This is a genomic window from Enterococcus massiliensis, assembly GCF_001050095.1.
Lineage (GTDB): Bacteria > Bacillota > Bacilli > Lactobacillales > Enterococcaceae > Enterococcus_C > Enterococcus_C songbeiensis.
This window is the reverse complement of record NZ_CVRN01000007.1, coordinates 1-56,063: the sequence shown is the minus strand read 5'-3', so window position 1 is coordinate 56,063 and position 56,063 is coordinate 1. Positions and strand designations below refer to the sequence as shown.

The window sequence follows — 56,063 nt, the reverse complement described above, 5'->3', positions numbered from 1 at the left end:
GAAATTGCAGCCGAAGTAGTAAAAACAAAACCAAAAACATTAAATGAAAAATCAATTTTGATTACTTCCTCTTTATCTGGAACAACAGCCGAAACAATTGAAGTCGTAGAATATGCAAACAGTGTGGGCGCAGTGACAATTGGCTTGGTAGGAGATGAATCTTCCCCTCTCGGACGGATTGTAGACTATCCAATAGAAAATGATGCAGACAACGATACTTTGGTGGAAGAATTACAAGTTCAACTTTTTGCATTAGGTGCAGCATTGATGAAAAATCGTTCAGAATTCCCTGAATATGATTCTTTTATTCAAGCACTTAAAAAAATGCCCGATGTCTTATTGCAGGTAAGAAAAGAGAATGATGAAGAAGCTCGTTTATTCGCAGAAAAACACAAAGAGACAAAATTTCATATGTTTATTGGTGCGGGAAATACTTATGGTGCCGCTTATGAATATGCAATGTGTGTATTGGAGGAGATGCAGTGGATTGCTACAAAATCAATTCATGCAGCTGAGTTTTTCCACGGCACAATTGAAATGACAGAAAAAGAGATGAGCTTTGTATTGCTTAAAGGAGAAGATGAAGCGCGACCACTTGTCGATCGTGTGGAACGATTCGTGACGAAATATAGTGATGTAGTAGAAATTTTTGATACCGCAGATTTTGCTTTGGAAGGAATTCCACAGGCATTGCGAAAATATATGTCTCCTATGGTAATGGCAACGATGCTGGAACGTGTGAGTGCTCATCTTGAAATGGTTCGAAACCATTCGTTAGATACCAGAAGATATTATCGTGTTGTCGAATACTAATAGAAAGGGATAGATGTAATGAGAAAAATTCTGATTGCGACTCATTCCTATTTAGCTGATGGATTAAAGAAAACTGTAGAATTTATCATTGGAGAACGCCCGGATATTTCTATACTGACAGCTTACGTAGAGGAGAACTTTGACATCATCAAAGAGATTGAGTCTGTTTTTTCACATTTATCTGAGAAAGATGATTTGATAGTTCTGGTGGATATTCTTGGTGGAAGTGTGTCAAATGCTTTTGCCCACTACCATGAAAGAGAAAATTTCTATCTAATTAGTGGCGTTAATTTATCACTCATATTAGAAGTAGCGGCTAGCTTAGAGCAGGATACCGGAAAAGTGATTGAAAAAGGGATTGCCTCTGGTAAGCAGGGAATTCTTTTTGTGAATGAGTTGTTTGGAGAGGAGGAAAACTTTTGATTAAGCTATTACGAGTAGATGAGCGATTTATCCATGGTCAAGTGGCCTTTGCTTGGAGTAATTCTTTAGGAATCAACTGTATTTTGATAGCAAATGATGAAGTAGCAGGAAATAAGTTTCAACAAAAAATGTTAAAAATGGCCGCACCAACAGGAGTTAAATTTGCTGCCAAAACAATCGAAGAGGCGATTGAGTTATTGCATGGCGAAAAAATAAAGAAATATGATGTGTTCGTTATCGTCAATACTGTCTATGATGCAATGAAACTCGGACTTGAAGTAGAGGAAGTAAAACAAATCAATTTAGGAAATATCAAGAAAAAAGAAGGACGTGAACCAATTACTAGTTCAGTATTTCTTGATGCAGAGGAAAAACAATGTGTACAAAAACTAGCGGAGGCAGGAATTTGGGTGGAGTGTCGAGCTGTTCCAACAGATAAACCGGTCAATCCGCTAAAGAGTAGTGAGGGGAAGGACAATGATTGAATCAATTTTGTTGGGAGTTGTTGCTTTTTTAGCATCAATTGATGAATACACTTTTGGTGCTTCCATGATGGGGCGACCACTTTTTACGGGACCTCTCGTTGGACTGATTCTTGGTGATGTACAAGCAGGAGTGATAATCGGAGCGACTTTGGAAGCAATGTTTATGGGCTCAATCATGGTTGGTAGTGCGACACCTCCTGAAGTATATGCTTCAAGTGTCTTGGGAACCGCTATTGCAATTCAGAGTGGGCAAGGTGTCGGAACGGCTGTAGCTCTAGCCTTACCGCTTTCAATCTTTTTGCAAATGTGGCGGAATTTTGCTTACGCCATGCCAATTACGTTTTTTAACAATAAAATCGAAGCAGCCCTGCATCAGCAAAATTTTCGAAAGGCGCAACGCTATCATTATTCTGCGCTACCGATTATCGTTGGGATTCCTTCTGGGATTTTAGTTTTTGCCGCAACCTATTTTGGGACAGAAACAATCAATCGATTAATTGAAAGCGTTCCACAAGTTGTTTTGGATAGTTTTGATGTTGCCGCAGGCGTTCTATCTTGCGTAGGACTGGCATTATTAATCAGGATGATGGCAAATAAATCAATGCTGCCCTATTTGTTCCTTGGCTTTATTGCGGTGATGTATCTAAAAATGGATGTAATTGGTGTAGCCGTCGTAGGGTTGTGTGTCGCTTTTCTTGCTGTACAGAAACTGTCCTTTGAAGAAGAGGTGTTCTAATGAATAAGTCGAAAAATTCCCTCATCGGTGGAAAAGAACTGCGAAGCATTTTCTGGCGGTCGTTTACCATCCAGTCCTCATGGTCTTTTGATAAAATGATGTCCTACGGTCAAATGAATGGTATCGAAAAATCCTTGAGAAAAATTTATCCTGATGATGAGAAATATTATGAAGCATTGCATCGTCATACGGAAACCTTCAATATCACGCCACATATTTCCCCTTTTGTCATGAGTCTTTCAGTCGCAATGGAAGAAGAAGCGGCTAGAAATCCTGCGTTTGATGTAGGTGCAATCAATAAAATTAAAGTAGGATTGATGGGTCCTTTATCGGGAATTGGGGATTCCTTTTTCTGGGGTACCTTTCGAGTAATTGCTGCTGGTATTGGAATCTCTTTTGCAAAAAGTGGTAATATTTTGGGTCCACTCATTTATTTTATTCTCTATACAGCAGTGCATTTTATTTTCAAAGGTCTTTCAACTAGGTATGGATATGTGTTGGGGACGAAGTTTATTGATGAGTCAGAAGATAATCATTTGATTGATAAGCTATCCTATGGTGCTTCAATTCTAGGGTTGTCTGTTATTGGGGCAATGATTGCGACAATGGTGACGTTAAGTACCTCGCTAACTTTCGAAATTGGTGGAACGGAGACAACCTTGCAAAGTATCGTTGATCAGATTTTTCCAGGACTATTACCTTTAGGCATTACCTTCTTATGCGTAGGTCTATACACGAAAGGATATAAGACGATTTCAATTATTTTGAGTATCTTTCTCCTTTGTTTCTTGGGTGTAGTTGCTGGGGTGTTTTAGGAAAAATCTGTGGCGTTTATTTTCTGATAATCTAAACTTGGCTAGAAAGCACATTGAACACACAAATAAATAGAGCAAACACCAGCGCTTGGCAGTTGTTGTCGAGCGTTGTGTGTTTAAATTCTTTTTATTAAAAAAAAGATTACATATTTTATGCGTAAATAGTAATAGAAAGGCAGATATAAGGAAAATAGTATAGGAAGAAGTGAGAAAAAATGGAGATGAATCAAGAAGCAAATAAACAAATGAAAGCAATTATTTTTGAGCTTAATTGTAACGCAGAGAATGTGCGAAAGAAATTTGATGCAGAAATAGAACAGTTTTCTATGATTTTCCCAAATCGTGCGTACTTACTCTTGGATTAGTGAAAATAGAAAATCTGGAGGAAGAAAATGCCGTTACAAGAAGAAAAAATGTACGCAACTTTAATTATCAGCCATGCAGAAATGGCGATGGATTATTTTTCACAAGGGTCAGATAAATTTAAACGAGCAGAGTTCGGTAATGCGTTGCGCTTACTTAAAAAAGGGCAAGTATGCTTGAATGTCGCTTGCAACTTAGAAATGAGTTTATTCTATCTAGAAAAAGAAAAGGTAACTCCTATTGCTATGGTCATTGAGGCAAAGGAGTATCTCACCACGGTCATTCACTGGGGGAGGTTCTTTGCGGCGATGCAAAAAACATTAGAAAGAGAAATTTAACAGAGTGTGCTCTATTTTACATATCTCTTTTGCACCACAAAAAAGGATGAATTGAGGAAAAGGATGTCGACAGAAAAAATCAAAGCATTAGCGTTTCAAATTAGTTATGTTTCCGATGATGCCAGTGAGGAATTTCGCAAAGGAATCGAAAGCTTACGGCAAAAGAATTTGGAGAAAATGATTCAGCACATTAAACAAGGACAGGAACACTTGGCTCTGGCGCGAACTTTACAGACAAAGCTCCTGCAAGAAGATATCGATCGTTTGCCGTATGCTATTAATGAACTTCATGTTGTGGATAATTTTTGTGAAGCAAGTGTACTGGGGCGATGCGGACAGTACTTGCTGGAAGTGATGGAAAAACAGCGGATGAGGGAAGTTCGGAGGATGAAACGAAGACAACGATTAGAATACAGAGTATGATTTTATTTAAATCAAATGGCAATGGGATGAAAAAACTATCAGTGAAGGTCATTTTTTCAATTAAATTCATTTACTTTTGCCGATTTTACTGATTAACTTGAAAAAAATTTCTATCCTATTGAAAAAAGCTATCATTTGTTTTGAGCTATTAATCAAAATGAACGATAGTTTTTTTATTTAGTGACGAAAAATAATGGGAAACAGGAGAAAGTCAAAAATTATCCTTAACACGTCAAAAGTTGCCGTTTTACTTACATAAAAAGAAGGTATAATTCAATTATAGAAGGAAACAATGTGAATAGGTCTAGTTTTACTACCTAATTAATTGAATTAGTGAGTTATTGAACAATCGAAATGCACCAGAGAAAAAAGAGGTGATCAACTTTTGTGGTAAGAAAAAAGATAGAAAAAACGCAGAAGGGACGACGAAAGGTCTATATGATCTTTGGGAGTGTCATCTTTCTTGGCGTTCTTTTACTTATAGTACCTATTTTTTATGATCTGGTCACTCAGAATCACTGTAAAAGCGTAGTTACGACTTATGAAGAGAAAATACCTGAAGAAAAGAATACTACACTCGAGTTAATCAAAAAATACAACGAGATGATCTATCACCAGCAAAAAGGAAAAGCCTCGGAAGAAGTCAACATTACTGACATTCAAAAAGATTTAAAAAAGCCCATCGGTTATATCAATATTCCCAGTATCAACCTAACCAACATGCTGATTTATTTTGGTGATTCTGAATGGACGTTAAACCAAGGGATTGGAACCTTACCTTGGACGACATTGCCCATTGGAGGAAAAAATACACTTAGCGGCATTACCGGACACTCGGGATTAGCCAATCAGATTTTATTTGATAATATTCGCTACTTGAAAAAAGGTGATGTCTTTTATTTGAATACGTTTGGTCAAAATTTAGCGTATGAAGTGTACGATCAAAAAACTGTGGATCCTAATGATAAAGCCGCGATAGAAGCCTTTTACATTCAGGAGAATAAAGATATCGTAGCACTGATGACTTGTACACCATTATTTATCAATAGTCATCGTTTGATTGTTTATGGCAAACGCGTTCCTATAAAAGCTGCAAAAGAGGTCCAAACCGCTCATCGAACAGTTTGGACGCTAGACACGATCCGAATCGCAGTATTGCTGCTATTCCTAGTACTCCTTCTTTTCTGGCTAATTTATCATCACTTTAGGAATAAGCAGGAACGCCAATAGAAAAATTAGAACATGGAAACGAGGAAGAGGATGAATAAACGAATCATCTGACAAGGCTATTTCACAACATCTGATTGAAAACGTAATCACTGAGAAAAATAAATTACTAAATGCTGTGACAAGAAAGGAAGGATTTTGCATGAAGTACATACGATTGTTTAGTATGCTGATTATCAGCATTGTTGGGCTTATGCTAGGACAAATGGCCTATGCTGCGAATGGGGTGAACAGTCCGTCAGTTACCATAGTGAAGCGTGAGACTGCAAGTTCTTCCACCGTGTCGCAAGCAACAAAACCTGTAGCAAATGTACATTATCGACTGACCCGTATTTTACCTATCAACGATGAAAAAATTGTGCCGACCGATTCTGCGACTTATACAATTGCTTCTAAGGAACAAGCTTTTTCCATCGAATTGATTACTGATACGAATGGACAAGCGATGTATGCTGATACAGCAACCTTGGTGGAAGGTTATTACCTACTGGAGGAATTAGCCGGCAGTGGTAACAACAAACCTGCTGCTCCGATTGTTTTTCAATTGCCTTATACCGATGCAACAGGAAAGGTCACCGATGATTTTACTTATGAACCTAAGTCTGGACTGATAGACAATAATGTTTCAGGATCAAATCACGAAACTATTGGTCAAAAGAATACCACAACAATTATGCAAACAAGTGGTGATGTTTGGAAGATTTCTTTAACAAAGGCGTTACTTGGCACAAGTATTTTTCTAAGCACGGTTATCGGCGGAACTGTTTTAATTCGTAAACGTTGGGAGGAGAAAATATGAATAAATCATTTTTGACTCATTGCTTCTCCAAGATTTTATTGCAAATAAAGAAGGGTCTTTCTAAAAAAGGAAGTCATCGCTTGCTGAAATTGGTTGTCATCGGTGTGCTAAGTATCCAATTGTTTGTTCCAATTTACCCCGTTATTGCTGGAACTACGCAGTCCACTATGGCGACGACAGAGAAGACCCAAGCAGAGTCATCCACTGAAACCTCACAGACAACAGCAAGCAGTGAACCAGAAGAAACTTCAGAATCTGCAACTGACAGTAGTATAGTGACCAGTACCACTGATTCGATTCAAGCAACAACTGCTAGTGAAGTTGAGTCTTCAGGAACCTCAGAATCTAACGAAGACGCGATTAATCTTGCGCAACTTCAAACAGATTTGCTTAATCGTATTGCGGCATTTGGTGATGTTACAGGAACCACAGTAACGGTAGATAACCAAACAATTACGATTGATTTATCGACCACACTAAGTGAACAGGCTGATGAAATTAAAAAGGCGATTACGCCGCTGATTCCTGAAGGGTATTCAGCAAAAATTATGGCGAAATCTGCGGCTACTACGGTAGGTTTTTGGACAAAGGGAGCCGATGTGGATAGTGCGCATAATACTGGGACTTATGGGGACGCAGGTTTAGAGAAGTATGTATATACAGCAGAACCGTTTCAAGATACCGTTACTAATACGACAGTCGACACAGTGGCGAAAACGGAGGTTTTAAAAAAAGGGATTTTTGGGACAGTGAAATGGTACATCAGCACGGATGGTGTTTTGCATCTAGGATCGGGTACAACTGGTGTGGTCAATTGGAGTGCCTTTCCTAATAATACCACTAGTTCACCAACGGATAGTCTTTCACCTTGGTATCAGTATAAAAATGAATTTACATTTACTTCTATTAGTGTTGACGGTGCAATTACATTGAACGCTGCTTCAATCTACTTATTTGCTCAACTAGACAACATTACAAAAATTTCTGGTGCAGATAAATTGAACTTTGCTGCTGTTACCGATGTTACCGGTATGTTCCAAAATACTTCTAGTTTAACAGAAATGTCTGATACCGGCGGATGGAAGCTAACTGCGGCAAAATCGGCCTCGTCAATGTTTGCGAATTCTGGAATCAAAATATTAGATGCAACGAACTGGGGATTAGGATTGGTAACTTCATTTGCTTCTATGTTCAATGGAGCTAAAAACTTAACTACAATCGTTGGAACCAATAATTGGAATACAGAAAGTGTTGGCAACATGATTTATATGTTTATCGGTGCAACAAGTCTTCAATCACTAGAAGTTTCAGATTGGAACACGAGTAAAGTTTCGAAGATGCAAGAGATGTTCAGTGGTGCGACAAGTCTAAAAACATTAGATGTTTCTAAATGGGATACAAGCAAAGTTATCACATTGCAGAGCATGTTTAATAATGCTACGAATCTCCAAATGCTAGATGTTTCAAATTGGGACACAAGTAGCCTAGTAAACATGCAAGAGATGGTCCGCGGTGCATCTGCACTAACAGAATTTGATGTAAGCAAGTGGAAGACACCGGTTCTTACTAGTATGAATGCTTCTTTTAGGGGAGCAGCATCCATTACCAAATTAGATTTTAGTAACATGGACACTAGTAAGGTTACTACTATGGCAAATGCTTTGACTGATATGAAAGCATTGCGACAAATTACTTTTGGCTCGAAGTTTACTACATCCAGTTTAACCGCACCTGTAGATAAAAATCTAGTTTTGCCTAATGCTACTGCAACGAGTGAACTGAAATGGCAAAACGTCGGGACTGGTTCAATTAGTGCACCTGCAGGTTCTGAGAGAATTTATAGATATTCTACCAGTGGAGTACCTGACACTTATGTTTTGACTGCTACTGACTATATCATTGATGTAGAGCTCAAAGACCAAACGGGAACCGAATTGAAGGTACCTCATGTTAAGGTTGCGCTTTATAAAGCAGGTGATAGCACAGCACTAGCTACCGCTGAAACAGATTCTAACGGTACTGCCAAATTTGCTCCACAACCGGCTGGTGCGTATATTGTTAAGCAGATTACAGAGTTAGCCAGTTATACCAAATCAGATGACAAATCGTTTACACTGTCAAGTGACACTACTACGATCACCTTAATTAATAGTTTTAAACCAACTTTACCTCTAACCGGTTCGACAGATCGTTTATGGCTAGGGATGCTCGCTAGTTTAATGATCATTATTGGCGGAAGTGCCATAGTGATTTATGAGAAATGGTAAGTATTCCTCTATTCTATCAACCGAAAAAATAAGATTTAGCGGATACAAATGGCAAAATTTTAAGCGAGGCAAAACAAAAAGCACAGTGTAAGAGATGGAGGTAAAACTCCCCTTCTCACAGACATTGTGCTTTTTTGACTAGACATGGAAATTAAGAACTCGTAATTAATAAAACAAGTAAAAATTACTTTCTCCTCGGCAGCATAAATTGCATCATCTCGATTTGATCATCGATGCGTTTTTCAGTAATCGTTCCGGTAATTGCCAGGACACCCAATCCTTCGATAAGAAGCATGAAGGTTTCAGCCAATTCCTCTAATTTTTGATTTTCCAGAATTCCTTGCTCAACACCCAGTTTTAGAATTTCATAGATTGTTTGTTGGCTGGAGTTGATTTGTGCTTGTTGGAAAGCATGATCTTTTTCAGAGCTGTGGGTATAATAATATTCATAGGTTGCCCGCAGCAAACTGTTTCCGACATGATTTAACAAGCGATCCTTGTGTTCGGCAAAATAATCATCCAGCAATTTTTCAAAAGGTTGATTTTCTTTGATTGCTGATCGGATGCCGTCAAATTTTCGAGTGTTACGTTCCTTGAGCACCGAGGTGAAAATCGTATCGACCGAATCAAAGTACAGATAAATGCCGCCGCGACTGATTCCACATTCGTCAATGATGTCCTTCATGGTCACATCAATCAGCCCTTTTCTGCTGAAAACGGCACGAGCACCTTCTAAAATTGCTTCGCGCTTCATTTTTTTCCGCGTTTCATTGGAAATGCTAGCCAAATTGCTCACCTCTTTCAAAAAAATAATGACACCCGTGTCACTTTAGTATATAATCACTTTAATGACGTTGGTGTCATTAATAGTGAAAGAAGGATAACTGCCATTATCGAGTCCGATTTTTTAAGCAATTATAATGAATCATCTATTCTATTATACATGAATCGGAGAATTTAGCTAAGCGCAGATAATTTGTTGCTCGACTAGCGACTTGGGAAGATGAATAAGCAGGCAGTTGTCAAAAATGGGAGAGAAAAATCGTGAAAAATAATCTTCGAACGAAAAAATTAGTGTATACCTCAATTCTACTTGCTATTCAGTTTTTATTGTATGCCACACCATTAGGCTTTTTGCAGATCGGTCCGTTTGCGATTACTACCATGCATATTCCGGTCATTGTTGGTTCCATTCTTTTAGGATACAAAAGAGGGGCTTTTCTTGGATTGGTTTTCGGCTTACTAAGCCTTTATCGGGCAACGATTGTTATTAGTCCGACAAGTTTTGTTTTCTCGCCTTTTGTGCCGGCTCCGGGAAGTGAGCAGGGAAATTTATTAGCGATCGTTGTGGCGATCTTGCCACGTATTTTGGTAGGTGTCACACCCGCTTTGGTCCTTGCACTATTTAGCAGGAAAAATATCTCCCATAACATCAGCTATGGGATCGCTGGCTTGATTGGTTCATTGACCAACACAGTTCTGGTTCTTGGACTCATGGGCTTGATTTTTGGTCACGACTTAGGCTATCAATCACTAACCGCTGTTTTAGCCATGATTGGTGCGGTTATTACGTCAAATGGATTAGTTGAAATGATTGTTGCAGCCTTAGTGACAGTTTCCTTGGCAAATGTATTTGATATAGTTGGAAAGCGCCTGTTTCATTCGACAAGATAAAAACAATCAGCCACGTCGCATCGTTGCAGCGTGGCTGATTATTTTTCTTGTGTGCGTACGACGTAGAATCCGATACCGAGGTGAAGAAGACAGGCAACGAAAAAGAGAACACCAAACCAACGGGACAAACCGTCTGAGATCAATTCTAAGTAGGAAAGAGGCAAAAGGCCGATACCAAGAAGAAAGTTATAGTTTTTCAGCAGATTTTTGATCATTGTCTTTTTCTCCTTTTAAAAAAAGTGCAAGGTTTTTCGCTCACAGCGAATAAAACCTTACACTTAGTATACTGGAAGTGCCATTGAAAAAGGAAACCATTTTTAGGAGAGTAAATTATTCTTTTTCCCAGAAATCAGTGATGGCACCTTTAGATGAACTGGAAACAATATGAGCATATTTTCCAAGAACACCGCGGGAATGTAGCGGTGGAATCACGAGAGCTGCTTGGCGTTTGGCAAGTTCAGCTTCGGAAACCTTCATCGTGATCTCTTTGGTGTCTTGATCGACAACTACTAAGTCGCCGGTTTGCAGCAACGCAATCGGTCCGCCATCTTGGGCTTCTGGAGCAATATGTCCTACCACCAGTCCATAGGTTCCTCCTGAGAAACGTCCATCTGTCAATAGCGCAACCGTTTCACCTTGCCCTTTCCCAACAATCATGCTAGATAGAGAGAGCATTTCCGGCATGCCGGGACCACCTTTAGGACCTACGAAACGAACGACCACCACGTCACCATCGACAATTTCATCCGTCAATACCGCATTAATGGCTTCGTCTTCTGTATTAAAGACTTTTGCTGGACCTTCATGACGGCGAACCTTCACACCGGAAACCTTGGCAACTGCGCCTTCTGGAGCTAAATTTCCGTGTAAAATAATCAATGGACCATCTTTTCGTTTTGGATTTTCTAGCGGCATGATGACTTTTTGTCCTTCTTTCAATGAAGGAACATCGGCTAAGTTTTCAGCCAAAGTTTTACCGGTTACGGTCAAGCAATCTCCGTGGAGGTAGCCATTCTCATAAAGGTATTTCATAACGGCAGGAACGCCGCCGACTTCGTACAAATCTTGGAAAACGTATTGTCCGCTTGGTTTCAAATCTGCCAAATGTGGTACTTTTTCTTGGAAATCGTTGAAATCATCCAAGGTCAATTCAACATTGGCCGCATGTGCCATCGCCATCAAATGGAGGATCGCATTGGTAGAACCTCCTAGAGCCATAACTACGGTGATTGCATTTTCAAAGGCTTTACGGGTCATGATGTCTTTTGGATAGATGCCTTTTTTCAACAGCTCCATCACGGCTTCTCCAGCTTCTTCAACATCCCGCAGTTTTGCTTCGGTAGTAGCTGGGTGCGAAGATGACCCGGGTAAGCTCATGCCCATTGCTTCAATGGCGGATGCCATCGTGTTGGCAGTGTACATCCCGCCGCAGCCTCCAGGACCAGGACAGGCATTGCATTCAATTTTCCGCACTTCTTCTTCGGTCATATCGTTATGGTTCCATTTCCCGATTGCTTCGAAAACAGAAACCAAATCAATGTCTTTTCCATCTAATTTCCCCGGTGCAATAGTTCCACCGTAAACAAAAATCGAAGGAATATCAGTATTAGCGATAGCAATCATACAGCCGGGCATATTTTTGTCACAGCCGCCAATTGCAACAAAGGCATCACAATTGTGTCCGCTGATGGCAGCTTCGACTGAATCAGCAATGATATCCCGTGAAGGTAAAGAAAAGCGCATGCCGGGGGTTCCCATGGCGATACCGTCTGAAACGGTGATAGTGCCAAATTGAACGGGCCAACCGCCTGCTGTCTTAATGCCTTTTTTAGCGATTTTTCCTAAGTCTTCCAAGTGAATATTACAAGGAGTATTTTCGGCCCAAGTGCTGATCACGCCAATAATCGGCTGCTTGAATTCTGCATCCCCCATACCTGTTGCCCGTAACAATGCACGGTTAGGAGATTTAACCATACTATCATAAATTTTGCTTCTAATTCTAATATCTTTCTTTGGCTGATTGTCAGTCATTTTGGAACACTCCTTTCAAACCAGTTGTTGTCTCTTGAATAATAAATCTATTTATTCTAATTGTATTTTAACACAACGCTTGAAATTTTCTAGATTTAAATGAAAAAAAGTTCATAATTCCCCTTGAAAAAAGCCACGCTTTATGAAAAAATACACATAAACTATTTTTGGTAGTTGGAAAAGAGGCAAAAGTATGAGAGATGACATCCAAGTGAATGATCTGGCAGCCACGGTGAGTGAGCAGCTAATCGAGAAACTTCAAACCATATATGATCCGGAAATCGGGTTGGACATTTATAATTTAGGGTTGGTTTATGAAATCAATTTGGAGGAAAATGGGCATTGTCATGTAGTTCTTACCTACACTTCGATGGGCTGTGGCTGTATGGCGACCGTTCCGAGTGAAATTGGGGCAGCATTAACTGAAATTGATGGAATCGAAAAAGTCACTGTTGAAACTGTGTGGTCACCAGCGTGGAAAGTGACTCGTATCAGTCGATTTGGAAGAATTTCACTCGGAATTAGTCCGAGATAAAACAACGAACCGTCTGCTAATTTGACGGTTCGTTGTTTTTTGATTGGAGAGCAACTAAATTTTTTCGAGTACAAAGAATGAGTCAAGTGATTAAAACGATAAGCATCCGCAAACTTAAATTATTTTGTCTTTGTTCCCGCAATGGTATAATGAAGAAAAGGAGGCGTTTCCAATGAATGGATACAATGAAATTCTAGTAGCGATTGACGGATCAAAAAATGCCGATGCCGCATTTGATGAAGCAATCAGAATTGCCAGTTACAACCAAGCAAGACTCTTTATCGCAGCAATTATCAATGAAGAAGAATTGTCCACCAGTTCTTACGCCTATACGAAAATTTTGAAAGAAGAACAAGAAAAAGTGGAAATGGATATGCTGAAACGAATCCATGATGCAAAAGAAGCCGGGATCGAGCAAGTGGAGCCTATCGTGGAAGTCGGTAATCCAAAAGTCTACATCACCCGAACGATTCCGGAAGCTCATTCTTTGGATTTGATTATTGTGGGGGCAACAGGCATGGGCTCCATCACTCGAGAAAAAGCCGGATCAACCACCCAATATATCGTGAATAACGCACCATGCAGTGTGTTGATGGTGAAGTAACAGAAAAACTATCAGCTACAATTTAAACCAACAGCCCCAACCACGTTTACTTAACGTGGTTGGGGCTGTTTTTATAAACGATTTTTCTCCAAAAGTCGTTCTTCTTTTTCAGTTAATGCACGAATAACTTCGATTTTATTTTCGTCAAAATAGGAGCGAAACCAATCGCCACGCTTGCCGGGAATGTCAGCAACGCGGTGATTCTGAATTACATGATTGATCTCACGAGTTCCGGGAAGATGCAGGTATTCTTGCAGCGGCAGATTACTTTGCAGGGATTCGTACTGCCATTCCCGTTTAATGATTCCTTGGCAAAGAAATCCCAGTAACATACTGTTATGAATACTTTGACGGGACATTTTACAAGCGATTCGAAACCCATTTCGTAAAATCAATTCTGTGCAGTTGAGTTCTTCACTGATCGCAGCAATTTGTGCCGGATTGACCCATATCGTATCTTTTTCTGTTACTCCCCCAAGAGGAATGAGGCAATAGTTTGGCAAACTACAAGGCAATCTGTATTTACACTGATCAAAGACTGCAGCAAGTGCAAAGCGATACAGTTGTGGTTGAATATGTAAATGATCATGGAGCAAAGACTCTGTGATTTTTTTATGTGTAGCCGCCACTTGCCGGAAATCCTCAGCAGTCAGCACCAAGGAGTGGGAACACTCTTTCCGGGCAATCGGCAAAAGGGCGTGAATAACTTTATAGGGATGAATTGTTGCAATCGGCTCGATTTTCTCACAGAGACAGGCAACATTTTCCGGTTGAAAAATTCGGGTCTGGCAATATTCTGTGATCGAAGAAAGAGGAATCTCTGTGATAAATTCCGGTGAAATGTTGATTGGTTCACCTGTTTTGAGACAAGAAAAATTTTCCATACATAAACACATCCTTGATTAATTAGTTGTAAAAAAAGTAATCCTTAAATAATTACGAAAGGTTTTTCAGTTTTTTTTATTTTATTTCGATTTTTTTCGTTGGATTTCCGAAAGTACGTAGATAGATGAATTTGTTACAGTTTAGGTACCGGCCGGAATGAAAATAAAGGATGTATAAAATGGAGAGAGGACAATTGAATGAGTGGTTGCTGCTTCATCAGGATTTTTTTGAGAAGATTTTGCGTCGAGCTGGAATTTCAGAAGGACAAGCAGATTTTGATGATTACTTGCAGGAACTGCGGTTGATTTGCTGTAAGCTTAGTGAGCCTTTTGCCACGCAACAAGCTTTTGAAGAGGTCTGGCCTAAAGGGCTATTGTTTCAAAAGCTTGTTTGGCAAGCGACAGATATCCGCAGAAAACAGCGTAAACAGGCAGAAAGAGAAAAGTTAGGAGATACGGTGATTGCGTATTTGCCGGAAACTTTTTCGATAATTGATGCCCGAACGTTGGCCATTGATTTTTGGCAAGCGTTAGACAGCAGGGAACAAAAATTAGTTGCACGATTATTGGAGGATGAAACAATGACTCGGCAAATGCGGTACCATTGCCGCAGAAAATTACGGGCTTCTCAAAGAAGACTGTTAAATCAAGATTTCTTCCGAAATTAAAAAAATTTTTCAAAAAAAATAAAAAAATCGCTTTACATTTGCCTCGAAAATTTCGTTATAGAGGTGTAAGGGGCGCAACTTACAAATCAACGAATTGGAGGAAGCAAAATGAAAACACACGTAAGTACGGAATTGGGGATTATGTATCAAGAAGATGGCAAGGAAAAATTGACCAAACAGCGTTTTGCAAATGTGGTTGCTGTACCGTCAGAAACAGAGATTCTGGCATTAGGTGATGCTATGGATCAGCTGGCACCAAATTCAGCTGTCGTTGTGAGTGTTATTGAAACAGTAGCAACACAGCACACAAAATAGGAGGAAAAAATAGATGAAAAAATTATATTTGACGTTTGCAAATGCAGAAGGTAAAAAACATAACCTAATTCCCAAATTGGCGGATGAAAATTTGACAGGAGAACAGGTCCGACAAGCGATGGAGGATATTACGGAATTGTCGCTTTTTGAAAAAGGCGGGGTGTCATTGTTTGCTGCAGTAGAAAGTGCAAAATATGTCGAAGTAACCGAGACCCCATTATTTTAAGAGAAGAAGTGGGCGGCTGCCCACTTCTTTTTTACTTGGGAGGAGGAAAAGTATGCGACCAAAACCACTGATTATTGATATTAGCGAATGGCAGCGCCCAGCTGTCATCAATTATGATCTTTTGGCAAAGCAAGTTGGTGGTGTGATTATTCGGATTCAATATGGCAGTGCCTATGTAGACAAGCACTATCAAACCCATATTAAGGAGTTCAAAAAACGTGGAATCCCCTTTGCAGTTTATGCTTGGGTACGGGGAATTAATTTTAACGATATGGCACGAGAGGCGGAGTTTTTTTGGTTGCGGGGAAAAGAATTTCAGCCAAGTTTTTGGTGGTTGGACGTGGAGGAACTTTCCATGAAAGAGATGCGCAGCGGGTGTGAAATATACCGCCGTACGTTGAAAAAATTAGGAGCGAAAAAAGTTGGCGTGTATATTGCCAATCACCTATACAAACAGTTGAATTTGGACGTCACCGCTTTTGATGGTATCTGGCTGCCCACTTATGGTGCTAACTCCGGAGTTTATACCGGCAGCAATCCAACGGCAACGACTGATTATGACCTGCATCAGTACACTTCAGCAGGACGACTGTCGGGATATGAAGGACCGCTGGATCTGAATCGGTTGCATCGAAAAACGCTTTCGTACTTTTTTGGAACGTCAACGGAAGGAGAGGGGGATTTTCCCATGAAAACTTTCAACTTAACAACGGCTGTTTATCTGCGACAAAAGCCTGACCGCAAAAGTCCGACGATTGCGTTGTTATCTGTTGGGCAGAAGATAAAAATCAACGATATTTGCATCGCCGATGGTTTTTTATGGGGCGTTCAACCACGAGAAGATGGAACAAAGGGCTTTTTCGCATTGGGAAAATTTTCTGGTTATGGTCAGTTCAATTAGGTAAAACAGATTGCTTGTCAGAAAAAAAGTCTCATGGTATCTTACACTTACAATAAGTAAGCAAAAAGGTGGGGTGAAAAAATGAAGTATTATTTCGATGCGGGAGAAGCCGGCGGAAAAAATTTGTTGTTGCTGCATGGTACTGGCGGTGATGAATATTCTTTGGTAGATATTGCTCGTTTTTTAGATGGTTCCTGTAAGATATTATCCTTTCGAGGAGAAGTACAAGAAGAAGGAATGAATCGCTTTTTCAAACGAAATGGTTTAAATCAGTTTGATTTTGACAGTCTGGAGGAAGAAGCAGACCGCTTGTACGAAGAAATTAAAGAATTAAGCAAAGAAAAAAATATTCCTATCGAGGATTGGGTATTAGTGGGGTATTCAAATGGTGCCAACATCGCTGCCCATCTCCTTTTGGAACGAGAGACCAACTTGACGAGAGGTATTTTCTTCCATCCGATGTCTTTGGAACGCCACACAAAGACATTTTCTTTGGCAGATAAAAAAGTTTGGCTTTCTTTTGGAGACGGTGATCCGATCGTCAGCGATGCCTCCTTTAATGAATTGGATCAAGCCTTGAAACACGGAATGCAGAAGTAACGATTGCCCGTACAAAAACTGGTCATCAAATCAATATGGATGAGCTACAAGCAGCGCGAGAATGGTTAAATAATCTATAATGAAAAACCAAGAATAGTGGAAGTCTCTTCCAAACTATTCTTGGTTCTTTTTTTATAGCTTGCGTTCAAAGGGATCGCTGGAAATACCTTGATCCAACACTTGAATCGCATATTCTTTGGCGCTGAAAAGAGAATGATCCCGATAATTTCCGCATTCTTTTGGGGAGACCGCCGGAACTTCATCGGTTTCGATGACATGTTTTTGCAACACAGTGGCTAACGCATCTCGAATTTCTTCGGTAGTATGTTCACCCCAAAGAATCAAATAAAAACCTGTTCGACAACCCATTGGTGATAAATCGATTACGCCTGTCAAATAATCCCGCAAATTAACTGCCAATAAATGTTCCAGCGTATGCAGTGCGGCGGTTGGCAAGGCGGCTTGATTTGGCTGTAAAAAACGCAAATCGTATTTTTGAATCAGGGTGTTATTATTTGTTTCACTGCCGGCAAGGCGGACATACGGTGCTTTTACTTCATTATGATTTAATTCAAAACTTTCTACTCGTGCCATGTGGTTAGCCTCCAGATATTAGAATGTGGCAACTATACCAAAAAAAAGACGGATTTTCAATGAGAGAAGGCAAAATGAGCCGAGTATTTGCGAAGCCCTCCGTGTGAAAAAGCATTTTCAGAATTTTACAACGGTTGTTACTGTAATTAATGGGAAAATGTGCTAAAATGGCAAAAAGTTAATTTTTGAGACTCGTTCTACTTTATGATGGATTTGGTAAGGAGGGGCGGGAAAATCGCTTGAAATTTTGACAAAAATTTCTTGCCAAGAGGAGATGGAAGGTATGAGTACAGGATATCGGGTTGCGGTTGTTGGCGCAACAGGTGCAGTGGGCACAAGAATGATCGAGATGTTAGAACAGACTACTTTGCCGCTTGCGGAGGTAAAATTATTGGCTTCCAAGCGTTCAGCAGGAAAAATATTGACCTTCAAGGGAAAGGAACTGGCTGTGGAAGAATTAGTGCCGGAATCTTTTGAGGGTATTGATATTGCGCTGTTTAGTGCAGGTGGCGGAATTTCGAAAATCTTTGCGCCGGAAGCAGTAAAACGTGGTGCTGTGGTCGTCGATAATACCAGTCATTTTCGTATGGATCCGGAAGTACCGCTAGTGGTTCCAGAGGTAAATAAAGAAGCCTTGCGTCAACATAAAGGAATCATTGCCAATCCAAACTGTTCAACAATCCAAATGATGGTGGCATTGGAACCGATTCGTCAAGCCGTGGGGTTGGATCGAATCATCGTTTCGACTTACCAAGCAGTTTCCGGAGCTGGTGCAAAAGCAATGGAAGAATTAAAACGTGAAACCTTGGCTTATTTGGAAGGTGCTTCTGCTGACGAATTGAATCCAGAGATTTTACCTTCTGGTGGGGATAAAAAACATTATCCAATCGCCTTCAATGCCTTACCACAAATCGATGTTTTTGCCGAAGATGATTATACCTATGAAGAGTGGAAAATGATCAACGAAACCCATAAAATTATGGCAGACGACAAAATTAAAGTAGCGGCGACCTGCGTGCGGGTTCCGGTATTCAGCGGGCATTCCGAATCTGTTTACATCGAAACCAAAGATGCAACCGATGTGGCAGCCTTGAAAAATCTATTAAAAGATGCGCCGGGAATCGTTTTGGAAGATGATCCAAGTCAACAAATTTATCCCCAAGCGTTAAACAGTGTCGGCAGAAAAGAAACTTTTGTCGGACGCTTGCGCCGAGATTTAGATGTAGCAAATGGTTTTCATATGTGGGTAGTTTCTGACAATTTATTAAAAGGTGCTGCATGGAATTCTGTACAAATCGCAGAAACACTGCATGAAATGGGCTTGGTGAAAGCTAAATAAAACGCAAATAAAATACTCGATAGAATCGGACCTTTGTCCGGATTCTGTCGAGTATTTTTCTTTGTATCGTGGTGAGAAAGGATTATTCCCCCAATTCCTTCAGCACTTTCTCGGGTACGGAGGATTTTTCAACCACATTTGGTCCTTTGATTACCCGTTTTTTACTGATAGAAGCTTTAACGATGGTATTTGGTTGGAAAGGAGTTGGATTTTCTCCACTCAATTCATAGGTCATTTCTTGGTGTTCACCATTTTCTTTTACAAAGGTGAAGGTGTATTTATAGGAAGACCAACCTTTGATAATTTCACCGGAATCGCTTTTTGTTTGCACTTTTTCGGGAGTTGTTGCAGGCACTTTTGCATAAGCTGGGATTCCTTGGTACGTTTCTTTGTAGTAGTTATAACCAAAATAGGCACCGACGCCAAGGACCAAAATCAATACTAGTCCGCCAATTGTTTTTCTCATAATAAATCAACCTTTCTTTCTTGGTGCTTACAAGATACCACAGCTTAAGCGAAAATGACCATTGAAAAACCTAACAAAGTTGTAAGCTTGAAAGAATCAGCAGCGGCGTTTAAGCTGTTTTCCTTTGATCTCATAGACTTCATCTGCCACCGTTTTGACAAAGTACGGGTCATGGGAAGTAAACAAGACCGTTCCGGGATAAGCCCGAAGAAATCTTTCTAACGCGGATACAGTTGATAGGTCGATAAAATTTGTCGGTTCATCCAAAATCAACACATTGGCGGGTTTGACGAAAACGAGGGCCATGGAGACGCGTGTCGCTTCGCCGCCGCTTAATTTTTGGACGGATTTGTCTAATTCGGTTTGTAAAAAGCCAAGATTATTTAAAAGACTGCGAACCAAACTTTCGGAATAATCCGTTCGTTTCATTAGAAAGGATAAAATCGTTTCTCGCTGATGAAGTTGATAATCCATTTGCTGATAGGTGCTGAAAACAACTTTTGGCGATAAGGTGATGCCCGGTTGATTTTCTTGAATGTATTGCAGCAAACTGGATTTTCCTGTTCCGTTATCACCAATCAGGGCAATTTTTTTGCCGAGGGGAAATTGAAAACTTGCTTGTTCCAGTAAGCATTTTTCTCCTTTAATCAAAGTGATTCTATCCCCCATGATGGGAAATTTGTTGTGGATCGTCAAAGCAATCGAAGGCGGGAAGATAATCTTTCTTTGTCCTGCCACATTCTGGACTGTTTCCAGTTGCTCCAATCGTTTTTCAATCGTTTTTGCTGTTTTTTGCGCCGCTTTTTGAACGGTATCTTTTTGTTTGGTGGAAGACAGACGGCCAGGACGTATATTTTGTTTTTTCTTTTTATCTGAAACGCGTGCCATTCGTGCCGCTTGCTCTTTTTTCTTCTGAGCTGCGGCAGCAAGGCGGTTTTTTTCCTGTTCATAGTGGGAAAAGGCATTTTCCTGCGTCAGACGTTCTTGTTCTTTTTGCTGTTGGTAGTCGTCGTAATTGCCGTTGAATTCGCGAATTTTCCCCTCCGAAACTTCCCAGATTTTGGTCGCCAGTTGATTGAGAAACTCGCGGTCATGGCTGACAAAAAGCAACGTTCCGTAATAATAGTTCAGTTCTTCAATCAACACATCAATGCTGCGGCGATCCAGATGGGTAGTGGGTTCATCCAAAAGCATACCCAACTGATAATTTGTCAAGGCTTGAGTCAAGCGTAATTTTGATCCTTCGCCCCCACTGAGGGTAGTGATGCTGTTGGTCGGAACTTTCATTCGTCCCAATAATTCGCCGTCTAATTCTGTTTCTGCTTCATCCGGTAAAGCAATCTGTGAAAAATAAGTAAAGGTTGTTTCCCGCTGAATTTTCCCGCGATCCGGCTGGATTTTGTCGGCGATTAAGTTTAGTAAGGTTGATTTTCCTTGACCATTGCCACCGACGATTCCAATACGATCATTTTGATAAGCGGTCAGCTCATCGATTTGAAAAATATCTTTATTGCCGAATGTAACGGCAACATCTGTTAATTTCACTGCTAGTTCCATTGATTTTGCACTCCTTGTTTCCTTGGCAAAACGCAATTTTTGGGTACACAAAAAAGGGAGAGCCTTACGCTATCCCTTGGGTGATCATAATGTAACCAGCAAGCGGTTATAAAAATGTCGACACTTATCCCATGAAATCGTCGTTTTGACAAGACTTTTGAATTGTATTTAATTAGCTATTCAAAAGTACAAAACGCAATCGCATCGCTGCCGTCATTCCTTTCCCTACTTTCTAATTGTTCTATTTTGATGATACCATACTTCGTTATTGGTGCAAAGAAATTTGGGGTGGGAAATTCTGAAATTTTTCTTTTGATTTCCATGGATTCGGTGAGAATCGGAAGGAATCAGTCTACTTTTTCCTTATTTTATTGTATAATGGAACGTGGATGCTTATGCTTGGAAGTATTTGTATATATTAAAAAATATTCGAGAGGTGAATAATTTGAGCAGTATCAAAATTATCCCAATCAGTGGTGTACGAGAAAATGGAAAAAATCTTTACGCCGTTGAAGTGGGAGATGATCTATTCGTTTTGGATTGCGGTCTGCGTTATCCTGAAAGCGAATTGTTGGGAATCGATACCGTGATTCCTGACTTTACTTATTTAATAGAAAATGCAGATCGTGTTGCAGGTGTTTTTCTGACCCATGGACACGCAGATGCCATCGGGGCATTGCCTTATCTATTAGAAAAAATCAATGTTCCCGTTTTTGGGACGAAACTAACGATCGAGTTGGCAAAAATCAATGTCCACAAAAATGAGGCAACAAAAAAATTCAAAGCGTTTCATGTGATTGATGAACATACAGAAATCGACTTTAGTGATACCACGGTCAGCTTCTTCAGGACTACCCACTCCATTCCAGATTCAGTTGGGATCAGCTTGAAAACTCCTGAAGGAACGATCGTGTATACTGGAGACTTTAAATTTGATCAGGCAGCAGTGCCAATGTATCAAACAGATTTTGCTCGTTTGGCTGAAATCGGCAGAGAAGGTGTGTTGGCGCTACTAAGCACGTCTTCTAATGCAGAAAATCCAGCGAAAGTTGCTTCTGAACGCAAAATCGCTGATGAAGTTTACGACAACATCCGCTATTGGGAAGGACGAATTATCGTCGCCAGCGTTGCCAGCAATCTGCAACGGGTACAACAGGTATTGAATGCTGCCTATCGTTCCGATCGAAAAGTAGTCTTGACTGGGTTGGATTTTGGTCGAATCATTCGAACCGCGATGAAGCTGGGAAAATTGGAAGTTCCGGATGAAGACCTGTTCATCACCCAAAAAGAAATGAAAAAGTATCCACCAGAAAAATTGTTGATTTTGGAAACCGGTCGAATGGGTGAACCAATCAAAGCCTTACAAAAAATGGCGAATGGAACCCATCGCACCTTGCGTATTCAGGAAGGTGATTTGGTTTACATCGCTACTACACCAACCACTGCAACGGAAACCTTTGTGGCAAAAACAGAGGATATCATTTATCGTGCTGGCGGTGCGGTAAAACAAATTTCTGACAATATGCGTGTTTCCGGACATGCTAATCCCGATGATTTGCAACTGATGATGAATATGTTGCGACCAAAATATTTGATTCCAATCCAAGGGGAGTACCGTCAATTGGATGCCCATGCTGAACTGGCAAAATTAGTCGGCATTCCTGCCCGCAATATTTTTATTGCCGCGCGAGGAGATGTACTGGAATATCAAAATGGGGAAATGGTTCAAGCTGGATCTGTTCCCGCTGAAAATGTCCTGATCGACGGTATTGGTGTCGGAGATATCGGCAACATCGTCTTGCGGGATCGTAAAGTTTTATCGGAAGATGGTATTTTTGTGGTAGTTGTCACTATCAGCCGTCGCGAAAAGAAAATCGTTGCTCGTCCGCAAATCACTTCAAGAGGTTTTGTTTATGTCAAAGCCAGCCGAGATTTGATTCGGGAAAGTGGAGATATGGTAGCGGAAATCGTTGAGAAGCATTTGCACACGGATGATTTTGAATGGAGTAAGCTAAAACAAGATATTCGTGACCGATTGAGTCGGTTCTTATTTGAACAAACCAAGCGTCGCCCGGTTATTTTGCCAGTGATTATGGAATCCTCGCAACGCAACCGTGCCCGTAAATAATCCGACAGGACTGACTGGAGAAGAGCCGTTTAAACTCTTAGCCAGTCTTTCTTTTGCCGAGAAAAAATGTAAACTATATGAAAAGTTTCAACTTAATGTGTAATTAATGAAAGGAAGTCCTGTTATGCCTAGTTATCAAGAAGATGCGAGTGTTCAAAAAAATCGTTGGTGGATTCTCGTTGCAGTTTCCATGTTTACGTTTATGTCCACTTTAGATGGTAGTATCGTTAATATTGCATTGCCAACAATTTCCAAAGATATGAAGGTGCCGATGAATCAGGCAGAATGGATCGTATCGATTTATCTGATGGTGGTTTGTGCCTGTTTGCTTTTGTTTGGGAAAATTGGGGACAGTCTGGGAAAAATCAAAGTCTTTCGTTTAGGAATGTTGATTTTTACAATTGGTTCGTTGCTTTGTGGTTTTAATCATTCTTTAGGGTTCCTGTTATTTGCGCGAGTGGTTCAAGCTGTTGGTGCCAGTATGACGATGGCAACGAATACCGGAATCATCACTGAAGTTTTCCCTATGAGTGAAAGAGGACGTGCGTTGGGATCAATCGGTGCCTTTGTTTCCTTGGGGTCAATTGCCGGTCCAGGATTAGGCGGACTGATTTTGGCACAATTTTCCTGGCCGTATATTTTTTGGATCAATGTGCCGGTGGGGATTTTGACGATGCTCTTTAGCCAACGTCTTTTGCCTCAAGATATTACCCTCAGCAAACAAAAAACCGACAAATTGGGCTTTGCGACCTTTGCTTTGTTTATTTTAACCTTCTTTGGCGGTGTCTTTTTAGGACAAGAACGAGGATTTTTGACCGTTATTCCTCTCGTTTTATTTGCATTGGCACTGGTTTCTTTTGTCGGATTTATTTTGGTGGAAAAGAAAGTCAAATTGCCGTTGATCACTTTTAGTATTTTTAAAAATAAAATTTTCACCATGAGCTTATTAACAGCGACCCTGATTTTTTCTTCCAACTTCTTTGTTAATGTCATCGTTCCTTTTTATTTGCAAAATGCTCGTGGGCTTAGTCCAAGTTATGCGGGCTTGCTGATGATGGTCTTTCCTTTTCTGATGGTGGTTGGTTCACCGTTAAGCGGGTATTTGACGGATAAAATCGGACCGGAAATTCTGGTGCTGATTGGATTAACGCTACTGTCTGTGACCCAGATAATGTATATGTTTATGACGATCCATACACCAATTTGGTTTTACGTGGTGGCAACAGCAATCATGGGTTTAGGAAATTCATTGTTCCAATCCCCAAATAATACAATGGTCATGAGTAGTGTGACCCGCGAAAACCTGGGCGTTGCCGGCAGTATGAATTCCTTTGCCAGAAATTTGGGTATGGTAATCGGAATCGCATTGGCAACAACGATTTTGTATGATGCTATGAGCAGCAAAATGGGGGAACGGGTGACGACCTACATCGCTGAACGTCCGGATGTCTTTATTTACGGCATGAAAATCACCTTTTTAGGTTCCTTTTTACTTTGTTTGGTGGCGTTAGTATTGACTGCTTTACGAATAAAACGGCAAGGAGGATTGCGACATGGCAAATGAAGTTGAAACATTTTTATCTGAAAAAGGAATCCCCTTTGAAAGGTATGAATTTCCGTGGAGGCTGGAGGAAGAGACGGCTCGATTAAAAGCGGAAGAGTTGACGATTCCCGAAGAAATCATTTTTAAAACCTTGGTGGTAAAAGGAAACAAAACGGGAGCAACGATTGCTCTTGTTCCGCTGACTGCACATCTTGATTATAAAAAGCTGGCAAAAGCCACCGGCAACCGCAAAATCGGTTTTCCACCGATGGAGTATGTATTGGAAGCTACCGGTTATCCCCATGGCGCCAATACACCCATCGGAATCTTTTTGCATCATCCGGAATATCCGCTTGTGTTTGACGAACGTATCCGACAGTTTAAAGAAATTTTGGTATCCAGTGGAGAAATTGGTCATAGTGTAAAAGTCGCAGTGCCCGATTTGTTAGCCTTACTCCAACCGCTAGTGATAGATATTCTAAGTGAAAAAACAAAATAGCTGAAATGAAAGGGAAAAATCGAGAAGGAAACTTCGTGGTTTTTCCTTTTTTTGGTGTTTCTTGGTAACAGTTTCAACGATTCTCTGTTACAATATAGAATGAAAGCTGTATTACTCAAAACCAACGAAGTACAACAAGTGGCAGTTCCGCTTTTAGTAACTATTCTAGTGGAACGATACACAGCGTGAGAATCAATAAATTTTTCTGTCAAGAAATTGGAATAGCTTAAACCAAACAAGGAGGAAGACAAATGAAAATTACCTATCATGGACATTCCGTTATTGCCATCGAGACACAGCAAACGAATATTTTGGTGGATCCTTTTATCACTGGCAACCGCTCAACAGATTTAACCGTGGATACCGTTTCGGCGGATTGGCTATTGGTCACCCATGGACACAGCGATCATTTAGGCGACACTGTTCCGATTGCTAAACGAACGGGGGCCACCGTCGTCAGTATGGTAGAAGTTTGTTCCTTCGTTGCCAAACAAGGGGTAGAAAAAACGCACGGAATGAATATTGGTGGTAAATTTTTATTTCCCTTTGGAACCGTCAAAATGGTGGCGGCACAACACAGTTCAGGTTATGAAAAAGACGGAGAAATGATTTATCTTGGGGAACCTGCCGGATTCTTACTGGAAATCGAAGGCAAACGAATTTATTTGGCGGGAGATACTGCCTTATTCAGTGATATGGCTTTATTTGGTAAAGAGGGAATTGATATCGCCTTCTTGCCAATCGGTGATAATTTCACCATGGGACCAGAGGATGCAGCGCAGGCGGCAAAATTATTGCAGGCGAAAAAAGTCGTTCCGATCCATTACAACACCTTTCCAGTTATTCAACAGGACCCACAAAAATTTATTGATTTATTGCCCGGAAATGGCGAAGTGTTGTCAGTCGGACAAACAATCGAGGTATAGGAGAACAAGATGGCAACCAAACATGATTTGATTTTAGCTCATATCGAAGGACTTCCAGTCGGGGAACGAATTTCGGTGCGGGGCATTGCAAAAGCATTATCCGTCAGCGAAGGTACGGCTTACCGTGCCATCAAAGATGCAGAAAACATTGGACTGGTCTCCACGATTCAGCGTGTTGGTACGATTCGTATTGAACGAAAATTAAAAAAACATATTGAAAAACTGACTTTTGGGGAAGTCGTTCAGATCATCGAAGGGGATGTACTGGGGGGCAAGGCCGGTTTAGACAAAGTGCTGAATCGTTTCGTGATCGGCGCGATGAAAGAAGAAGCCATGGAGCGTTACATTACACCGGGTTCATTGATGATCGTCGGAAACCGGGAAGAAGTGCATCGCTTGGCCTTGGAAGATGGCGCTGCCGTTTTGATTACCGGTGGCTTTGATACTTCGGAAGAAATTTGTCGGTTGGCGGATGACGTAGAGATGCCGATTTTACGGACGACCTACGATACCTTTACTGTAGCCACGATGATCAACCGGGCGTTGAGTGATCAGTTAATCAAAAAAGATATTTTATTAGTCAGCGATATTTATATGCCTTTGGATAAAACCCAATACCTGACAGTTCATGATACGGTCAAAGACTATAAACACCTTGCAGAAGAAACCGGACATTCTCGTTTTCCTGTGGTGAATAAAAATATGCGGGTGGTAGGAATCGTCACCGCCAAAGATATTTTGGAAAAAGCGGATACCCAGTTGATCGAGCGGGTAATGACCAAGGAACCAAGCATGGTGAAAAAAGAAATGAGTGTGGCTTCAGTCAGTCATCAAATGATTTGGGATGGGCTGGAAGTCATGCCGGTCGTAGCCGATGACTTGTCTTTGCTGGGTCTGGTTACCCGTCAAGATGTCATGAAGGCCATGCAGTTGGTTCAACGTCAAACCCAAGTGGCAGACACCATCTCCGATCAGATTTCAGCAGAAATGCAAATCGTTGAACAGGACATGGAAGGGAAAAAACTAGATACTCCCTACTTCAAATTTATGGTATCTCCACAAATGGTCAATGAAGTCGGAACAATTTCTTTTGGTGTGTTAAGCGAAGTCGTTGGCAATGCAGCCAAACGGACGATGCTGTTGAATCAACGGCGCAACAGTTGGATTGAGCAGGTCAACCTACATTATTTCCGCTTGATTCAGTTGGAAAGCGAATTGGCGATTTATCCGCGAATTTTGGAATTGGGTCGACGTTCCGCAAAACTCGACATTGAAATTTATATTGAAAATACTCTGATTGCGAAGGCAATCGTCGTGAGCCAAGTATTAGAACGGCCGTAACGTAGAAATGGAGAAAAAATGAACATCAGACATGAAATTTTAGCTGCTATCAAAGAATATTCCCGTATCATTATCCACCGCCATCAACGACCTGATCCGGATGCATTAGGTTCACAGGCTGGTTTGGCGGAAATTTTGCGGGTGAGCTTTCCCGAAAAAGAAATTTATCAAGTGGGCAGTAGCGTCGACGGTCTAGCATTTTTAGCAACGATGGATGAAATTGCTGACGAAAAATATACTGATGCACTGGTTATTGTGACAGATACCGCTAATGCACCACGGGTCAGTGATAAACGTTACGACAAAGGTGTAAAAGTTATCAAAATCGATCACCATCCAAATGATGAACCCTACGGTGATTTGGTGTGGGTCAATACCAAAGCAAGCAGTTGCAGTGAGATGATTGCAGATTTTGCCTTTTATTTTCCTGATGAATTAAAAATCAATGAAGCGGCTGCCCGGTTACTCTATGCCGGCATCGTTGGCGATACCGGGCGCTTTTTGTATCCGGCAACCACTTCATATACCTTGACTATCGCTGGTCGCTTATTGGATTATGGCTTTGATGCTGCGCTTCTTAATCGTCAGTTGCAGCAAATTCCAATGAAGGTCGCTCGATTATCGGGTTATATTTATGAGCATATCGAAGTGGACGAACATGGGGCTGGTCGTGTGATTTTATCTCAAGAGTTGTTAAAAGAATTCGGGATTGATGATTCTGAAACCGCACCAATCGTTTCCCTGCCTGGAACCATCGATACTGTTTTAGCCTGGGGAATTTTTGTTGAGCAACCAGAAGGCTACTATCGCGTACGCCTACGTTCGAAGGGACCTACCATCAATGAAGTTGCCAAGCGGCATCATGGCGGGGGGCATCCTTTAGCAAGTGGGGCGAATGCGGCAAATTCTGACGAGATCAATGAAATCTACCAAGAAATCCAAGAGCTTTGCCGTTATTTTAACGAGTAAAGAAAAAAAGGGTTTTTCTTGTGAGACCGTTATCTTTTATCGAATAAGAAAAAAATAATAAAAAGTGTTGACAAAAAGTATTTTGGTCTATACAATTAAACCGTTAACATATTTGTTTCATGTGACTAGATCATACTAGGCATGGAAAGATGTCGTAGATAAGGAGACTTATTACGGGATTTTTCCATGCTTTTTTCTTTCGTTGGCAATCCTAGGGTCTAATAGGAGTAGTGGTCGGTTCATGAATCTTAATTCTGCAGAAGAGGATTGTTATTATGAAAATCAAAAAGATTTTTAACCAAAACGCGGTCTTAGTCGATGACGACGGTCAAGAAAAAGTCGCGATTGGCAAAGGCGTTGGGTTCGATAAAAAGCGCAATGATCTGATTTTTCATCGAGAAATCGAGCGGATGTTCGTTATGGAGCCGGAAGGTCAAATGAAACTGCAAAGTCTGCTGAATCAAATCGATGAAAAATTTCTTTTTGCCGCAGAGCATATCATTGATCATGCGGAAACTGTTTTGATGGAAAAATTGAATGAACATGTTTTGATTGCTTTGACAGATCACATCGCTTTTGCCGCTGAAAATATCCGTAATGGAATCGTGATCCGCAACAAACTGCTGCGGGAGATCGAGGTACTATACAGTGATGAGTTCAGCATCGCTCAATGGGCGGTGGATTATTTAAACAAAGAGTTGGCGATTCCTTATACCTATGATGAAGCCGGTTATATTGCGATTCACATCCATAGTGGTCGCAGTGGACAAACCAGCAATCATCGCAGCATTCGGGAAGTCACTATCGTTTCAGAAATCATTCAATTGATTGAAAGAGAATTAGCAATCGATATTCATTCGGAACAAATGGCGTTGAATTATTCTCGGTTGGCCAATCATTTGCGCTTACTGCTACAACGCTATCATAACCAACAATATGCCGTTTTAGACGAGGAAATCGTTGAAATGGTCAAGCGGAAATATCCGGAGAGCTATGCGGTAGCGAAAAAAATCCGGGTATTACTGACAAAACAATACCAAATGTCCACGACAAGCGAAGAGCTTGGCTATTTAGTCATTCATATCGAACGCTTGCGGGGCGCAAAAGACTAGGAGAGAAAAAGATGAAAGCTTATATGCAACGGATGGGACGTTCCCTAATGTTACCAGTAGCAACCTTGCCAGTAGCTGCTTTGTTCATGGGAATTGGTTATTGGATCGACCCAAGCGGTTGGGGCGGTAATAATATTTTGGCGGCCTTCTTGATCAAAGCCGGGGGCACAATTTTAGACAACTTAGGAATTTTATTTGCAGTTGGGTTAGCTTTAGGTATGTCAAAAGACAAAGATGGTGCTTCTGCATTAGCTGGTTTAGTTGCTTTCTTAACACCAATTACGCTAGTAAACAGTGCATCTGTTGCTTTATTTACTAAAGTAGATGTTGAAAAAGTCAATGTTGCTTTTGGCGCAATCAACAATAAAAATGTATTTATCGGTATTTTAGCCGGTTTGGTCGCAGCTGCAATGTACAACCGTTTCAGCGGAGTAAAACTGCCAATGGCGCTGTCTTTCTTCAGCGGAAAACGTGCAGTACCGATCGTAACCGCCGGATTAATGGCAATTATTTCTGCATTATTGATTTTTGTTTGGCCACCGGTTTATACAGCCTTGGTAAGCTTTGGTGAAATGATTTCCGGTATGGGTGCTTTGGGTGCCGGCTTATACGGATTCTTCAACCGTTTGTTGATTCCAACTGGCTTACACCATGCCTTGAATAATGTTTTCTGGTTCAACTTGGCAGGAATCGATGATATCGGTAAATTCTGGGCGAGTGAAGGTGTGAAGGGTGTTACCGGAATGTACCAAGCTGGTTTCTTCCCAGTAATGATGTTTGGTTTACCAGCCGGAGCATTGGCAATTTACCAATGTGCCCGTCCTGAAAAGAAAAAAGTAACAGCTTCATTGATGTTGGCAGCAGCATTTGCTTCCTTCTTCACCGGTGTTACTGAACCATTAGAATTTTCATTTATGTTTGTTGCATGGCCATTATATGTTGTTCATGCGGTGTTGACAGGGATTTCGATGTTTGTTGCGGCAGCCTTCCATTGGACCGCCGGCTTCAACTTTAGTGCCGGTTTCATTGACTTCTTCTTGAGTTTACGGGTACCAATTGCAAACCAACCATTAATGTTATTGGTTCTAGGTTTAATCATGGCCGTAGTTTACTATTTCACTTTTATGTTTGTTATTAAAAAATTCAATTTGATGACACCAGGACGTGAAGTTGGTAATGGCGAAGCTGAAACAGACGTGGATGGATTTGTCGCTGCAGGAGATGATAAATTTGCTGCTTTAGCAAATCAAATCTACAATGCATTAGGCGGCGCAGCTAATGTTACTTCGATTGACAACTGTACAACTCGTTTGCGCTTGCAAGTCAACGATACATCAACTGTTGATCAAGGAAAAATCAAAGCGACCGGTGTACCGGGAGTCAAAGTTATCGATGACAAAAACATCCAAGTTATCGTGGGAACGGAAGTACAATTTGTTGCGGATGAAATGAGTAAACTTCATGGGGGAGCAGCACGAAGCGTTGAAAAACCAGTTGTTGCCATGACACAAACTGAAACTGTTGTGACAGGACCACAAACCCAAGATGTTTTTGCAGTAGCAAAAGGACAAGTCGTTGCCATCACGGAAGTTGCCGATGATGTCTTTTCACAAAAAATGATGGGAGACGGGTTTGCTGTTCTGCCAACAAGTGGCGAAATTTTTGCACCAGTTGCCGGCACAATCATGAACATTTTCCCAACGAAACATGCGGTGGGAATCAAAACGGATTCCGGCATTGAAGTTCTGCTACACATGGGTATCGACACGGTTAACTTGAAGGGGGCACCATTTACTCTTTATGTTGAAGAAGGACAACGTGTTGCTCGTGGACAATTAATCGCCTTGGTAGATTTAGCAGCATTACAAGCAGCTAACAAAAAATCAGATATGATTGTTGTCTTTACCAATGCTGAAAAAGTGGACACGTTAACCGTTGAAGCTGGCAAATCAGTAGAGGCAAATGATGTTATTGGTCGTGTGAAGAGTAAATAAAAAATAGTGAGACAAAACAGCTCGTGCATTTCGGAAATTCACCGAAGTGCACGAGCTGTTTTTTTGAAATCATCCCCGCAAATCATCCAGAAATTCGGTTTTTGCGACGGTTTTTTCGTCTTTCATTTTAATGATTCGAGCGGGGGAGCCGGCAACGACTGCACCAGCAGGAACATCTTCTGTGACAACGGAACCGGCTGCGACAACGGCATCTTTGCCTACTCGAACACCTTCAAGAACGACGGCGTTCGCCCCGACAAGCACGTTGTCTTCAATCACGACAGGACTTGCAGAAGGTGGTTCAAGAACGCCGGCTAATACTGCACCGGCACCAATATGAGCTTTTTTACCTACAGTTGCACGAGCGCCTAAAATAGCCCCCATGTCGATCATCGTTTCTTCGCCAACGACTGCACCAATATTGATTACCGCACCCATCATGACAACGGCATTTTTGCCAATGACTGCTTGATCGCGAATGAAGGCACCGGGCTCGATACGGGCATCCACACTAGTCAGATCCAGTAAAGGAATCGCAGAATTGCGGCGATCATTTTCTAAATGAGAAAATTTGATTTTTTCTTGATGCTCTGCCAAAAATGTTTGAATCGGTTCTGCATCGCCAATAGCCAGCCAAAATTCTTCACTGCCGAACAATTTGACATGTTCACTTGTGACGGTGGACAGATCACCTTGAATGTAGGCTTTGACCGGAGTTTCTTTGGTCGCATTTTTAATGTATTTTGCTAATTCATACGGATTGGAAAATTGAAGTTCAGACATAAGTTACCTCGTTTCTTTCGTTTCTAGTAAATCAGCCATGCTGTAAAGCCCGGCTGGTTGTTGCAGTAAAAAGGCGGCGGCTTTCAAAGCACCGTTTGCAAAAATATCCCGAGATAAAGCAGTGTGGGTCAGTGTAATGATTTCATCAGAACCGGCATAAAGAACAGTGTGTTCACCGGGAATCGTTCCCCCTCTGACAGCGTGAATGCCCATTTCATTTAAAGCATTTTCGTTCTCATTACCAGAACGACCAAAAATATAGTTCTTCTTTTCCTCCAGCGTTTCATTGATACTGTCTGCTAAAAGCAAGGCAGTTCCACTAGGGGCATCTTTTTTCTGGTTATGATGTTTTTCAATGATTTCAATATTAAAATCAGCTGCTAATGATGGGGTGATGGCTTGCAGGGCTTTGATCAGGACGTTGATTCCCAAAGACATATTGGCGGAATAAAAAACGGGAATAACTTGAGCAGCAACCGCCAACATGGTTTTTGTTTCTTCTGATAGACCAGTTGTTGCTACCACTACTGGCCAATTACGTGTGACACAAACGTTTAGTAATTCCGGAACAACACTGTAATGGGAAAAATCAATCACAAGATCAATCGTTTCTTTGACTTCTGCTGGAGATTGATAAACAGGAAAAGCCCCCGTGCCATTTGCTTGACGATCGATACCGGCAACGACTTCTAAATCCGGCTGTTGGGCAATCAACTGCTGCAACACCTGACCCATGCGTCCATTACTGCCGCTTAATAAAATTTTCTTCATGGTAACCTCCTTTTTTGTTTCGCTTTTTTGCGGGACGTTTTTCTAACGAAAAATAAATTGGTTGGGTTATAAAAGACCGTAGGCAGTCATTTCACGTTGTAGCGCGGTTAAGGTGCTTTCTTCTGGTTTATCCAGCGGCAAGCGATAGGTCATGTCGCATTTTCCTAATAAAGAGACTGCGGCTTTGATAGGAACAGGATTGACTTCACTAAAAATCACATTAATCAGTGGTTTTTGCGCCAATTGGATGTTGCGGGCAGTTTTGAGATCGCCAGCGAAAAAGCTACGAACCAATGTTGCTGTTTCTTGTGGGGCAATGTTGCCAATAGTAGAAATCACACCCGATCCACCCACTGATAAGATTGGCAGGACTTGATCGTCGTTGCCGGAATAAAGAGCAAAGTCCTCATCTACCAAGCGGGCAATTTCAACGATTTGTGAAATGTCTCCGCTGGCTTCTTTGATTCCTTTGACATTTGGAATTTTTTTCAATTCTGCCACGGTATCCGGTGTTAAGTTCATGCCGGTACGAGAAGCAACAGAATATAAGATGACTGGCAGCGAAACTGCACCACAGATTGCTTGATAATGGGTAATCAGACTTTTTTTCGTTGCTTTATTATAATAAGGAGTAACGACGAGAAGGGCATCTGCGCCCACCCGTTCCGCTTCTTTTGATAAATGAATCCCGTGTTGGGTATTATTTGATCCGGTGCCACCAATCACAGGAATTCTTCCCGCTGCTTGTTTGACGACGGCTTCAATGACAGCGATGTGTTCTTCGTCATCCAGTGTCGAAGCTTCTCCTGTCGTACCGCAAGCGATGATTGCGTTGGAGCCCTTTTCGATATGCCACTCCACTAATGCTTTCAGCTTATCAAAGTTCACCTTTCCATCTTCATTCATGGGTGTGACCAACGCCACGCCAGAGCCTTCAAAAATTGCCACTTTCGACACATCCTCTCATTTTATCTTTCTTTTCAAGAATCCAACGCCAATCGGAAAAATTATCTGAAATTTTTTTTTATTCAAATTATTATTGGATTATTGGAATTATATACTATAATGTAAAAAAATATCAATGGTTATCCCTGAACAAACGAGTTTAATTTTGAGAGAAGGACTGAACGAGATGATTATTCAACCAGAAATCCAAGCATTGTTACCGGACGTGACTGCGTTTCGCCGAGAACTGCATCAAATTCCAGAATTAGGATTGCAAGAATTTCAAACGATCGCCTATTTAAAAAAACAATTGGCCTCTTTTGGCATTCAAGAGATTCACCAAGTGTTGGATACGGCATTAGTAGTAGTATTTGAAGGAGAGCTTCCCGGAAAAACGATTGCTTTTCGGACGGATATTGATGCGTTGCCGGTTACAGAGGAAACCGGTGCTTCCTTTGCATCAAAAATTCCTGGTCGGATGCATGCCTGCGGACACGATGGGCACATGGCGACCATGTTAGGGTTCGCCAAATATTTAGCAGAACATCCGGAAGTTATCCAAGGAAAAATCCTGTTGCTCTTTCAACCGGCAGAAGAAGGTCCGGGGGGCGCACAGTTAGTGATTGATGCAGGTGTTTTAACGAAATATGGCGTGGATGAAATTGTGGGACTGCATCTTTTTCCGGAATTTGATGAAGGAAGGATTGCTTGTCGAAAAGGCGGCATGATGGCCCGCAATGGAGAAGTGACCTTAACGATTACGGGGCAAAGTGCACACGGGGCTCAGCCGCAACAAGGAGCAGATGCGATTTTAGCTGCCGCTGCCGTGATCCAAGGCGTGCATTCGATTATTTCCCGCAACCTCAGCCCGCTGGATTCTGCTGTGCTGACATTTGGGGATATTCAAGGAGGAGAAGCCATGAATATTATTGCCGGAAAAGTCGTGATCCACGGAACAATGCGGGCATTTAGCGACACCGTTTACGATACGATGGTGGAACGAATCACGCGTTTGACGACAGAAATTGCACAAGGCTACGGCTGTCGCGGGGAAGTTTTTTTCAATCATATGTACCGAGTAGTTGACAATAATCCGCAAATGGTTGAAAATCTAGAGAAAATCGCTGGGGATAGTTATGTGGAATCACCGCCTTATCTGTTGGCGGAGGATTTTTCGATGTATCAGCAGGAAATTCCGGGGTTGTTTTTCTTTGTCGGTACTCGTAATGAAGAAAAAGGTTACACGTATCCACTCCACAGCGGCAAAATGCAGTTTGATGAAAAAAATCTGTTGGGGGGCATTCAATGTTACCTCCAGTTAATCGAGGCGTTAAACAACTAGGAAGCAACGAAGGAGCGAAAAAATGAAAGCAACGAAAAAGAATCATTTATATTGGGATGGCTGCGACACGGTCGCCTTAGCAGAGAAATACGGAACGCCGCTTTATGTCTTTTCTGAGACGGAAATCGTGGCGCAATGTCGTGCCCTACATGAAGAATTTTTGGATCGTTACCCAAAGACACGGGCAGCCTATGCCAGTAAAGCTTTTTCTACTTTAGCGATGGTGAAGATTATCCAGCGGGAAGGGTTGTCGTTAGACGTCGTGAGCGGCGGCGAATTAGTTACAGCGATTCAAGCAGATTTTCCTGCTGAAAGAATTGAATTTAACGGAAACAACAAGTCGGTGGAAGAATTAGAGATGGCTGTGGACTATGGCGTTGGACGAATCATTGTTGATAGTTTGCAGGAAGTTGCTTTGCTGCGGGAAATCTGTCGTACTAAAGAAAAAAAAGCGAAAATTCTCTTTCGTATCACACCGGAAGTCAAGGTGGATACCCATGCATTTATTTCGACGGGGCAAAAAGATTCAAAATTCGGAATTCCTTTGGATGAAGGCATTTTATTTCCCCAAATTCAAGAAGCAATCGAAGCACCGGAAATCGAATTTTACGGGTTTCATTTTCATGTGGGTAGCCAGTTGTCGGATAACCGGGCACATTTGGCAGCAGCAAAGGTTTCGTTGCAATTGATGCTTGAGGTGCATGAACGATTTGATTATGTCATCAAGGAATTGAATTACGGCGGCGGTTTTGGGGTGCGTTACACGGAGCAGGATGTGCGGATGCCCTACAGCTATTTCTTGACACCGTTAATGGATTTGACGGAGGAATTTTGTGAAACCCAGAATCTTCCTCGCCCAGAAATCGTTATCGAACCCGGGCGCAGTATCGTTGCTGAAGCAGGGATTACGTTGCACAAAATCGGCAGTATCAAAGAGTTACCAGGCATTCGCAAATATGTCAGCATTGATGGCGGTATGACCGATAATATTCGTCCAGGATTGTACCAAGCAACTTATACAGGAGTAGTGGCAAATAAAGCGGATGAACCAGCAACTCAAACTGTGACGATTTCTGGAAAAGCCTGTGAAAGTACCGATATATTAATCAAGGATCTGGAAATTCCTGATGTTTCTGCTGGTGATCTTTTTGCAACCTTTACTACAGGAGCCTATGGGTATTCTATGGCCAGCAATTACAATAAATTGCCGATTCCACCGGTAGTTTTGGTAAAAGACGGGGAGTCGCAACTGATTGTTAAAGGACAAAGCTACCAGCAATTACTGGAAAACGAGCAGCCTTATCAAGCATTTGGAGGTAGAGTAGATGAAAATTCCCTTTAATAAAATGCAAGGTGCAGGCAATGATTTTATTGTCATCAATAACCAAGAACTGGGTTTATCCGGCGAAGAGCTGTCAACCTTAGCAAAACAAATCTGCCAGCGAAAACGTTCCGTTGGCAGTGATGCGTTGATGGCTCTAGATACCCCGCAAGCCGAGGGTGATTTTCGGATGCGGTTTTATAATGCAGACGGCACGGAAGCCGAAATGTGCGGCAATGGGGCACGCTGTATCGCCCGATATGCCTATGAAAAGGGACTAGCAACGGATACAATGACGATCGAAACGGTGGCAGGAGATGTAAAAGCTTGGCGTTTGGATGCCCGTCGTTACAAAGTTCAACTTAACGAACCTACCCATACTCATTTTGATTGGGATTTCTCAGACGATTTGGATAAAACCGTGACTCAAGTGGATTATGTTGAGTTAGGGGACCCGGCGATTCCTCATTTAGTGATCCATTATCCAGCACTTGCAGAAAAAAACTTGGCTGACTTGCAAGATCTAGCAAAAAAATTGCGTTTTTGGGAAAAGTTACCAAAAGGTGCCAATGTGAATTTTTATGATTTCATGGAAAATGGCGATGTCTTGGTGCGTACTTTTGAACGTGGCGTGGAGGATTTTACCTTAGCTTGCGGTACAGGTTCCGGCTCAGTGGCCTACGCTCTGACTGAAAAAAAATTGACACCGCAAAATCCGGTTGTGATCCAAGTTTTAGGTGGTACACTGGAAGTAGAGGTAAAGGATCGTGAACTTTATTTGATGGGAGATACCAATATTATCATTGAAGGCTTGATTACGGATGAAGATTTACCGCAGCAATAGGTAGATTTTCTACTTCACCGGAAGTAAAAACAGCTGAGGAGCAAAAAATTTATGGAAGCAATTATTTTTGATATGGATGGTGTACTGATCGATTCAGAGTACAGTTATTTCGAGGCGAAGGATGGTGTATTGGCGGCAGCCGGAAAATCGGTGCCCAGCAGTTACCATGGCAAATTTATGGGAACATCGTATCTGTATACTTGGGAGACAATGAAACAAGAACTCGATTTACCAAAGCCGGCAGAAGCATATGTGGCAGAAATGATCCAACGACGACAAGAAATCATTGATCGTGATGGGATTCGCCCAATCAAAGGAGCCATAGAACTGGTGCAACGCTTGGCCGAAGAACAACAGGTTTTGGCAGTGGCTTCTTCTTCTCCATTAACTGAAATCGAACGTTCTTTGCGAACCATTGGAATCTATGATCATTTCAAGGTCATTACCAGCGGCGAAGAGGTGACTCATTCCAAACCTGCACCGGATGTTTATCTTTTGGCAGCGAAACGATTGGGTGTAGATCCCGCAGCCTGTGTTGCATTGGAAGATTCTCCCAACGGCAGCCAAGCGGTCAAAAATGCCAACATGATGTGTGTTGGTTTTGCCAATCCAGACTACCCAAAACTGACTTTAGCTTCAGATTGGGTAGTGGACAGCTATGATTTTTTGACGGCGACAACTTTGACAGAGAAATTTTCTGAATATCAAGCAAAAAATTGATTTTTCTTGACAGCTATCAATTTTTTTCCGTGGCTTTGGTCCTATACTAGAGCCATAGAAAAGAAAGAGGGAATTTCTCATGGAAAAAGTAATTATTCAATTAGACGCATTGACTTGCCCATCATGTATGCAAAAAATCGAAAGTGCAGTCGGACACCAAGCAGGTGTTGAAAAGGTCAAGGTTTTGTTCAATGCCGGTAAAGTAAAAGCCGAAATCGACAGCAGCCAAATCAGTGCCGACACCGTAGTCAAAGTTATTGAAGACCTTGGTTATGAAGTGAAAGGAACGAAGGTTAAAGAACTCGTCTAAGCGTTCCAGTTGACGAAAGGGTATACTTGCGGTTAGATAAAGGTAGGAAAAAAGTAAGGAAAAGAGACGATAAGCGAAATGACTCATGAGCATATTTGTGTGACGCTGGTTCCATTATTCAATCATTTGGATCTTGAGGAACAAAGAAAAATCAATCAGTTGGTCACTCATCAAGTTTTTGAAAAAGGGGAACAAATTGTTACTCCTGAGGGCGATCCGCAGCTTGTGATTGTTGCTCGTGGGAATATGAAGGTCTATCAGCTTTCACCTGCCGGACGAGAACAACTGTTACGGGTAGTAGAACCCGGCGGCTACGAAGGAGAAAGCCAACTGTTTGGTGCGCAAAATGATACACTCTTTGGTGAAGCTCTACAACAAACGGAGGTCTGTGTTTTGAAGCATCAGGATTTCCAACAATTATTGTTGCGTTATCCCCAACTCAGCTTACGATTGCTAGAAATCAATGCGGAAAAAATGACTAAGGTTGAGCAGCAAACACAATTTCTGATGATGGAAAAAGTCGAAGAACGTTTAGCGACCTATCTCTTAGATTTGTATAAAGTCAGTGGCGAAGCGAATGTCACTATTCCGATGAAAATGAAGGAATTAGCCGCTTTTCTGGGAACGACGCCGGAAACCCTTTCCCGCAAGTTAAAATTGTTAGAAGACCACCAACTGATTCAACGCAAAGGCAGCCACATCACACTGCTGGATTTGGACGGGTTGGAGGATATGTAAAAAAGACCAAAAAGCGGATTCGCTTTTTGGTCTTTTAGCATTTTGTAGGCTATTCTTTTTCAGAAACTTCTGCATGCTTCGGTTGTGCAGGAGCGGCTGGGGTTGCTTCTTTTACTGCGGCAACCAGTTCTTGGTTTCCAGCCCGGTTTGCCATTGTGTCGTTGATTAGTGACACGAGGTCGAGTCCGGTGGTTTCTTTGATGGTATCAAAAGTACGCGCTAAACCGGCTTCTCCCATTTCAGGTAATCCGTCACCACTGCCAAAGCTGACCACCTTGTCGATGTTGCTTAATGGTGCATTGACTTCTTTGGCGATTGCAGGCAAGACTTTGATGAATTCCATCAAAATACCGGCTTCGTTCAGTTTGGTCAAGGCGATAGCCATTTTTTCTTTGCTGTCGGCTTCGGCTTGCCCGACTTTTGCAATCCGTTCAGCGTCGGCTGCACCAAGTTTGGCGATTCGTTCTGCTTCGGCATTAGCAGCCAATTTGATTTTCTCTGCATCAGCTTCTGCTTGTGCGATTTCTTTTGCTTTTTCAGCTAAGGCATTTTGTTCCACCACGTACTTGTCGGCTTCGGCTTGTTTCCGCAAGGTTGCGGTTAGTTGTTTCTCAGTTAATTCGGCTTGTTTTTCTTGGATTTCAATATTTTTATCTTGTTCGATCAAGTTGATCTTCATTTTTTCACCAACGGCAATCTGTTCAGCTTGCGCGTCAGCAACTTCTTGTTCCTGCTTGTATTGGGCTTGTTTTAACGCCATGTCTTTGTTGGCTTCGGCGATTTCGGTTTGGCGACGAATTTCTTCGTGTTTTGCCAACTGTTCGTTTTCTGCCTGTTTGATTCGGGTTTCCCGTAACGCATTTGATTCAGCAACTTCGGCATTTTTCTTCACTTCAGCAATTTGCGGACGTCCTAAAGCGTCCAGATAGCCATTGGTGTCGCTAACGTCTTTGATAGTGAAGGAAACAATTTCCAATCCCATTTTCTTCAAATCGGTGGAAGCGACATTTTGAACTTGTTCAGCAAAGTCGTCGCGATTTTTGTAAATTGCTTCAACCGTCATCGTTCCCAAAATTGCCCGCAAGTGACCTTCCAAAACTTCTTTTGCTTCATCTTCTAATTCTTCCGTTGATTTACCAAGGTATTGCTCAGCGGCAGTTTTGATGGATTCGTTGCTATTGCCGACTTTTACCAAAACGGTGGCGCTGGCTTTGATTGGAACACCTTGTTCTGTATAAACTTCCGGGGTGCCAATTTCTAATTTATGGGTCAGCAAGCTCAATTTATGGGCCTTTTGAACGATGGGGATAACGAAAGTCCCGCTGTTTTTCAAAATCTTGATGCCTTCTTTACCTAAAAATGATCCGGTAACGATTAAGGCTTCATCGGGTTTTCCGATGCGGTAGCGAATCATTAGAAAAGCGATCAAAGCAAGTACGGCGATTACGATCCAAAAAATTGGATTTGCAAGTAAATCTGTCATTTTTCCACTCCCTGTTCTATAAAGTTTTCATTTTTCACAACTAAAGCGATTCCTTCTCGATCAAAGTCGATGATGAGTACCTTTGTTCCAACTGGTAATAGGAGATTTTCTTGGATGTCCTTTTCCCGAAATAAACGGGCAGGATGGATTGAACGAGCAGAGCCGCTGCCGGTTTCCATGACTTCCCCAAGAGCGTCACCGTGGATTTTTTCTGTCAATTCTCCTAATACATAGTCGTCTTCGATTAAAACATTGCTTTTGTTGCGATCTGTCAGCCGATTGTACAGCATCATGAAAGGGGTCAAAAGCAGACTGAAAACGGCAAATAGTACAGCCAATACCAGTAGGATCAAAAGAAACCATGCTACACCAGTGACGAAGGGGGGTAGCTGGTTGAGCGACTCGATCAGCTGACGTAACGGATTCATCCCATTTTCCTCACCTTCTTTGAAAAGTTGTTAGGTTTATCATAAGCGAAGTAGGTAGCGTATTCAAGGAAAGTGTGTAACAGAATTGTAATTATTCGAAAACGCATTTTTTTGTGTATTCAGTAAAAAAAGACGAAAAGTATTAATTAAAAATTTTTCCGGCTCTTTTCACAAAATATTCAAAGGTTTAATGGTAAAATAAAGACAAAAGAAATAGGAGGATGGAACCATGTACGGTTATGGAATGGGACTGAGTTTTTTTGACCCGACATTTATTTTAGTCATTATTGGATTGGTGATCTCAATGGCGGCTTCGGCATATGTCAATCACACCTTCCGAAAATTTGATGAGGTACGTAGCAGAAACAATGTAACTGGTACGCAAGCCGCACAATTCATCTTGCAAAGTCAGGGGATCACAGATGTTGGGGTCCAAGGTATTTCCGGCGATTTAACGGATAACTATAATTCGAAAACGAAACTATTAAGTCTATCACAGGCAACGGCACAATCGACTTCGGTTGCGGCAATCGGTGTAGCAGCCCATGAATGTGGGCACGCTGTTCAGGATGCGAAGGGATATTTTCCGTTACGGCTACGGGCAGCCATCGTTCCGGTGGCGAATTTGGGCTCTTCGTTGGCATTACCAATTATCCTCATCGGCGTTTTGCTGCGGGGACAATTTTTAATCAACTTAGGTCTGATTGCATTTTCATTGGCGTTGCTTTTTCAGTTAGTCACTTTGCCGGTAGAATTTGATGCCTCAAGACGGGCATTAAAGATCTTAGGGGATGGTGGACTGTTGACAGCAGAAGAAGTTCCGATGGCGCGCAAAGTGTTGATAGCGGCGGCATTGACCTATGTGGCAGCAGCCATTAGTACTTTCTTGCAATTGTTACGGTTGGTCCTGCTGTTTGGCGGAAACAATCGGCGAGATTAAGCAAAGAATAAAATTTTTCCTCTCTTTTTAATAGGGAGGATTTTTTTGTTGCAGAAATTTCCAAATATGTTTATTATATTTTTTGCAAAAATATAGTTGGAAGTGAAACGATGAAGGTACCTGTTGCTTTTAAAGAAAAATATTTGCGCTTATTGGGGGAAGAAGCTGCCGCTTTTTTTACTGCGATTGAAGAGGAAACCCCTCAAAAAGCTTTTCGTATAAATCTATTGAAACCTGCGGCAAAGGAGATGCTGAAGGGCTACGTTTCTGAAAAGAAACCGGCGCCTTATGCACCTGAAGGCTATCTTGGGGAAGTCAGCGGAAAATCACTGCTGCACCAAGCAGGCTATGTGTACAGTCAGGAACCAAGCGCCATGATCGTAGCTACGGTTGCGGCAGCTCAGCCAGGAGAAAAAGTATTGGACCTTTGTGCCGCTCCCGGTGGAAAAACGACCCAATTAGCGGGACAAATGAAAAATAAAGGGTTATTAGTCGCAAATGAAATTTTCCCCAAACGAGCAAAAATTTTAGCGGAAAATGTGGAGCGTTGGGGAGCTGCCCATACGATCGTTACCAATCATGCCCCTCATGAATTGGTTTCTCATTTTCGTGGCTTTTTTGATCGCATTGTGGTGGATGCTCCTTGTTCTGGTGAGGGGATGTTTCGGAAAGATCAGCAGGCAATCAATGAGTGGACTGCTGAAACGCCCGAGGAATGTGCCAAACGGCAAAAAGAAATTTTGGCTTCGGCGATCCAAATGCTGCAAACAGAGGGGACATTAATTTATTCTACCTGCACCTTTGCACCGGAAGAAAATGAAGAAATCATCAGCTGGCTGGTAGAAAATTATCCTCTGACAATCCAACCCATTCATCAATTAGGTGTTTCCCACGGGCGTCCAGAGTGGGGCAGTGTAGCTGGCTTAGAAAACACGGTTCGGTTGTGGCCCCACAAAAATCAGGGAGAAGGTCATTTTGTTGCGAAATTAGTTTTTCATGGAAAAAATGAAGCCCCCAAAAAACGGAACAAACGCCAAACGAGTCTTGATCGTCCTGCGCAACAATTGTGGGAGAAGGTCAGTCATCAATTACCAGCACCTGTGCAAGGAAAGCTGACTGTTTTAGGTGACCAATTGTGGCTACTACCGGAAATGGCGCCTGATTTGAATGGGGTGCGTTTTTTGCGGGCGGGCGTTCATTTAGGCACTCTCAAGAAAAACCGCATTGAGCCAAGTTATTCCTTTGCGATGGCTATTCAGGAGCCGACAAACTATCCTCATCTTTCCTTAACGAAGGAAGAATGGGAACACTATGTGGCAGGTGAAACGATTCCTAAAGCCGGCAATGCCGGATGGGTCCTACTGTGTGTCGAAAAAATCCCGGTTGGTTTTGGTAAACAGGTGCAGGGAGTTATTAAAAATTTCTTTCCAAAAGGATTAAGATTCCACGCATCCTAGAGCTATCATTATTCATATTTTTTCCAATATGCTATCATAGAAGTAAGGATAAGGAGCTGATATGAATGAAAACTTCAACAAAAGTAACGATTGGATTAAGTATTGCTGCAGTAGCGGGAATCACAACGGTTGCTGTCGTTTCGGACAAATTGGTGAACAAATTGAAGCGTTCCACAGATCGCCGCAAGGTAAGGAAATTTGTTGATGACAAATTTCATGGCAATGAACGATTGCTGGATGTTGTGGATAATTTGACCGATGAGGATTTGGATTCATTGATGAATATCATGCACAAAATCAAAGACAGCCGTAAACAAATCTCTGTCTATGGTGAAAATGTCAAAGATACGACGGAACTGTTGCGCAATAAATTGATGAGCTTCATTGATTCCGTGTTCTAACCAATACTTTTTTCAAAACGCTTGATTCTTTTCCGATGATGTTACGGAAGCGGATCAAGCTTTTTTTGTCCAGTATTTCTTGGCTGTTCACCGAAAATTATGCTAAAGTAATTATCAGATTGATAAAATGAAAGGGTCATGGATCGGAGGAACCTTGTGGAAAAAGTCAGCACATTGAGTCAGGCTGAAAAAGAATTTTTTATGGAAGAAGCTATTAAGGAAGCCCATAAAGCAGGCGGGAAAAAGGAAGTTCCCATTGGTGCTATCGTCGTATTGGACGGCAAAATCATTGGACGTGGACATAATCTGCGGGAAGAAACCCAAGATGCCACGGCACACGCCGAAATGTTTGCCATTCGAGAGGCCTGTCGGGAGTTGGCAAGTTGGCGTTTAGAAGGTGCGCAACTGTTTGTCACCCTTGAACCTTGTACCATGTGCAGTGGAGCGATGCAGCTTTCCCGAGTAGAAGAAGTCTATTTTGGTGCGTACGATCCCAAAGGAGGAACAGCCGGAACTTTCATGAATTTGTTGGAAGATCAGCGCTTCAATCATTGGAGCTATGTTGAAGGCGGCATTTTGGAAGAGGCGTGCGGACAGCTACTGACAACTTTTTTCAGAGAACTGCGGGCAAAGAAAAAACAACGCCGACAAAATTCTTTGGAGAAAGACTAGCCAAAACTAGAAATATACGATATACTTATTTTTGCCGAAAGGCTAGGACAATGGTTGGCTTGTGAAGCGTGTCAGATCTGGAAGGAAGCAGCACTAAGCGAGTTCAGCCATGTGTCTTATTAAATAAGAAACCCAAAGAGCGCAAGGCTCTTTTTTTTGTCTCATGAATGACCAAAACAGAACGTGTTAAAAGGGGCTATCATCGGTCTTTTAACACGTTCTATTTTTGATTAAAAAAAGGGAACTAAAGAGAAATGCAATCATCGGCTAGCTCTTTATTCCTTTAAGGCGCGAGAGGTTTCTTTTATCAAAATTAGGTATGGCTGAGTTAGTTGGATTACTGGCAAAAAAAGACACCTGCGACTATAATAGAAAAAATAATCAGTCCATAAAATTGAGAAGAAAAGAAACGAGGCGAGCTGATGGAAAAAATCGTGGTTTTACATACCAATGATCTCCACTCTCATTTAGAAAATTGGCCGAAAATTCGGCGTTATATCGATCAACGAAAACGGGAAGTGAGTCAGGTAGGAGCGACTCCATTGGCCGTTGATCTTGGGGATTTTACAGATCGTTGGCATCCATTGAGTGAGGCAACGAACGGACAGGCAAATGTCCAACTGATGAATCAAATTCATTATGATGCAGCAACGATTGGCAACAATGAGGGAGTTGGAAATTCGAAAGAAGAGTTGGATCATCTTTATGATCAGGCGAATTTTGATGTTCTTCTTGCCAATTTGTATGATAAAACGACACTTCAATTGCCGTCATGGGCAAAGCCTTATAAAATCATTACTACCTCACAAGGAAGTAAAGTCGGTTTGATTGCTTTGACTGCACCTTTTCCTTTAACCTATGCGCCAAACGGATGGGATATCCGCCAACCGATGGAAATTTTGGCAAATTTGGCACGTACTTTGCGACCACAGGTGGATTTACTGATACTGATGAGTCATTTGGGAATTGAAGACGATCAACTGATTGCCAACGAATTACCGATGATTGATCTGATTCTCGGTTCCCACACGCATCATTTGTTCAAAGAGGGCAAAGTTGTCAACGGTGTTCAATTGGCTGCCGCCGGCAAATTTGGGCGATACATTGGTGAGGTGACGGTCATGCTTGATGATCAAAAACAAATTCTTCATCAAGAAGCACGGACGATTGAAACGTCAGATTTACCGGTTTTTCCTGAAGATCAAGCGGAAATTGACTATTATATGGAGGAAGGACACCGTTTGCTGAAAAATAAAGTCATGGCGGATCTGCCAGTTGAATTGTCTCTAGACCCTGAAGCAGAACATGCGCTAATCAAAGAAACACTAGCGGCAGTTAAAGAACGAGGAAAAACCGAGGCAGCACTGTTGAATACCGGTTTGTTTTTGGCGCCCTTACCAAAAGGAATCGTCGATCAAGACCAGCTGCATACTACTTTACCCCATCCGATGCATTTGATTCGGGTTACTTTGAAGGGAAGAGATGTTATCCGCTTGGTAGCAGAAATTGAAAAAAACCGTAATTTTTTGCGGAATTTCCCGATTCTGGGCATGGGTTTTCGCGGCAAAATTTTTGGACAAATCGTTTATGACGGCATTTTTTATGATGCCACGAATCACCAAGTATATTGGCAGGATCGTCCGATAGATCCGGACAAAGACTATCGACTGACCACGGTGGATCACTTGATGTTCGTGCCGTTTTTCCCTACCATCGAAATCGCCGGAACCCACGAATTTTTGTTTCCTGAATTTATTCGCAGTGTATTGGGCAACTACTTGCATGCTCACTATCCAATCCTATAAAAACAAGGTATAATGACAAATAGGTGGTGAAAAAATGTCAAAAGAAAAACAGCCTGAAAAGGCAACCGTGACAGACGAGCTGACCAGCGTGATCGAAGAAATTATTGAAGAACCTGTGAAACCCCAAAAAGGGGAAATCGTGACAACAATCAGCGATACAGATTTTATGATCGGCAGCCGTCAATACAAATTAGTTAGAAATCATCGTGAAGGGTTTGACCTTGAAAAATTGGGAGAACGCTACAGCGAGGTTTTAGCACGTTATGATTATATCGTTGGGGATTGGGGCTATGAACAATTACGGCTCAAAGGGTTCTTTGACACCGACAATCGTAAAGCTTTTCCCGATCAACGAATCGATACACTGGAAGATTATCTTTATGAATATTGCAATTTTGGCTGTGCTTACTTTGTGATCCAACGGGTAGGGGGCAAGAAAGAAAAAGGACATCCTCGACAACGACGAAAGAAGAGTCCAGCAACTGGAGAAAACCAGCAAGCCCATCTCTCTGAAAAACGTGAAGCGATCCCACAGCGTAAAGTAAAACCAGTAATCAAAAATCGAAAAGATAAAGAAAAAACGAAGAAAACGAATGACAACCGCCCCAAAGCTGGAAAAAAAGAGGGCTTCGTGATTCGTCAACGGGAAGATTAATTGATGACATATAAAGGATATTTGATTGATTTAGATGGAACGATTTATCTGGGAACCCAACCGATCCCAGCTGGCAAACGCTTTGTTGAAAAACTGCAGCAGCAAAACATTCCTTTTTTATTTGTGACGAACAATACGACCCGCAGTCCACAAACCGTGGCGGATCGTTTAAAGAATGAGTTTGATATCCATGTAGGAGCAGAAACAATCTACACTGCCAGTCTTGCAACGATTGATTTCATGAAGGACGATAACAAAGGTAAAAAAGTTTTTGTGATTGGTGAAGCTGGTTTGATTGATTTGATTCTAGCCGCCGGATTTGAGTGGGAAGAAACCAACCCGGATTATGTGGTGGTGGGCTTGGATAACCAAGTCACCTATGAAAAATTTGTACTGGCGACCTTAGCCATCCAAAAGGGTGCTACGTTTATTGGCACAAATTCAGACAAAAATATTCCTACCGAACGGGGACTGCTTCCAGGTGCCGGTTCTCTAATCAGCATGGTGGAAACTGCTACGCAGACTCAACCAATTTACATTGGTAAGCCAGAAGCTATCATTATGGAAAAAGCGGTGGAAAAAATCGGATTGGCCAAGGAAGATGTCATTATGGTAGGGGACAATTATGAAACCGACATTCGTTCGGGATTGAATAATGGCGTAGATACTTTGTTGGTGCTTTCCGGCTTTACGCCAAAAGCTGCGGTACCAACTTTACCTGTACAACCGACCTTTGTTTTAGATTCTTTGGATGAATGGATTATTGCAGATGAATAAATGGCAGGAACGACTGGGGATCGTATTGGTTTTTTTGACATTGATCAGTTTAGCAGGAATCTTGGCAATCAACAGCCGCCCCTTGTATGTTTGGGCGATTGACCACTTAGATATTCTCTCCTACACCGAGCTATCAAAAACCGAACTTCTAAAAAACTATGATTTGCTGATGAACTTTTTGAATAATCCCTTCAACGCAACCCTTTCCTTACCGGATTTTCCAATGTCCGAAGCGGGGCGCGGTCATTTCTATGATGTGAAAAAATTGTTTCTGCTGGATTATGGGATTTTTCTAGTGACGGTGATTCCCAGCGGTCTATTTTTCCGGCGTATGTGGAAAGAAAAACGGTTGTGGCGTCTGATCCGTCCTTTTCAATGGGGCATGGCGGTACCGGTTGTTTTAGGCAGCTTGATGGCAATCGGTTTTGATACTTTTTTTGTGAAATTTCATGAATTGTTTTTTGCAAATGACGATTGGTTGTTTGATCCGGTGACAGACCCGATCATCAATGTTTTGCCGGAAGATTATTTCATGTACTGCTTTATTTTAGCCTTCTTGCTGATTGAACTCTTTTTCTTTCTCGTCGTTTTAAGCGGCAAGCGGCAATTAAAAAAATAAAAAATGGTTAGCGATCCGTTTAAGGAATCGCTAGCCATTTTTGTTTTATTGGGTGATAGAGCTGGATTTTGTCGGGTGTTGATGGGCAAGGCGACTAGCAGCTGAAGCGGCGATTGCTCCCACGATATCATCAAGAAAAGTGTGAACATGTTTGCCGTCATGGGCGTTGAGTTCCTTCAAAATTCCCGGTTTGATTTTATCGATATAGCCGTAATTGGTAAAGCCGATTGATCCGTAAACATTGACGATCGACAGCGCCAAAATTTCATCGATGCCATAAAGCCCTTCATCTTCCGCAACGATTTCCTGCAATGGATCACAAAGCTTGCCTTCTTCCGCCAGCAGATCCAACTGAATACCGGTGATGATGGTGTTATGAACTTCTCGTTTTGTCAAAACGCTGTCTACACTTTCGATACATTGCTCCAACGTGATTCCCTCAATATAATCCTTTTGCAAAAATAAAACCAGCTCACCGATATCTTTGAGAGTCACCCCTCGAGATGCCAATAAGTTCCGCGCCTTTTCTTCTAAGGTATTTTTTTCAATAACCATGAAACGTCCTCCTCATTCATCTAGTAGTAGCAACTTTTTGTCCTTGTTTTTTCTTTTTAATAGTCTAAAGCAGGAGTTGATACCTTCTCATCAATCGTAGCGCATTCCCATTGTTGAATCAAATGAAAGAATCGTCAAATTAGTCAAGCTTTTTTTTCAGTTCTTCCCGTGCCGCAACAGCGAAAGGATGAGGAACCTGTAAATCTTCTCCGAACAGCCAATCGAGATAGCAAAGACAGCCGAGGGACATCGATTCTTTTAAAGCAAGCTGCAATTCAGATAAAAAAGGCGGAGTTTCTTGGCGATCCCAACGAATTTTATCTGCCAGGAAAACAACTTGATCTAGCGGTGTTGCATGAGATTTTAATGTAGTATGACAAGCAATAGCAGAAAGAATTTCTTCATCCTCGATTAAAAAACAACTCTCTGCCAAAATAGCCGATTGCTGCTGATGTAAAAGCATTGGCAGTTGTTTTTCTTCTGGGAGGATTTCCTTCCCCAATTCCTCATGAAAGAATAACCGTTGATCGTCAGGAATTACAATACTGATATCATGCAGCAAGCCAGCTGTATAGGCTACTTCTTGCGAAACACCAAAGTGGCTGGCAAGATGGCGGGCCTCCGATGCGACCGCCAGCAAATGAGGAAGGATCATCTCTGTCGGTATTTGATTTTTAAAAAGAAATTCTTCAATCTGGGAAGAAAGCGTTGCTGATTCAAAGGATTGTTTGTAATCTGCTAAAGTTTTCATTGTTATTCCTCTCCAAACAAACTACTGCTATGTCCTGGCTGGGTGCGGGTCTTAGGATCGATGTAGTGCAGTGCATTATTGACAGCCGTCGGGGCTTCACCAAAACCAGTCGCAATCAATTTGACTTTCCCGTCATACAACGCAACATCTCCGCAGGCATAAACACCGGGTATTGAAGTCTGCATCGTACTTTCCACGAAAATTCCTTGTCTGGTACTGTCTAAGCCCCAGTTTTTTAAATTTAGCGAAGAGGTAAAGCCGTAATTTACGATTAAATAATCCACGGCTAAATGGACACTTTCTTCTCCTTTGACATTTTGCAGGACTATTTCAGATAGGCGTTCGTCACCTTGTAACTCACTGATAACGTAAGGGGTTAGAATGTTGACAGAGGATTCTTTTAATTTGTTCACACTGTGTTCGTGTCCGCGAAATTCGGCCCGTCGGTGGATCAAGGAGACTTCTGTCGCAATCGGCTCCAACATCAATGCCCAATCCATTGCCGAGTCGCCACCACCGGCGATGGCAACTTTTTTGCCGGCATATTTCATTAAATCCGTGACATAATAGTCAATACCTGTAGCTTCAAAAGCTTCACTGCCGGCGACATTCAATTTACGTGGCTGAAAAGAGCCATTCCCTAAAGCCAGAATCACGGATTTCGAGTAATGGACTTCTTTGGTTGTCGTGATTTCAATCACATCATCTATCCTCTGAATACCCAGCACTTCTTCTTCCAAACGATAGGTGTGGTTAAACAACGTTAATTGTTTTTCCAAGTTTTTAACTAATTCGCCGGCTTTGATTTTTGGAGAACCGGGAATGTCATAAATATATTTTTCAGGATACAGGGTAGCCAATTGTCCGCCAAGTTGAGGCAGACTATCAATCAATTTGGTTTTTGCGTTACGCATACCAGCATAAAATGCCGCAAACATACCGCTGGGACCTGCACCAATAATCGTTACATCGTAGATATCCATTAAAAGCTCCTTTGTTCTTTTTTAGAAGATTTCTCAAAACCTCTTAGAAAAAACACGAGTGAATTAAAAACCCTTCATTCTAGTTGCATTATAACAAAAAAGCGAGAAAGAAACGTGGCAAAAAATCGTTTTTCTGCTATCATTAGGCTACATCAACTATGAGGAGGAGATTTTTTTGTCTCAATTTCCACAATTATCAGCAGAACATGCAACTGGACATCAAGCAACGATTAAAACGAACCGCGGGGATATCACCGTTCAACTTTTCCCTGAATTAGCACCTAAAACCGTGAAAAACTTTGTTGAATTAGCTAAAAAAGGCTACTACGACGGAATTATTTTTCACCGTGTTATCCCTGATTTTATGATTCAAGGCGGCGACCCAACCGGTACTGGCATGGGCGGTGAAAGTATTTACGGCGGCGATTTTGAAGATGAATTTTCAAAAGAACTGTTCAATATTCGCGGAGCCTTGTCGATGGCAAATTCCGGACCTAATACAAACGGCAGTCAATTTTTCATCGTGAACAATCAAAACGTTCCCGGCAATATGTTAGGCCAATTGGAAGGGGCAGGCTACCCTTCTGAAATCATCGAAGCATATAAAGCAGGGGGAACCCCTTGGTTAGACTTCCGTCATACAGTTTTCGGACACGTAATCTCCGGAATGGATGTTGTAGATGAAATCGCCAATGCTCAAAGAGGACCTCAAGATCGTCCTGTACATGATATTGTAATCGAATCAATCGAAATTACAGAATAAACGCAAAAACCGGACTCATTAGAGCTGTCACAGCCCTGAGTCCGGTTTTTATTTTATTCAGAAAAAGCTTCCGCAATTTGCTGAAGTCCTTGCGCCAAAATTTTACGAGGGCAGGCGATATTAAAGCGCATATGCTGAGTGCCACCCGGTCCAAAAGTGATTCCTGGATTTAACACCACACCGGCTTCATTAATTAATTTTTCCTGAAGTTGTTTGTCAGAAAGCTGAAAAGCAGAAAAATCCAGCCATAAGAGATAAGTACCTTCAGGTTGTAGAACTTTCAATTTGGGCATCTGATCACGAAAATAGTCGCAGGCGAAGGATAGATTTTCTTGAAGGTAGGTCAACAAGTCCGTCAACCAAACTTCTCCCTCACGATAGGCCGCTTCTGTTCCAATCAGACCAAATGTGTTGATTTGACTTTGTTCTGTTTTCTCCTGCTGAGTTGTAAAACGTTTTTTCAGTTCAGGATTTTTGATAAAGACCATCGAATTTTTGATTCCGGCCAAGTTAAAGGTTTTTGTAGCAGCTGTTAAAACAATTGAAAAGTCGGCAAAATCCGGTTGAACTGTATGGAAAGAAACATGATGATGAGGCTGAAAAATCAAATCTTCATGAATTTCATCACTGATTACTAAAACCTGATGCTTTTGGCACAGACGCCCGACTGCTTGCAACTCTTCTTTATGCCAAACCCGACCGCCAGGATTATGGGGATTGCACAAAATAAATAGTTTTATCTGATTATCCACGATTTGGGTCTCCATCGCCGCAAGGTCCATTTCAAAATGACCGTTTCTTTCTATTAGAGTGTTACGAACCAGTTTCCGCTGATTTGCGGTGACCATTTTGGCAAAAGGCGGGTACACCGGATCATGAATCAAAACGGCATCTCCCGGTTCGGTAAATGCTTGAATAGCAACGGCAATGCTGGGAACCACCCCAGGAGAAAACAAAATTTCTTCTTTCGCTATCCCATACCCATGTCGTCTTTTTTGCCAGTCAATAATAGATTGGTAAAGATTTTCCGGTGGAATGCTGTAGCCATAGATTCCTTTTTTTACAAATGTCTCCAGAGCTTGAGTCACCGGGCTGGGCGCCATGAAGTCCATATCGGCGACCCAAAAAGGCAAAAGCTTTTCTTTTTTATACGTCTGGGTGATGCTATCCCATTTGACACAGTTGGTATTCCGGCGATCATTAATTTGATCAAATTCCGTCATTTTTTCTGCCTCCCATCGAAGTCCAATGAGAACTTCAATTTTTTCTTTACTTACAGTATAATGAATTATGCAAAGAGAGGGAACCATATGACATATAAAATTGGACAAATTATAGAAGGAAAAGTGACCGGTATCCAACCTTATGGGGCATTCATTTCATTAGATGACCAAACACAAGGCTTGATCCATGTGTCAGAGATTCAATCAGGGTACACGAAAAATATCCATGATGTAATCAAAGTCGGTGAGGGGGTACGGGTGCAAATCATCGACATTGACGAATATTCTCAAAAAATCAGCTTGTCTCGCCGAACCTTAGAACCAACTTTCGTGCCGAATCGGACCCGACGAAAAAGATATTTTACAAATAAGAATAAAAAAATCGGCTTTGACAGCATCGAAAAAGCCCTACCTCAGTGGATCAGTGAAGCGTTGATGCGTCTTCACCAAGAGGGGACGAGAAAATGATTTTGTATGTTTTCTGAAAATATGCTAAAATCTATTCGTGTTAACAGATAAAACAATTGAGGTGGATATTTTGGAAGACAAGAAGGTCGCTGGTACTGTGATGTTACACTTGCAAAACGGCTCAAAGAAATTTTTGATGCATTCAGTTGGAGATACCATCGAGTTAGCATATACAAAATTTTCAAACGACCGCACAGGTTTAGCCAATATTTTACAACTATTAAAAGACACGGCACACTTGGATGTAAACAACTTGAATCTTGTTGAACTGACAAATGGACATATTGATGAAGAAAATATTCCACTTTTTGTTTTTGAAGCGGAAGAAGCAAAGCTGGTGGGGCTACTACCAGACGATTACCATTGGGAAGACCCAGAACGTTTCCAAAAAATCATTGAGGACTATGCGATTGAAGGCGTTCCGTTCTTCTGATAAGCAAAAAAAGCCGAATTCGGCTTTTTTTTTACATTTTTTTCACCCGGATATAGTCCCGCGAATTGTTATATTGTTTGCTTTTTATTCGATTTTTGAAAAAAAGTACTATAAAATATAGATTAGTTAGCAGAAAAGCGAATGATTAGGTTCATATTGGCAGAATATCTTTTTTTGGCAAGGCTAAAAAAAGTCTTTTTTTAGTTGACCAAAAGTTTAAGAAGTGGTAAATTAATCAACGGTAACAAAACAGCTCTTCAAAAAAACTTTTTCAGAAAAAAGTTAAAAAAGAGAGTTGACGAAACAAGAAACAGATGTTACTATAACAAAGTCGTCAAATGACGAAAGAAAATAAACCGTGATACAGCGTGAAATTTTCTTTTAAAAAGTTGTTGACAAATAACAGCTCGTTTGATAAACTAATCAAGTCGCTGTTAAGCAGCCGAAGAAAATTCGTTTTAAACACTTTGTTCAAACGAAAAAAACTTCAAACTTTTAGTTGACAATCACTTGTCAATCTGATATGATTTAAAAGTTGCTGAAACAACGCAGTAGACCTTTGAAAACTGAACAAAGCAAGCAAACGAACCAAAATGTGTAAGGTGCTTCTTTTAGTAGAAGCAACAGAAACATGCAAGCAATAAGCTAGCAAAACAAATGAGCTTAACGATCGCAAGATCGTGTTTAAACTTTATTATGAGAGTTTGATCCTGGCTCAGGACGAACGCTGGCGGCGTGCCTAATACATGCAAGTCGAACGCTTTTTCTTTCACCGAGATTTATCTCACCGAAAGAAAAAGAGTGGCGAACGGGTGAGTAACACGTGGGTAACCTGCCCATCAGCGGAGGATAACACTTGGAAACAGGTGCTAATACTGCATAATACGAAGGATCACATGGTCTTTCGTTGAAAGGCGCTTTTGCGTCACTGATGGATGGACCCGCGGTGCATTAGCTAGTTGGTGAGGTAACGGCTCACCAAGGCCACGATGCATAGCCGACCTGAGAGGGTGATCGGCCACACTGGGACTGAGACACGGCCCAGACTCCTACGGGAGGCAGCAGTAGGGAATCTTCGGCAATGGACGAAAGTCTGACCGAGCAACGCCGCGTGAGTGAAGAAGGTTTTCGGATCGTAAAACTCTGTTGTTAGAGAAGAACAAGGATGAGAAGAGAATGTTCATCCCTTGACGGTATCTAACCAGAAAGCCACGGCTAACTACGTGCCAGCAGCCGCGGTAATACGTAGGTGGCAAGCGTTGTCCGGATTTATTGGGCGTAAAGCGAGCGCAGGCGGTTTCTTAAGTCTGATGTGAAAGCCCCCGGCTTAACCGGGGAGGGTCATTGGAAACTGGGAGACTTGAGTGCAGAAGAGGAGAGTGGAATTCCATGTGTAGCGGTGAAATGCGTAGATATATGGAGGAACACCAGTGGCGAAGGCGGCTCTCTGGTCTGTAACTGACGCTGAGGCTCGAAAGCGTGGGGAGCAAACAGGATTAGATACCCTGGTAGTCCACGCCGTAAACGATGAGTGCTAAGTGTTGGAGGGTTTCCGCCCTTCAGTGCTGCAGCTAACGCATTAAGCACTCCGCCTGGGGAGTACGACCGCAAGGTTGAAACTCAAAGGAATTGACGGGGGCCCGCACAAGCGGTGGAGCATGTGGTTTAATTCGAAGCAACGCGAAGAACCTTACCAGGTCTTGACATCCTTTGACCACTCTAGAGATAGAGCTTTCCCTTCGGGGACAAAGTGACAGGTGGTGCATGGTTGTCGTCAGCTCGTGTCGTGAGATGTTGGGTTAAGTCCCGCAACGAGCGCAACCCTTATTGTTAGTTGCCATCATTTAGTTGGGCACTCTAGCGAGACTGCCGGTGACAAACCGGAGGAAGGTGGGGATGACGTCAAATCATCATGCCCCTTATGACCTGGGCTACACACGTGCTACAATGGGAAGTACAACGAGTTGCGAAGTCGCGAGGCTAAGCTAATCTCTTAAAGCTTCTCTCAGTTCGGATTGTAGGCTGCAACTCGCCTACATGAAGCCGGAATCGCTAGTAATCGCGGATCAGCACGCCGCGGTGAATACGTTCCCGGGCCTTGTACACACCGCCCGTCACACCACGAGAGTTTGTAACACCCGAAGTCGGTGAGGTAACCTTTTTGGAGCCAGCCGCCTAAGGTGGGATAGATGATTGGGGTGAAGTCGTAACAAGGTAGCCGTATCGGAAGGTGCGGCTGGATCACCTCCTTTCTAAGGAAAATATTCGGAAGACTTACACA

60 protein-coding genes, 1 rRNA gene, 1 other RNA gene and 1 pseudogene (1 of these 63 running past the window's edge) are annotated in these 56,063 nt (G+C 41.9%); 47 read left to right on the top strand and 16 right to left on the bottom strand.

All coding sequences use genetic code 11. The features are described from left to right. The 11 genes from BN1875_RS07535 to BN1875_RS07490 all read left to right on the top strand — a co-directional run. On the top strand, positions 1-813 hold the 3' portion of the coding sequence (locus BN1875_RS07535; protein WP_048604250.1) for an SIS domain-containing protein. The gene continues 198 nt to the left of window position 1, outside the view; only the last 813 of its 1,011 coding nucleotides appear in the window; its start codon lies off the left edge, out of view; its stop codon occupies positions 811-813. 18 nt (positions 814-831) lie between these two features. Next, positions 832-1,236, top strand: coding sequence for a PTS sugar transporter subunit IIA (locus tag BN1875_RS07530; protein ID WP_048604249.1), 405 nt, complete (start codon positions 832-834; stop codon positions 1,234-1,236). After that, positions 1,233-1,721 (top strand): PTS sugar transporter subunit IIB, encoded by a 489-nt coding sequence (locus tag BN1875_RS07525; RefSeq protein WP_048604248.1) that lies wholly within the window; start codon positions 1,233-1,235, stop codon positions 1,719-1,721. The genes BN1875_RS07530 and BN1875_RS07525 overlap by 4 nt, the downstream gene beginning before the upstream one ends. Continuing rightward, complete coding sequence (locus tag BN1875_RS07520; RefSeq protein WP_048604247.1) at positions 1,714-2,457, top strand: PTS mannose/fructose/sorbose/N-acetylgalactosamine transporter subunit IIC; 744 nt, start codon at positions 1,714-1,716, stop codon at positions 2,455-2,457. Before BN1875_RS07525 ends, BN1875_RS07520 begins: the two co-directional genes overlap by 8 nt. Then, the gene (locus BN1875_RS07515) at positions 2,457-3,272 is read left to right on the top strand and encodes a PTS system mannose/fructose/sorbose family transporter subunit IID (protein ID WP_048604246.1); all 816 of its coding nucleotides are present in this window, start codon (positions 2,457-2,459) and stop codon (positions 3,270-3,272) included. The genes BN1875_RS07520 and BN1875_RS07515 overlap by 1 nt, the downstream gene beginning before the upstream one ends. Positions 3,273-3,487: 215 nt before the next feature. Then, entirely contained in the window at positions 3,488-3,637 is a 150-nt protein-coding gene (locus tag BN1875_RS13650) for a hypothetical protein (RefSeq protein ID WP_156171209.1), read from the top strand. A 27-nt stretch (positions 3,638-3,664) separates the two neighbouring features. Continuing rightward, on the top strand, positions 3,665-3,973 hold the full coding sequence (locus BN1875_RS07510) for a hypothetical protein (protein WP_048604245.1): 309 nt from the start codon (positions 3,665-3,667) through the stop codon (positions 3,971-3,973). Positions 3,974-4,036: 63 nt separating this feature from the next. After that, entirely contained in the window at positions 4,037-4,396 is a 360-nt protein-coding gene (locus BN1875_RS07505) for a PTS lactose/cellobiose transporter subunit IIA (protein ID WP_048604244.1), read from the top strand. A 438-nt stretch (positions 4,397-4,834) separates the two neighbouring features. Continuing rightward, positions 4,835-5,626, top strand: coding sequence for a class C sortase (locus tag BN1875_RS07500; protein ID WP_147570588.1), 792 nt, complete (start codon positions 4,835-4,837; stop codon positions 5,624-5,626). 139 nt (positions 5,627-5,765) lie between these two features. Then, entirely contained in the window at positions 5,766-6,422 is a 657-nt protein-coding gene (locus tag BN1875_RS07495) for a hypothetical protein (protein ID WP_048604242.1), read from the top strand. Continuing rightward, entirely contained in the window at positions 6,419-8,689 is a 2,271-nt protein-coding gene (locus tag BN1875_RS07490; RefSeq protein WP_048604241.1) for a BspA family leucine-rich repeat surface protein, read from the top strand. Before BN1875_RS07495 ends, BN1875_RS07490 begins: the two co-directional genes overlap by 4 nt. Before the next feature lie 184 nt (positions 8,690-8,873). Here the strand turns inward: BN1875_RS07490 and BN1875_RS07485 are convergent, their stop codons facing one another. Continuing rightward, positions 8,874-9,443, bottom strand: coding sequence for a TetR/AcrR family transcriptional regulator (locus BN1875_RS07485; protein ID WP_171000757.1), 570 nt, complete (start codon positions 9,441-9,443; stop codon positions 8,874-8,876). A gap of 290 nt (positions 9,444-9,733) precedes the next feature. On the opposite strand from BN1875_RS07485, the gene BN1875_RS07480 reads away from it, so the two are divergent. Then, positions 9,734-10,363, top strand: coding sequence for an ECF transporter S component (locus BN1875_RS07480; RefSeq protein WP_048604239.1), 630 nt, complete (start codon positions 9,734-9,736; stop codon positions 10,361-10,363). A gap of 38 nt (positions 10,364-10,401) precedes the next feature. Here the strand turns inward: BN1875_RS07480 and BN1875_RS13645 are convergent, their stop codons facing one another. Both BN1875_RS13645 and ilvD read right to left on the bottom strand, forming a co-directional pair. Beyond that, positions 10,402-10,578: a hypothetical protein gene (locus tag BN1875_RS13645; protein WP_156171207.1), complete on the bottom strand. Its 177-nt coding sequence runs from the start codon at positions 10,576-10,578 to the stop codon at positions 10,402-10,404. 115 nt (positions 10,579-10,693) lie between these two features. Further along, on the bottom strand, positions 10,694-12,394 hold the full coding sequence (gene ilvD, locus BN1875_RS07475; RefSeq protein ID WP_048604238.1) for a dihydroxy-acid dehydratase: 1,701 nt from the start codon (positions 12,392-12,394) through the stop codon (positions 10,694-10,696). Between the two features lie 193 nt (positions 12,395-12,587). On the opposite strand from ilvD, the gene BN1875_RS07470 reads away from it, so the two are divergent. Together BN1875_RS07470 and BN1875_RS07465 are read left to right on the top strand one after the other, a co-directional pair. Continuing rightward, positions 12,588-12,929 carry a metal-sulfur cluster assembly factor gene (locus BN1875_RS07470; RefSeq protein WP_048604237.1) on the top strand — a complete coding sequence of 114 codons (342 nt, stop codon included), beginning with the start codon at positions 12,588-12,590 and terminating at the stop codon, positions 12,927-12,929. A gap of 172 nt (positions 12,930-13,101) precedes the next feature. Further along, a complete protein-coding gene (locus BN1875_RS07465) occupies positions 13,102-13,533 on the top strand; it encodes a universal stress protein (RefSeq protein WP_048604236.1) in 432 nt (143 codons plus the stop codon). Between the two features lie 71 nt (positions 13,534-13,604). Here BN1875_RS07465 and BN1875_RS07460 read toward each other — a convergent pair whose 3' ends face one another. Then, on the bottom strand, positions 13,605-14,417 hold the full coding sequence (locus tag BN1875_RS07460; RefSeq protein WP_048604235.1) for a hypothetical protein: 813 nt from the start codon (positions 14,415-14,417) through the stop codon (positions 13,605-13,607). 179 nt (positions 14,418-14,596) lie between these two features. On the opposite strand from BN1875_RS07460, the gene BN1875_RS07455 reads away from it, so the two are divergent. From BN1875_RS07455 to BN1875_RS07435, 5 genes and pseudogenes are all read left to right on the top strand, one after another. Further along, complete coding sequence (locus tag BN1875_RS07455) at positions 14,597-15,085, top strand: hypothetical protein (RefSeq protein ID WP_048604234.1); 489 nt, start codon at positions 14,597-14,599, stop codon at positions 15,083-15,085. 108 nt (positions 15,086-15,193) lie between these two features. Further along, entirely contained in the window at positions 15,194-15,400 is a 207-nt protein-coding gene (locus BN1875_RS07450) for a DUF1659 domain-containing protein (RefSeq protein ID WP_048604233.1), read from the top strand. 13 nt (positions 15,401-15,413) lie between these two features. Next, positions 15,414-15,626, top strand: a complete 213-nt coding sequence (locus tag BN1875_RS07445; RefSeq protein ID WP_048604232.1) for a DUF2922 domain-containing protein — start codon at positions 15,414-15,416, stop codon at positions 15,624-15,626. A gap of 52 nt (positions 15,627-15,678) precedes the next feature. Then, the gene (locus BN1875_RS07440; RefSeq protein ID WP_048604231.1) at positions 15,679-16,527 is read left to right on the top strand and encodes a GH25 family lysozyme; all 849 of its coding nucleotides are present in this window, start codon (positions 15,679-15,681) and stop codon (positions 16,525-16,527) included. Between the two features lie 81 nt (positions 16,528-16,608). After that, a pseudogene (locus BN1875_RS07435) lies at positions 16,609-17,207 on the top strand (alpha/beta hydrolase). 52 nt (positions 17,208-17,259) lie between these two features. On the opposite strand, the gene BN1875_RS07430 reads toward BN1875_RS07435, so the two are convergent. After that, positions 17,260-17,721, bottom strand: coding sequence for an S-ribosylhomocysteine lyase (locus tag BN1875_RS07430; RefSeq protein ID WP_048604230.1), 462 nt, complete (start codon positions 17,719-17,721; stop codon positions 17,260-17,262). Positions 17,722-18,004: 283 nt separating this feature from the next. Here BN1875_RS07430 and BN1875_RS07425 point away from each other — a divergent pair, with 283 nt between their 5' ends. Beyond that, positions 18,005-19,060, top strand: a complete 1,056-nt coding sequence (locus BN1875_RS07425) for an aspartate-semialdehyde dehydrogenase (RefSeq protein WP_048604229.1) — start codon at positions 18,005-18,007, stop codon at positions 19,058-19,060. An 82-nt stretch (positions 19,061-19,142) separates the two neighbouring features. Here BN1875_RS07425 and BN1875_RS07420 read toward each other — a convergent pair whose 3' ends face one another. After that, entirely contained in the window at positions 19,143-19,526 is a 384-nt protein-coding gene (locus BN1875_RS07420; protein ID WP_048604228.1) for a YxeA family protein, read from the bottom strand. A 96-nt stretch (positions 19,527-19,622) separates the two neighbouring features. Further along, positions 19,623-21,083 carry a ribosomal protection-like ABC-F family protein gene (gene abc-f / locus BN1875_RS07415; protein ID WP_048604227.1) on the bottom strand — a complete coding sequence of 487 codons (1,461 nt, stop codon included), beginning with the start codon at positions 21,081-21,083 and terminating at the stop codon, positions 19,623-19,625. A gap of 445 nt (positions 21,084-21,528) precedes the next feature. Between abc-f and BN1875_RS07410 the strand changes: the two genes are divergently transcribed. From BN1875_RS07410 to nagE, 8 genes are all read left to right on the top strand, one after another. After that, entirely contained in the window at positions 21,529-23,211 is a 1,683-nt protein-coding gene (locus tag BN1875_RS07410; RefSeq protein ID WP_048604226.1) for a ribonuclease J, read from the top strand. Between the two features lie 124 nt (positions 23,212-23,335). Next, positions 23,336-24,775 (top strand): MFS transporter, encoded by a 1,440-nt coding sequence (locus tag BN1875_RS07405; RefSeq protein WP_048604225.1) that lies wholly within the window; start codon positions 23,336-23,338, stop codon positions 24,773-24,775. Further along, positions 24,765-25,253 carry a YbaK/EbsC family protein gene (locus tag BN1875_RS07400; protein ID WP_048604224.1) on the top strand — a complete coding sequence of 163 codons (489 nt, stop codon included), beginning with the start codon at positions 24,765-24,767 and terminating at the stop codon, positions 25,251-25,253. The genes BN1875_RS07405 and BN1875_RS07400 overlap by 11 nt, the downstream gene beginning before the upstream one ends. A 251-nt stretch (positions 25,254-25,504) precedes the next feature. Then, positions 25,505-26,179, top strand: a complete 675-nt coding sequence (locus BN1875_RS07395; RefSeq protein ID WP_048604223.1) for a metal-dependent hydrolase — start codon at positions 25,505-25,507, stop codon at positions 26,177-26,179. A gap of 9 nt (positions 26,180-26,188) precedes the next feature. After that, on the top strand, positions 26,189-27,520 hold the full coding sequence (locus BN1875_RS07390; RefSeq protein WP_048604222.1) for a DRTGG domain-containing protein: 1,332 nt from the start codon (positions 26,189-26,191) through the stop codon (positions 27,518-27,520). An 18-nt stretch (positions 27,521-27,538) separates the two neighbouring features. Then, positions 27,539-28,489: a DHH family phosphoesterase gene (locus BN1875_RS07385; RefSeq protein WP_048604221.1), complete on the top strand. Its 951-nt coding sequence runs from the start codon at positions 27,539-27,541 to the stop codon at positions 28,487-28,489. Positions 28,490-28,764: 275 nt separating this feature from the next. After that, positions 28,765-29,601 (top strand): PRD domain-containing protein, encoded by an 837-nt coding sequence (locus BN1875_RS07380; RefSeq protein WP_048604220.1) that lies wholly within the window; start codon positions 28,765-28,767, stop codon positions 29,599-29,601. A gap of 11 nt (positions 29,602-29,612) precedes the next feature. Then, on the top strand, positions 29,613-31,595 hold the full coding sequence (gene nagE, locus BN1875_RS07375; RefSeq protein WP_048604219.1) for an N-acetylglucosamine-specific PTS transporter subunit IIBC: 1,983 nt from the start codon (positions 29,613-29,615) through the stop codon (positions 31,593-31,595). Between the two features lie 69 nt (positions 31,596-31,664). On the opposite strand, the gene dapD is transcribed toward nagE, so the two are convergent. The 3 genes from dapD to dapA all read right to left on the bottom strand — a co-directional run bounded on the left by dapD (position 31,665) and on the right by dapA (position 34,097). After that, positions 31,665-32,378: a 2,3,4,5-tetrahydropyridine-2,6-dicarboxylate N-acetyltransferase gene (dapD, locus tag BN1875_RS07370; protein WP_048604218.1), complete on the bottom strand. Its 714-nt coding sequence runs from the start codon at positions 32,376-32,378 to the stop codon at positions 31,665-31,667. Positions 32,379-32,381: 3 nt separating this feature from the next. Next, entirely contained in the window at positions 32,382-33,149 is a 768-nt protein-coding gene (gene dapB, locus BN1875_RS07365) for a 4-hydroxy-tetrahydrodipicolinate reductase (RefSeq protein ID WP_048604217.1), read from the bottom strand. Positions 33,150-33,215: 66 nt separating this feature from the next. Next, entirely contained in the window at positions 33,216-34,097 is an 882-nt protein-coding gene (gene dapA, locus BN1875_RS07360; RefSeq protein ID WP_048604216.1) for a 4-hydroxy-tetrahydrodipicolinate synthase, read from the bottom strand. Between the two features lie 184 nt (positions 34,098-34,281). Here dapA and BN1875_RS07355 point away from each other — a divergent pair, with 184 nt between their 5' ends. The 6 genes from BN1875_RS07355 to BN1875_RS07330 all read left to right on the top strand — a co-directional run bounded on the left by BN1875_RS07355 (position 34,282) and on the right by BN1875_RS07330 (position 39,369). Then, a complete protein-coding gene (locus BN1875_RS07355; protein ID WP_048604215.1) occupies positions 34,282-35,436 on the top strand; it encodes a M20 metallopeptidase family protein in 1,155 nt (384 codons plus the stop codon). Positions 35,437-35,458: 22 nt separating this feature from the next. Further along, positions 35,459-36,778, top strand: coding sequence for a diaminopimelate decarboxylase (gene lysA / locus BN1875_RS07350; RefSeq protein ID WP_048604214.1), 1,320 nt, complete (start codon positions 35,459-35,461; stop codon positions 36,776-36,778). After that, positions 36,762-37,601 (top strand): diaminopimelate epimerase, encoded by an 840-nt coding sequence (gene dapF, locus BN1875_RS07345; RefSeq protein WP_048604213.1) that lies wholly within the window; start codon positions 36,762-36,764, stop codon positions 37,599-37,601. Before lysA ends, dapF begins: the two co-directional genes overlap by 17 nt. A 51-nt stretch (positions 37,602-37,652) precedes the next feature. Continuing rightward, positions 37,653-38,321, top strand: coding sequence for an HAD family hydrolase (locus tag BN1875_RS07340; protein WP_048604212.1), 669 nt, complete (start codon positions 37,653-37,655; stop codon positions 38,319-38,321). A 79-nt stretch (positions 38,322-38,400) separates the two neighbouring features. After that, positions 38,401-38,631: a heavy-metal-associated domain-containing protein gene (locus BN1875_RS07335; RefSeq protein ID WP_048604211.1), complete on the top strand. Its 231-nt coding sequence runs from the start codon at positions 38,401-38,403 to the stop codon at positions 38,629-38,631. 78 nt (positions 38,632-38,709) lie between these two features. Next, a complete protein-coding gene (locus tag BN1875_RS07330; RefSeq protein WP_048604210.1) occupies positions 38,710-39,369 on the top strand; it encodes a Crp/Fnr family transcriptional regulator in 660 nt (219 codons plus the stop codon). 49 nt (positions 39,370-39,418) lie between these two features. On the opposite strand, the gene BN1875_RS07325 is transcribed toward BN1875_RS07330, so the two are convergent. After that, positions 39,419-40,852 (bottom strand): flotillin family protein, encoded by a 1,434-nt coding sequence (locus BN1875_RS07325; protein ID WP_048604209.1) that lies wholly within the window; start codon positions 40,850-40,852, stop codon positions 39,419-39,421. Then, entirely contained in the window at positions 40,849-41,280 is a 432-nt protein-coding gene (locus BN1875_RS07320) for a hypothetical protein (RefSeq protein WP_048604208.1), read from the bottom strand. Before BN1875_RS07320 ends, BN1875_RS07325 begins: the two co-directional genes overlap by 4 nt. 229 nt (positions 41,281-41,509) lie before the next feature. Here BN1875_RS07320 and BN1875_RS07315 point away from each other — a divergent pair, with 229 nt between their 5' ends. The 9 genes from BN1875_RS07315 (at position 41,510) to BN1875_RS07280 (ending at position 48,606) form a co-directional block, all read left to right on the top strand. Next, positions 41,510-42,220 carry a zinc metallopeptidase gene (locus tag BN1875_RS07315; RefSeq protein WP_048604207.1) on the top strand — a complete coding sequence of 237 codons (711 nt, stop codon included), beginning with the start codon at positions 41,510-41,512 and terminating at the stop codon, positions 42,218-42,220. 110 nt (positions 42,221-42,330) lie between these two features. Continuing rightward, positions 42,331-43,677, top strand: a complete 1,347-nt coding sequence (locus BN1875_RS07310; protein WP_048604206.1) for an RsmF rRNA methyltransferase first C-terminal domain-containing protein — start codon at positions 42,331-42,333, stop codon at positions 43,675-43,677. Between the two features lie 65 nt (positions 43,678-43,742). Then, a complete protein-coding gene (locus BN1875_RS07305) occupies positions 43,743-44,078 on the top strand; it encodes a hypothetical protein (RefSeq protein ID WP_048604205.1) in 336 nt (111 codons plus the stop codon). 156 nt (positions 44,079-44,234) lie between these two features. Continuing rightward, positions 44,235-44,750, top strand: a complete 516-nt coding sequence (gene tadA / locus BN1875_RS07300) for a tRNA adenosine(34) deaminase TadA (protein ID WP_048604204.1) — start codon at positions 44,235-44,237, stop codon at positions 44,748-44,750. 39 nt (positions 44,751-44,789) lie between these two features. Then, an RNA gene (gene ffs / locus BN1875_RS13385) (signal recognition particle sRNA small type) lies at positions 44,790-44,876 on the top strand. A gap of 296 nt (positions 44,877-45,172) precedes the next feature. Next, the gene (locus BN1875_RS07295; protein WP_048604203.1) at positions 45,173-46,555 is read left to right on the top strand and encodes a bifunctional metallophosphatase/5'-nucleotidase; all 1,383 of its coding nucleotides are present in this window, start codon (positions 45,173-45,175) and stop codon (positions 46,553-46,555) included. Positions 46,556-46,589: 34 nt separating this feature from the next. Beyond that, the gene (locus BN1875_RS07290) at positions 46,590-47,210 is read left to right on the top strand and encodes a YutD family protein (RefSeq protein WP_048604202.1); all 621 of its coding nucleotides are present in this window, start codon (positions 46,590-46,592) and stop codon (positions 47,208-47,210) included. A 3-nt stretch (positions 47,211-47,213) separates the two neighbouring features. Beyond that, on the top strand, positions 47,214-47,987 hold the full coding sequence (locus tag BN1875_RS07285) for a TIGR01457 family HAD-type hydrolase (RefSeq protein ID WP_048604201.1): 774 nt from the start codon (positions 47,214-47,216) through the stop codon (positions 47,985-47,987). Next, entirely contained in the window at positions 47,980-48,606 is a 627-nt protein-coding gene (locus tag BN1875_RS07280; protein ID WP_048604200.1) for a TIGR01906 family membrane protein, read from the top strand. Before BN1875_RS07285 ends, BN1875_RS07280 begins: the two co-directional genes overlap by 8 nt. A gap of 45 nt (positions 48,607-48,651) precedes the next feature. Here the strand turns inward: BN1875_RS07280 and BN1875_RS07275 are convergent, their stop codons facing one another. The 3 genes from BN1875_RS07275 to BN1875_RS07265 form a co-directional block, all read right to left on the bottom strand. Continuing rightward, a complete protein-coding gene (locus BN1875_RS07275) occupies positions 48,652-49,161 on the bottom strand; it encodes a phosphatidylglycerophosphatase A family protein (protein WP_048604199.1) in 510 nt (169 codons plus the stop codon). A gap of 139 nt (positions 49,162-49,300) precedes the next feature. Further along, entirely contained in the window at positions 49,301-49,912 is a 612-nt protein-coding gene (gene yqeK, locus BN1875_RS07270; RefSeq protein WP_048604198.1) for a bis(5'-nucleosyl)-tetraphosphatase (symmetrical) YqeK, read from the bottom strand. A 2-nt stretch (positions 49,913-49,914) separates the two neighbouring features. Further along, a complete protein-coding gene (locus tag BN1875_RS07265) occupies positions 49,915-50,895 on the bottom strand; it encodes an NAD(P)/FAD-dependent oxidoreductase (protein WP_048604197.1) in 981 nt (326 codons plus the stop codon). Positions 50,896-51,070: 175 nt separating this feature from the next. Here BN1875_RS07265 and BN1875_RS07260 point away from each other — a divergent pair, with 175 nt between their 5' ends. Continuing rightward, positions 51,071-51,658 carry a peptidylprolyl isomerase gene (locus tag BN1875_RS07260; protein WP_048604196.1) on the top strand — a complete coding sequence of 196 codons (588 nt, stop codon included), beginning with the start codon at positions 51,071-51,073 and terminating at the stop codon, positions 51,656-51,658. Positions 51,659-51,711: 53 nt separating this feature from the next. Here the strand turns inward: BN1875_RS07260 and BN1875_RS07255 are convergent, their stop codons facing one another. Beyond that, the gene (locus BN1875_RS07255; RefSeq protein WP_048604195.1) at positions 51,712-52,881 is read right to left on the bottom strand and encodes a MalY/PatB family protein; all 1,170 of its coding nucleotides are present in this window, start codon (positions 52,879-52,881) and stop codon (positions 51,712-51,714) included. A gap of 87 nt (positions 52,882-52,968) precedes the next feature. Between BN1875_RS07255 and BN1875_RS07250 the strand changes: the two genes are divergently transcribed. The 3 genes from BN1875_RS07250 to BN1875_RS07240 all read left to right on the top strand — a co-directional run bounded on the left by BN1875_RS07250 (position 52,969) and on the right by BN1875_RS07240 (position 56,034). After that, complete coding sequence (locus BN1875_RS07250) at positions 52,969-53,349, top strand: CvfD/Ygs/GSP13 family RNA-binding post-transcriptional regulator (RefSeq protein ID WP_048604194.1); 381 nt, start codon at positions 52,969-52,971, stop codon at positions 53,347-53,349. A gap of 70 nt (positions 53,350-53,419) precedes the next feature. Further along, a complete protein-coding gene (locus BN1875_RS07245) occupies positions 53,420-53,782 on the top strand; it encodes a hypothetical protein (RefSeq protein ID WP_048604193.1) in 363 nt (120 codons plus the stop codon). 692 nt (positions 53,783-54,474) lie between these two features. Beyond that, positions 54,475-56,034, top strand: a 16S ribosomal RNA gene (locus BN1875_RS07240). Positions 56,035-56,063 lie beyond the last annotated feature (29 nt).

What these genes read in the sequence shown, in the direction of transcription:
- dapD (WP_048604218.1), bottom strand. Translation starts at nt 32,378, where the DNA reads ATGTCTGAACTTCAATTTTCCAATCCGTATGAATTAGCAAAATACATT.
- BN1875_RS07420 (WP_048604228.1), bottom strand. Translation starts at nt 19,526, where the DNA reads ATGAGAAAAACAATTGGCGGACTAGTATTGATTTTGGTCCTTGGCGTC.
- BN1875_RS07445 (WP_048604232.1), top strand. Translation starts at nt 15,414, where the DNA reads ATGAAAAAATTATATTTGACGTTTGCAAATGCAGAAGGTAAAAAACAT.
- BN1875_RS07340 (WP_048604212.1), top strand. Translation starts at nt 37,653, where the DNA reads ATGGAAGCAATTATTTTTGATATGGATGGTGTACTGATCGATTCAGAG.
- BN1875_RS13645 (WP_156171207.1), bottom strand. Translation starts at nt 10,578, where the DNA reads ATGATCAAAAATCTGCTGAAAAACTATAACTTTCTTCTTGGTATCGGC.
- BN1875_RS07310 (WP_048604206.1), top strand. Translation starts at nt 42,331, where the DNA reads ATGAAGGTACCTGTTGCTTTTAAAGAAAAATATTTGCGCTTATTGGGG.
- BN1875_RS07430 (WP_048604230.1), bottom strand. Translation starts at nt 17,721, where the DNA reads ATGGCACGAGTAGAAAGTTTTGAATTAAATCATAATGAAGTAAAAGCA.
- BN1875_RS07465 (WP_048604236.1), top strand. Translation starts at nt 13,102, where the DNA reads ATGAATGGATACAATGAAATTCTAGTAGCGATTGACGGATCAAAAAAT.
- BN1875_RS13650 (WP_156171209.1), top strand. Translation starts at nt 3,488, where the DNA reads ATGGAGATGAATCAAGAAGCAAATAAACAAATGAAAGCAATTATTTTT.
- BN1875_RS07290 (WP_048604202.1), top strand. Translation starts at nt 46,590, where the DNA reads ATGTCAAAAGAAAAACAGCCTGAAAAGGCAACCGTGACAGACGAGCTG.
- BN1875_RS07455 (WP_048604234.1), top strand. Translation starts at nt 14,597, where the DNA reads ATGGAGAGAGGACAATTGAATGAGTGGTTGCTGCTTCATCAGGATTTT.
- BN1875_RS07390 (WP_048604222.1), top strand. Translation starts at nt 26,189, where the DNA reads ATGGCAACCAAACATGATTTGATTTTAGCTCATATCGAAGGACTTCCA.
- BN1875_RS07380 (WP_048604220.1), top strand. Translation starts at nt 28,765, where the DNA reads ATGAAAATCAAAAAGATTTTTAACCAAAACGCGGTCTTAGTCGATGAC.
- nagE (WP_048604219.1), top strand. Translation starts at nt 29,613, where the DNA reads ATGAAAGCTTATATGCAACGGATGGGACGTTCCCTAATGTTACCAGTA.
- BN1875_RS07295 (WP_048604203.1), top strand. Translation starts at nt 45,173, where the DNA reads ATGGAAAAAATCGTGGTTTTACATACCAATGATCTCCACTCTCATTTA.
- BN1875_RS07280 (WP_048604200.1), top strand. Translation starts at nt 47,980, where the DNA reads ATGAATAAATGGCAGGAACGACTGGGGATCGTATTGGTTTTTTTGACA.
- BN1875_RS07440 (WP_048604231.1), top strand. Translation starts at nt 15,679, where the DNA reads ATGCGACCAAAACCACTGATTATTGATATTAGCGAATGGCAGCGCCCA.
- BN1875_RS07450 (WP_048604233.1), top strand. Translation starts at nt 15,194, where the DNA reads ATGAAAACACACGTAAGTACGGAATTGGGGATTATGTATCAAGAAGAT.
- BN1875_RS07530 (WP_048604249.1), top strand. Translation starts at nt 832, where the DNA reads ATGAGAAAAATTCTGATTGCGACTCATTCCTATTTAGCTGATGGATTA.
- BN1875_RS07470 (WP_048604237.1), top strand. Translation starts at nt 12,588, where the DNA reads ATGAGAGATGACATCCAAGTGAATGATCTGGCAGCCACGGTGAGTGAG.
- BN1875_RS07505 (WP_048604244.1), top strand. Translation starts at nt 4,037, where the DNA reads ATGTCGACAGAAAAAATCAAAGCATTAGCGTTTCAAATTAGTTATGTT.
- yqeK (WP_048604198.1), bottom strand. Translation starts at nt 49,912, where the DNA reads ATGAAAACTTTAGCAGATTACAAACAATCCTTTGAATCAGCAACGCTT.
- BN1875_RS07385 (WP_048604221.1), top strand. Translation starts at nt 27,539, where the DNA reads ATGAACATCAGACATGAAATTTTAGCTGCTATCAAAGAATATTCCCGT.
- abc-f (WP_048604227.1), bottom strand. Translation starts at nt 21,083, where the DNA reads ATGGAACTAGCAGTGAAATTAACAGATGTTGCCGTTACATTCGGCAAT.
- BN1875_RS07285 (WP_048604201.1), top strand. Translation starts at nt 47,214, where the DNA reads ATGACATATAAAGGATATTTGATTGATTTAGATGGAACGATTTATCTG.
- BN1875_RS07250 (WP_048604194.1), top strand. Translation starts at nt 52,969, where the DNA reads ATGACATATAAAATTGGACAAATTATAGAAGGAAAAGTGACCGGTATC.
- BN1875_RS07325 (WP_048604209.1), bottom strand. Translation starts at nt 40,852, where the DNA reads ATGACAGATTTACTTGCAAATCCAATTTTTTGGATCGTAATCGCCGTA.
- BN1875_RS07330 (WP_048604210.1), top strand. Translation starts at nt 38,710, where the DNA reads ATGACTCATGAGCATATTTGTGTGACGCTGGTTCCATTATTCAATCAT.
- BN1875_RS07265 (WP_048604197.1), bottom strand. Translation starts at nt 50,895, where the DNA reads ATGGATATCTACGATGTAACGATTATTGGTGCAGGTCCCAGCGGTATG.
- lysA (WP_048604214.1), top strand. Translation starts at nt 35,459, where the DNA reads ATGAAAGCAACGAAAAAGAATCATTTATATTGGGATGGCTGCGACACG.
- BN1875_RS07255 (WP_048604195.1), bottom strand. Translation starts at nt 52,881, where the DNA reads ATGACGGAATTTGATCAAATTAATGATCGCCGGAATACCAACTGTGTC.
- BN1875_RS07500 (WP_147570588.1), top strand. Translation starts at nt 4,835, where the DNA reads ATGATCTTTGGGAGTGTCATCTTTCTTGGCGTTCTTTTACTTATAGTA.
- dapB (WP_048604217.1), bottom strand. Translation starts at nt 33,149, where the DNA reads ATGAAGAAAATTTTATTAAGCGGCAGTAATGGACGCATGGGTCAGGTG.
- BN1875_RS07275 (WP_048604199.1), bottom strand. Translation starts at nt 49,161, where the DNA reads ATGGTTATTGAAAAAAATACCTTAGAAGAAAAGGCGCGGAACTTATTG.
- dapF (WP_048604213.1), top strand. Translation starts at nt 36,762, where the DNA reads ATGAAAATTCCCTTTAATAAAATGCAAGGTGCAGGCAATGATTTTATT.
- BN1875_RS07355 (WP_048604215.1), top strand. Translation starts at nt 34,282, where the DNA reads ATGATTATTCAACCAGAAATCCAAGCATTGTTACCGGACGTGACTGCG.
- BN1875_RS07485 (WP_171000757.1), bottom strand. Translation starts at nt 9,443, where the DNA reads ATGAAGCGCGAAGCAATTTTAGAAGGTGCTCGTGCCGTTTTCAGCAGA.
- BN1875_RS07515 (WP_048604246.1), top strand. Translation starts at nt 2,457, where the DNA reads ATGAATAAGTCGAAAAATTCCCTCATCGGTGGAAAAGAACTGCGAAGC.
- BN1875_RS07315 (WP_048604207.1), top strand. Translation starts at nt 41,510, where the DNA reads ATGTACGGTTATGGAATGGGACTGAGTTTTTTTGACCCGACATTTATT.
- BN1875_RS07305 (WP_048604205.1), top strand. Translation starts at nt 43,743, where the DNA reads ATGAAAACTTCAACAAAAGTAACGATTGGATTAAGTATTGCTGCAGTA.
- BN1875_RS07320 (WP_048604208.1), bottom strand. Translation starts at nt 41,280, where the DNA reads ATGAATCCGTTACGTCAGCTGATCGAGTCGCTCAACCAGCTACCCCCC.
- BN1875_RS07460 (WP_048604235.1), bottom strand. Translation starts at nt 14,417, where the DNA reads ATGGAAAATTTTTCTTGTCTCAAAACAGGTGAACCAATCAACATTTCA.
- BN1875_RS07495 (WP_048604242.1), top strand. Translation starts at nt 5,766, where the DNA reads ATGAAGTACATACGATTGTTTAGTATGCTGATTATCAGCATTGTTGGG.
- ilvD (WP_048604238.1), bottom strand. Translation starts at nt 12,394, where the DNA reads ATGACTGACAATCAGCCAAAGAAAGATATTAGAATTAGAAGCAAAATT.
- BN1875_RS07510 (WP_048604245.1), top strand. Translation starts at nt 3,665, where the DNA reads ATGCCGTTACAAGAAGAAAAAATGTACGCAACTTTAATTATCAGCCAT.
- BN1875_RS07490 (WP_048604241.1), top strand. Translation starts at nt 6,419, where the DNA reads ATGAATAAATCATTTTTGACTCATTGCTTCTCCAAGATTTTATTGCAA.
- BN1875_RS07335 (WP_048604211.1), top strand. Translation starts at nt 38,401, where the DNA reads ATGGAAAAAGTAATTATTCAATTAGACGCATTGACTTGCCCATCATGT.
- BN1875_RS07425 (WP_048604229.1), top strand. Translation starts at nt 18,005, where the DNA reads ATGAGTACAGGATATCGGGTTGCGGTTGTTGGCGCAACAGGTGCAGTG.
- BN1875_RS07400 (WP_048604224.1), top strand. Translation starts at nt 24,765, where the DNA reads ATGGCAAATGAAGTTGAAACATTTTTATCTGAAAAAGGAATCCCCTTT.
- BN1875_RS07405 (WP_048604225.1), top strand. Translation starts at nt 23,336, where the DNA reads ATGCCTAGTTATCAAGAAGATGCGAGTGTTCAAAAAAATCGTTGGTGG.
- BN1875_RS07395 (WP_048604223.1), top strand. Translation starts at nt 25,505, where the DNA reads ATGAAAATTACCTATCATGGACATTCCGTTATTGCCATCGAGACACAG.
- BN1875_RS07520 (WP_048604247.1), top strand. Translation starts at nt 1,714, where the DNA reads ATGATTGAATCAATTTTGTTGGGAGTTGTTGCTTTTTTAGCATCAATT.